Annotated in this window: 56 protein-coding genes and 1 tRNA gene (1 of these 57 only partly in view); 20 read left to right on the top strand and 37 right to left on the bottom strand. The window is 63.4% G+C overall.

What is annotated here, in order from left to right; genetic code table 11:
- Positions 1-293: 293 nt before the first annotated feature.
- The 4 genes from U5A58_RS30985 to U5A58_RS31000 all read left to right on the top strand — a co-directional run bounded on the left by U5A58_RS30985 (position 294) and on the right by U5A58_RS31000 (position 4,210).
- Complete coding sequence (locus U5A58_RS30985; protein ID WP_321914639.1) at positions 294-1,508, top strand: DUF2863 family protein; 1,215 nt, start codon at positions 294-296, stop codon at positions 1,506-1,508.
- Between the two features lie 196 nt (positions 1,509-1,704).
- On the top strand, positions 1,705-2,640 hold the full coding sequence (locus U5A58_RS30990; protein ID WP_321964285.1) for a response regulator transcription factor: 936 nt from the start codon (positions 1,705-1,707) through the stop codon (positions 2,638-2,640).
- 10 nt (positions 2,641-2,650) lie between these two features.
- On the top strand, positions 2,651-3,325 hold the full coding sequence (locus U5A58_RS30995) for an energy-coupling factor ABC transporter permease (RefSeq protein ID WP_321914640.1): 675 nt from the start codon (positions 2,651-2,653) through the stop codon (positions 3,323-3,325).
- Positions 3,326-3,532: 207 nt separating this feature from the next.
- The gene (locus U5A58_RS31000) at positions 3,533-4,210 is read left to right on the top strand and encodes a BspC domain-containing protein (RefSeq protein WP_321964286.1); all 678 of its coding nucleotides are present in this window, start codon (positions 3,533-3,535) and stop codon (positions 4,208-4,210) included.
- Between the two features lie 83 nt (positions 4,211-4,293).
- Here the strand turns inward: U5A58_RS31000 and U5A58_RS31005 are convergent, their stop codons facing one another.
- The gene (locus U5A58_RS31005; RefSeq protein ID WP_321914642.1) at positions 4,294-5,457 is read right to left on the bottom strand and encodes a M14-type cytosolic carboxypeptidase; all 1,164 of its coding nucleotides are present in this window, start codon (positions 5,455-5,457) and stop codon (positions 4,294-4,296) included.
- A 29-nt stretch (positions 5,458-5,486) separates the two neighbouring features.
- Entirely contained in the window at positions 5,487-6,281 is a 795-nt protein-coding gene (gene yaaA, locus U5A58_RS31010; protein WP_321964287.1) for a peroxide stress protein YaaA, read from the bottom strand.
- Positions 6,282-6,345: 64 nt separating this feature from the next.
- On the opposite strand from yaaA, the gene U5A58_RS31015 reads away from it, so the two are divergent.
- Positions 6,346-6,861, top strand: coding sequence for a putative toxin-antitoxin system toxin component, PIN family (locus tag U5A58_RS31015; RefSeq protein ID WP_321964288.1), 516 nt, complete (start codon positions 6,346-6,348; stop codon positions 6,859-6,861).
- Between the two features lie 103 nt (positions 6,862-6,964).
- Positions 6,965-8,155, top strand: coding sequence for a pyridoxal phosphate-dependent aminotransferase (locus U5A58_RS31020; RefSeq protein ID WP_321964289.1), 1,191 nt, complete (start codon positions 6,965-6,967; stop codon positions 8,153-8,155).
- A 93-nt stretch (positions 8,156-8,248) separates the two neighbouring features.
- On the opposite strand, the gene U5A58_RS31025 is transcribed toward U5A58_RS31020, so the two are convergent.
- Complete coding sequence (locus U5A58_RS31025) at positions 8,249-8,890, bottom strand: glutathione S-transferase (protein ID WP_321964290.1); 642 nt, start codon at positions 8,888-8,890, stop codon at positions 8,249-8,251.
- 108 nt (positions 8,891-8,998) lie between these two features.
- On the opposite strand from U5A58_RS31025, the gene U5A58_RS31030 reads away from it, so the two are divergent.
- The 5 genes from U5A58_RS31030 (at position 8,999) to U5A58_RS31050 (ending at position 14,657) form a co-directional block, all read left to right on the top strand.
- Complete coding sequence (locus U5A58_RS31030) at positions 8,999-10,561, top strand: 3-hydroxyacyl-CoA dehydrogenase (protein ID WP_321964291.1); 1,563 nt, start codon at positions 8,999-9,001, stop codon at positions 10,559-10,561.
- Entirely contained in the window at positions 10,558-11,346 is a 789-nt protein-coding gene (locus tag U5A58_RS31035; protein ID WP_321964292.1) for an oxepin-CoA hydrolase, alternative type, read from the top strand. The genes U5A58_RS31030 and U5A58_RS31035 overlap by 4 nt, the downstream gene beginning before the upstream one ends.
- A 51-nt stretch (positions 11,347-11,397) precedes the next feature.
- Entirely contained in the window at positions 11,398-12,516 is a 1,119-nt protein-coding gene (locus U5A58_RS31040; protein WP_321964293.1) for a phosphotransferase, read from the top strand.
- Positions 12,517-12,568: 52 nt separating this feature from the next.
- The gene (locus U5A58_RS31045) at positions 12,569-13,828 is read left to right on the top strand and encodes an acyl-CoA dehydrogenase family protein (RefSeq protein WP_321964294.1); all 1,260 of its coding nucleotides are present in this window, start codon (positions 12,569-12,571) and stop codon (positions 13,826-13,828) included.
- 127 nt (positions 13,829-13,955) lie between these two features.
- Entirely contained in the window at positions 13,956-14,657 is a 702-nt protein-coding gene (locus U5A58_RS31050; protein ID WP_321914651.1) for a glutathione binding-like protein, read from the top strand.
- 79 nt (positions 14,658-14,736) lie between these two features.
- On the opposite strand, the gene U5A58_RS31055 is transcribed toward U5A58_RS31050, so the two are convergent.
- The 28 genes from U5A58_RS31055 to U5A58_RS31190 form a co-directional block, all read right to left on the bottom strand.
- Positions 14,737-15,207, bottom strand: coding sequence for a MaoC family dehydratase (locus U5A58_RS31055; protein ID WP_321964295.1), 471 nt, complete (start codon positions 15,205-15,207; stop codon positions 14,737-14,739).
- Entirely contained in the window at positions 15,204-15,662 is a 459-nt protein-coding gene (locus U5A58_RS31060) for a MaoC family dehydratase (RefSeq protein WP_321964296.1), read from the bottom strand. Before U5A58_RS31060 ends, U5A58_RS31055 begins: the two co-directional genes overlap by 4 nt.
- 38 nt (positions 15,663-15,700) lie before the next feature.
- Positions 15,701-16,825: an acyl-CoA dehydrogenase gene (locus U5A58_RS31065; RefSeq protein ID WP_321964297.1), complete on the bottom strand. Its 1,125-nt coding sequence runs from the start codon at positions 16,823-16,825 to the stop codon at positions 15,701-15,703.
- An 11-nt stretch (positions 16,826-16,836) separates the two neighbouring features.
- Entirely contained in the window at positions 16,837-18,033 is a 1,197-nt protein-coding gene (locus tag U5A58_RS31070) for an acyl-CoA dehydrogenase family protein (protein ID WP_321964298.1), read from the bottom strand.
- A gap of 67 nt (positions 18,034-18,100) precedes the next feature.
- Positions 18,101-18,535, bottom strand: a complete 435-nt coding sequence (locus U5A58_RS31075) for a DUF1178 family protein (RefSeq protein WP_158757397.1) — start codon at positions 18,533-18,535, stop codon at positions 18,101-18,103.
- 211 nt (positions 18,536-18,746) lie between these two features.
- Positions 18,747-19,337 (bottom strand): NUDIX domain-containing protein, encoded by a 591-nt coding sequence (locus U5A58_RS31080; RefSeq protein ID WP_158757396.1) that lies wholly within the window; start codon positions 19,335-19,337, stop codon positions 18,747-18,749.
- Positions 19,338-19,465: 128 nt separating this feature from the next.
- The gene (locus U5A58_RS31085) at positions 19,466-19,768 is read right to left on the bottom strand and encodes a DUF2818 family protein (protein WP_321914658.1); all 303 of its coding nucleotides are present in this window, start codon (positions 19,766-19,768) and stop codon (positions 19,466-19,468) included.
- Positions 19,768-21,240, bottom strand: coding sequence for an NADH-quinone oxidoreductase subunit NuoN (gene nuoN / locus U5A58_RS31090; protein WP_158757394.1), 1,473 nt, complete (start codon positions 21,238-21,240; stop codon positions 19,768-19,770). Before nuoN ends, U5A58_RS31085 begins: the two co-directional genes overlap by 1 nt.
- 24 nt (positions 21,241-21,264) lie before the next feature.
- Positions 21,265-22,764: an NADH-quinone oxidoreductase subunit M gene (locus tag U5A58_RS31095; protein ID WP_321914659.1), complete on the bottom strand. Its 1,500-nt coding sequence runs from the start codon at positions 22,762-22,764 to the stop codon at positions 21,265-21,267.
- Between the two features lie 23 nt (positions 22,765-22,787).
- On the bottom strand, positions 22,788-24,851 hold the full coding sequence (gene nuoL, locus U5A58_RS31100; protein ID WP_321964299.1) for an NADH-quinone oxidoreductase subunit L: 2,064 nt from the start codon (positions 24,849-24,851) through the stop codon (positions 22,788-22,790).
- An 11-nt stretch (positions 24,852-24,862) separates the two neighbouring features.
- Positions 24,863-25,168, bottom strand: a complete 306-nt coding sequence (nuoK, locus tag U5A58_RS31105; RefSeq protein ID WP_006052894.1) for an NADH-quinone oxidoreductase subunit NuoK — start codon at positions 25,166-25,168, stop codon at positions 24,863-24,865.
- A 17-nt stretch (positions 25,169-25,185) separates the two neighbouring features.
- Positions 25,186-25,890, bottom strand: a complete 705-nt coding sequence (locus tag U5A58_RS31110; RefSeq protein WP_321914661.1) for an NADH-quinone oxidoreductase subunit J — start codon at positions 25,888-25,890, stop codon at positions 25,186-25,188.
- A gap of 175 nt (positions 25,891-26,065) precedes the next feature.
- Positions 26,066-26,554: an NADH-quinone oxidoreductase subunit NuoI gene (gene nuoI / locus U5A58_RS31115; protein WP_069265275.1), complete on the bottom strand. Its 489-nt coding sequence runs from the start codon at positions 26,552-26,554 to the stop codon at positions 26,066-26,068.
- A gap of 15 nt (positions 26,555-26,569) precedes the next feature.
- Positions 26,570-27,634 carry an NADH-quinone oxidoreductase subunit NuoH gene (gene nuoH, locus U5A58_RS31120; RefSeq protein WP_321914663.1) on the bottom strand — a complete coding sequence of 355 codons (1,065 nt, stop codon included), beginning with the start codon at positions 27,632-27,634 and terminating at the stop codon, positions 26,570-26,572.
- The gene (gene nuoG / locus U5A58_RS31125) at positions 27,635-29,968 is read right to left on the bottom strand and encodes an NADH-quinone oxidoreductase subunit NuoG (RefSeq protein ID WP_321964300.1); all 2,334 of its coding nucleotides are present in this window, start codon (positions 29,966-29,968) and stop codon (positions 27,635-27,637) included.
- 101 nt (positions 29,969-30,069) lie between these two features.
- On the bottom strand, positions 30,070-31,398 hold the full coding sequence (gene nuoF, locus U5A58_RS31130) for an NADH-quinone oxidoreductase subunit NuoF (RefSeq protein ID WP_321914666.1): 1,329 nt from the start codon (positions 31,396-31,398) through the stop codon (positions 30,070-30,072).
- Positions 31,395-31,880: an NADH-quinone oxidoreductase subunit NuoE gene (nuoE, locus tag U5A58_RS31135; protein WP_321914667.1), complete on the bottom strand. Its 486-nt coding sequence runs from the start codon at positions 31,878-31,880 to the stop codon at positions 31,395-31,397. Before nuoE ends, nuoF begins: the two co-directional genes overlap by 4 nt.
- A gap of 152 nt (positions 31,881-32,032) precedes the next feature.
- The gene (locus U5A58_RS31140) at positions 32,033-33,286 is read right to left on the bottom strand and encodes an NADH-quinone oxidoreductase subunit D (protein WP_133182092.1); all 1,254 of its coding nucleotides are present in this window, start codon (positions 33,284-33,286) and stop codon (positions 32,033-32,035) included.
- 9 nt (positions 33,287-33,295) lie between these two features.
- Entirely contained in the window at positions 33,296-33,901 is a 606-nt protein-coding gene (locus U5A58_RS31145; protein ID WP_321964301.1) for an NADH-quinone oxidoreductase subunit C, read from the bottom strand.
- A 22-nt stretch (positions 33,902-33,923) separates the two neighbouring features.
- Positions 33,924-34,403 carry a NuoB/complex I 20 kDa subunit family protein gene (locus tag U5A58_RS31150; protein ID WP_027819582.1) on the bottom strand — a complete coding sequence of 160 codons (480 nt, stop codon included), beginning with the start codon at positions 34,401-34,403 and terminating at the stop codon, positions 33,924-33,926.
- Positions 34,404-34,475: 72 nt separating this feature from the next.
- Positions 34,476-34,835 carry an NADH-quinone oxidoreductase subunit A gene (gene ndhC / locus U5A58_RS31155; RefSeq protein WP_321914670.1) on the bottom strand — a complete coding sequence of 120 codons (360 nt, stop codon included), beginning with the start codon at positions 34,833-34,835 and terminating at the stop codon, positions 34,476-34,478.
- Positions 34,836-34,999: 164 nt separating this feature from the next.
- Positions 35,000-35,084 (bottom strand) — tRNA-Leu (locus U5A58_RS31160).
- Between the two features lie 109 nt (positions 35,085-35,193).
- Positions 35,194-35,607 carry a preprotein translocase subunit SecG gene (gene secG / locus U5A58_RS31165; protein ID WP_201693545.1) on the bottom strand — a complete coding sequence of 138 codons (414 nt, stop codon included), beginning with the start codon at positions 35,605-35,607 and terminating at the stop codon, positions 35,194-35,196.
- Positions 35,608-35,708: 101 nt separating this feature from the next.
- Complete coding sequence (gene tpiA, locus U5A58_RS31170; RefSeq protein ID WP_321964302.1) at positions 35,709-36,491, bottom strand: triose-phosphate isomerase; 783 nt, start codon at positions 36,489-36,491, stop codon at positions 35,709-35,711.
- 153 nt (positions 36,492-36,644) lie between these two features.
- The gene (locus tag U5A58_RS31175) at positions 36,645-37,661 is read right to left on the bottom strand and encodes an NAD(P)H-quinone oxidoreductase (protein ID WP_321964303.1); all 1,017 of its coding nucleotides are present in this window, start codon (positions 37,659-37,661) and stop codon (positions 36,645-36,647) included.
- Between the two features lie 160 nt (positions 37,662-37,821).
- Positions 37,822-39,966: a polyribonucleotide nucleotidyltransferase gene (gene pnp / locus U5A58_RS31180; protein ID WP_321964304.1), complete on the bottom strand. Its 2,145-nt coding sequence runs from the start codon at positions 39,964-39,966 to the stop codon at positions 37,822-37,824.
- Between the two features lie 343 nt (positions 39,967-40,309).
- Positions 40,310-40,579 carry a 30S ribosomal protein S15 gene (rpsO, locus tag U5A58_RS31185; protein WP_042271770.1) on the bottom strand — a complete coding sequence of 90 codons (270 nt, stop codon included), beginning with the start codon at positions 40,577-40,579 and terminating at the stop codon, positions 40,310-40,312.
- A gap of 151 nt (positions 40,580-40,730) precedes the next feature.
- Positions 40,731-41,981 (bottom strand): branched-chain amino acid ABC transporter substrate-binding protein, encoded by a 1,251-nt coding sequence (locus U5A58_RS31190; RefSeq protein ID WP_321964373.1) that lies wholly within the window; start codon positions 41,979-41,981, stop codon positions 40,731-40,733.
- Positions 41,982-42,227: 246 nt separating this feature from the next.
- Here U5A58_RS31190 and U5A58_RS31195 point away from each other — a divergent pair, with 246 nt between their 5' ends.
- Positions 42,228-42,779: a hypothetical protein gene (locus tag U5A58_RS31195; protein ID WP_321964305.1), complete on the top strand. Its 552-nt coding sequence runs from the start codon at positions 42,228-42,230 to the stop codon at positions 42,777-42,779.
- Positions 42,780-42,901: 122 nt separating this feature from the next.
- Here the strand turns inward: U5A58_RS31195 and U5A58_RS31200 are convergent, their stop codons facing one another.
- From U5A58_RS31200 to U5A58_RS31225, 6 genes are all read right to left on the bottom strand, one after another.
- On the bottom strand, positions 42,902-44,455 hold the full coding sequence (locus U5A58_RS31200; protein WP_321964306.1) for a 2-isopropylmalate synthase: 1,554 nt from the start codon (positions 44,453-44,455) through the stop codon (positions 42,902-42,904).
- Positions 44,456-44,782: 327 nt separating this feature from the next.
- Positions 44,783-45,658 carry a CDP-diacylglycerol--serine O-phosphatidyltransferase gene (gene pssA / locus U5A58_RS31205; protein WP_158757380.1) on the bottom strand — a complete coding sequence of 292 codons (876 nt, stop codon included), beginning with the start codon at positions 45,656-45,658 and terminating at the stop codon, positions 44,783-44,785.
- Between the two features lie 12 nt (positions 45,659-45,670).
- Complete coding sequence (locus U5A58_RS31210) at positions 45,671-46,324, bottom strand: phosphatidylserine decarboxylase (protein ID WP_028205688.1); 654 nt, start codon at positions 46,322-46,324, stop codon at positions 45,671-45,673.
- 148 nt (positions 46,325-46,472) lie between these two features.
- Complete coding sequence (gene ilvC / locus U5A58_RS31215) at positions 46,473-47,489, bottom strand: ketol-acid reductoisomerase (RefSeq protein ID WP_028205689.1); 1,017 nt, start codon at positions 47,487-47,489, stop codon at positions 46,473-46,475.
- A 116-nt stretch (positions 47,490-47,605) separates the two neighbouring features.
- Entirely contained in the window at positions 47,606-48,097 is a 492-nt protein-coding gene (ilvN, locus tag U5A58_RS31220; protein ID WP_027795483.1) for an acetolactate synthase small subunit, read from the bottom strand.
- Positions 48,098-48,212: 115 nt separating this feature from the next.
- Positions 48,213-49,991 (bottom strand): acetolactate synthase 3 catalytic subunit, encoded by a 1,779-nt coding sequence (locus tag U5A58_RS31225; RefSeq protein ID WP_321964374.1) that lies wholly within the window; start codon positions 49,989-49,991, stop codon positions 48,213-48,215.
- A 398-nt stretch (positions 49,992-50,389) separates the two neighbouring features.
- Here U5A58_RS31225 and U5A58_RS31230 point away from each other — a divergent pair, with 398 nt between their 5' ends.
- The 8 genes from U5A58_RS31230 to U5A58_RS31265 form a co-directional block, all read left to right on the top strand.
- The gene (locus tag U5A58_RS31230) at positions 50,390-50,953 is read left to right on the top strand and encodes an RNA polymerase sigma factor (RefSeq protein WP_069265288.1); all 564 of its coding nucleotides are present in this window, start codon (positions 50,390-50,392) and stop codon (positions 50,951-50,953) included.
- Positions 50,950-51,378, top strand: a complete 429-nt coding sequence (locus U5A58_RS31235) for a DUF3619 family protein (protein ID WP_321964307.1) — start codon at positions 50,950-50,952, stop codon at positions 51,376-51,378. Before U5A58_RS31230 ends, U5A58_RS31235 begins: the two co-directional genes overlap by 4 nt.
- Before the next feature lie 26 nt (positions 51,379-51,404).
- Positions 51,405-52,232 carry a DUF3106 domain-containing protein gene (locus U5A58_RS31240; protein ID WP_321964308.1) on the top strand — a complete coding sequence of 276 codons (828 nt, stop codon included), beginning with the start codon at positions 51,405-51,407 and terminating at the stop codon, positions 52,230-52,232.
- Positions 52,233-52,346: 114 nt separating this feature from the next.
- The gene (locus U5A58_RS31245; protein WP_415774320.1) at positions 52,347-52,895 is read left to right on the top strand and encodes an RDD family protein; all 549 of its coding nucleotides are present in this window, start codon (positions 52,347-52,349) and stop codon (positions 52,893-52,895) included.
- A 143-nt stretch (positions 52,896-53,038) separates the two neighbouring features.
- Positions 53,039-53,998, top strand: a complete 960-nt coding sequence (locus tag U5A58_RS31250) for a UDP-2,3-diacylglucosamine diphosphatase (RefSeq protein WP_321914681.1) — start codon at positions 53,039-53,041, stop codon at positions 53,996-53,998.
- 67 nt (positions 53,999-54,065) lie between these two features.
- Positions 54,066-55,097 (top strand): glycosyltransferase family 1 protein, encoded by a 1,032-nt coding sequence (locus tag U5A58_RS31255; RefSeq protein ID WP_321914682.1) that lies wholly within the window; start codon positions 54,066-54,068, stop codon positions 55,095-55,097.
- Between the two features lie 116 nt (positions 55,098-55,213).
- Positions 55,214-55,915: a diacylglycerol kinase gene (locus tag U5A58_RS31260; RefSeq protein ID WP_321964309.1), complete on the top strand. Its 702-nt coding sequence runs from the start codon at positions 55,214-55,216 to the stop codon at positions 55,913-55,915.
- A gap of 195 nt (positions 55,916-56,110) precedes the next feature.
- Positions 56,111-56,289, top strand: partial view of a TetR/AcrR family transcriptional regulator gene (locus tag U5A58_RS31265; RefSeq protein ID WP_158757374.1) — the 5' end (the start) only. Its footprint extends 544 nt past the window's final position; the window shows 179 of its 723 coding nt (coding positions 1-179); it begins with the start codon at positions 56,111-56,113; its stop codon lies off the right edge, out of view.

A 56,289-nucleotide genomic window follows, 5' to 3' on the forward strand; every position in this document is an offset into this window, starting at 1 on the left:
AGGCTTCCCGTCTCCCCGCGCCTTCATCGAAAGCGCGAAAGACCGGAATTCTAGTCATGCAGATGACATCTTGCAAGCGGTTTTTTGACGGGCTAGCAAAGTCGGACTGAACACGGCTCGACGGCTCCATATAGCAGTCGCCATAGGGCCTTCGGCCGATACCTTTCGGCTGCGCCCCAACGACGATCAGACATCGCAGCCGCGCCCATCCGAGGCGCCCCTGCTGTCCAATCCAATGGCGCGCACGGAACCGACTAGAATATGGGGTTCTCTGCACCCCAACTCACAGATTTATGCGCTCGCGAATCGCCAAACGCCTTCCTCCTGACGCCGACAAGCTCGTCGGCCTCTCGCTCGCCCTGTTCGCTTCGGGCAGCCGCACCGAAGACCGCTTCTGGGAGGCCAAGCTCGACACGCTGCTAGCGAAGGTCGTGCGCAACGGCAATCAGACTACGCTCGACGCCGCGCTCGATCATCTGCAGCAGAATCACCCGGACGCCTACGGCGCGCTTGCCGATATGGCCGAGACGCACAGCGAATCGTTCGTCGTCGAACATGAGGGCGCGCAATATGAAGCGCTGCTCGTCGCCGCGCCGGTGCTGGCCTGGACGCGCTATGTCATCCCTTCGGGCCCGCTGAAGGCCGAAGGCGCAGACGCGCTGCGCACCCATCTGCAGGCCCACGTGCTCGCGAACGGCACGCGCGTGGCGATGGCACCGTATCTCTATAGCATCGACCAGTTGCCGCGCCACCATGTCGAAACCTGGCGCCTCGCACAACAGCTGACGCAGGCGGCGCTGAGCGGCGCACCGGCGAAAATCAGCTCGGGTGAGCTGCCGGAAACGTCGCCGATCCTCGCCGATCCGCGTTTCCTGCTCGCCGTTGTCGCGGCACCTGTCGGCGCCCCGCTCTTCCGCTGGCAGGAAGAGGAACACGGCTCGCGCATCGAGCGCGGCCAATGCCTGGAGCAATGGGCCACCCAGGGCGGCGCCAACCTTGCCGTCGTCATGCCGGGCTGCGAATTCGAATGCCTGCTGCCCGACGCCTACTACTCCGCCTGCCGCGATGCGGACGAGCGCGTGCGTCCGCACACGATCCGCACTGCAGTGCGCTACCTGCTCGACACGATTGGCGCGGGCGCGCAGGACTTGCGCGCCGTCGTCGCCGGCTTCGGCGAGCGCCGCATCGACGAATACCGCATCGGCTTCACGAAGCGCGGCAGCAACGACGTGCTGTATGGCGTGGTCTGGCCGCTTTATGGCCGCGAGAACGGCGACGCTGACATCGACGAAGAACCGACCGAAGAGAGTGTCAGTAGCGGTCCGCTCGAAGAGATCGTGGCGCTGCTGAAGGAATCGGGTATCACCGACATCCGCCGCCACGCCGGCCGTTTCGAGCCGGAATATTGCGATGACTGCGGCGTTCCGCTCTATGCGGATCCACTCGGCGAGATCGTCCACGCCGAGATGCCGGAAGATGCTGAGCCTGTACAGCCACACTTCCACTAAGACAATTCCAAAATTCCTACTTGGTCCCGCCTGTGTGCGGGACTTTTTTTTGCCCTATGTCTTATGCCTTTTGGACAGGCCGCCAGCGCCCAACCTTTTTGTCATCATGGTGCTGTTGGTCTGGTTCACCGCCGCTCAGAAGCGGTGCGCGTTGCACAACATTTCGAGAGACCGTCAACGAGAGGAGGGCATATCCATGCGGTTCGTTGTACTCAATCCGGACGCCGAAAGGCGTGAAGGGCTCAAGGCGCTGTTAAGACAAATCGACCGTCGCGCACGCTTCAATGACGCGCCGGACTGGCGCAGCGCTGAGCGCGCCATGCAACGCTTCACCCCCAACCTGATCGTGATCGATTGGCACGACGGCATTCGCGCCGGCGAGCTGCGCCACTTCGTCATGCGGCACCGCAGCCTGCCCGTGGCCATCCTGGTAGACAGCGCCGAGACACCTACGACCGTGCGGATGCTCATCGACGAAGGCGCCCGCGGCATCATCCGGCGCACAACGGACTCCATCCTGATCGTGAAGTTTCTGGAGCTGATCATGCTCGGCGGTGATCATCTGCCGGCCGACGTGCTCGGTCCGTGTACGCCCTGGCCCCTGCCTCCCCGGCGCAACGCCAAGGCCGCTGCACAGGCCCGCAAGGTGCGCCCGAAGGTCAACCTGTCGCCCCGGCAGGAGCAGATCCTGCGCTGCGTCCATATGGGCAATACGAACAAGATGATCGCTAGAGCGCTCGGCATCAGCGAGGGCACGGTGAAAGTCCATCTCACCAGCATCTTTCAGCAGCTCGGCGCGCCCAATCGCGCGGCGGCCGTCGCGATCTATAACGGATTGCTCGCAAACCAGCTGCAGGTGCTGCGCTCGCAGTGCGAGCGGCCGGCGAAGCCCAGGCACGGCGAACACGGCCCCGTGCCGTTGCGCGCACGCGAGGCTCTGGCGTTTCGCTATCCGTTGCTGGCAGGCGACAGTGTGGAGCCGCTGCCCATCGCCGCGGAGCCGCAGGCGCATTACGGCGACCCTGCCGCGGCGCAGCAGGAGCGCCCCATCGAGGCCCACGAGGCCGACGAGAGCGCTGACGAGGAAGCCCTGGTGCTCGCTCGCGCACACGTCTTGCCCTCCAACGAGTAATATGAAGCACATGGGGTTCCTATTTACGCCGCTTCCGCTCTGGGTTGCTATCGGTGCCTGGGTTGTCACCGTGGGGTTGCTCGCGCTCGCGTTGTGGAAGAACCCCTTCAAGCGTCTTCAGGACGCAACGCTCCAGCACGTGTGGCTCGCGATCGTCGTCGCGATCTCCGTGCTGTGGGCGAGCAATGCGTGGCTCGAAGACGGCACCGTGCTGCACCTGCTCGGCGCCACGCTCGTGGTGACGCTATTCGACTGGGGACTGGCGCTTGTCGCCATGGGCGTCGTCGTGGGGCTCGCCGCGCTCATCTTCGACGCCACCTGGGAAGGCGTCGCCCTCACCTTCCTGATATTCGGCGCGTTCCCTGTCGCGATTTCGGCGTTGTTGCAACGCGCCTGCACCGCGTGGCTGCCGCGCAACCTCTTCATGTTCATCGTCGGCCAGGGCTTCGTGTCGCCCGCCATCGCTGTTTCGGCGGCGGCTTATCTCGCGCTCGGCACCCATGTTGCGCTCAACGGTGGATCGGCGATCACCGTGCCCGCGGGTTATGCGTTCAGCGTATTTCTGCTCGCTTCGGGTGAAGCGTGGTTCACGGGCATGGCGACGGCGTTGATTGCCGTCTACCGGCCGACCTGGGTCACCACCTACGATGTGCGCCGCTATCGGTTGGGCGGCCCGCGAACCTGAGCCTCCGCTTCGGTCGAGAGCCCCGCCGCCAGCAACGTAAGACCGGGCGCGACGACAGGTCGCGATCGGCCGGCGGCGCATACGTAGCAGCACTTGCGCCGGTCTCTCCGTTCAGACAGAAGAAAATAATTGTTTCCGGATTGAACTCAACCCGGCTGTGCCGCATCTTACGGTGCCTGACGTCACACCCTCTTCTCTAGCAAGCAGATGGACTGCAATCATGCATCCCGCCGGCTGTTGTTGGTCGCCGGTCAACTGGCGGCGTGTGCCGCGAGCCTCATGCTCATCGCCGCGCCAGCCGCGCGGGCCGATCAACTCGAGCAACACAACGATCTCGTTAATCAGTTCGTCACCCGGATGCACGCGGACCCGCTGGTCGCGGATTGCGCGGCGCACGGCGATTTCGTCGCAAGCACGTCGGCGGCGCTCGATCACGTCGAGTTTCCGCCAAGTTCGTTCGACAGTGCACACGCAAGCGTGACGCCGTGGAACGACTCGTTCGACGAAGGCAAGCAGCGCGTGAAGGTCGATACGATCGTGACCGTCGACGGCATTGGCATTGCCAAGGACAGCGGCAACGCACCCTACGATCTGAAATTCCGCTGCGGCTATGTCGGGCAGCAGATGCTCGCGTTCAGCTGGAACGATCCCGTCCCGCTAGCGCACGCACGCGGCGCGCACGGCGCGGCACCGCAAAGCGGCGCACACGCAAAGGGCAAGCATTCGACCAAGAAGGCCACCGGCAAGGGTTCGAAGAAGACGGCGCCGAGCAAGTCGAGCCATAGTTCGTCGACGAGCGGCACGAAGTCCGCCAGCAAATCGACGAAATCGACAACGAAATCCTCTGCAAAGAAAACAACTTCAAAGAAGACGACGGCTCACTGACAGTCGTTGGCGTTCTCGATGCAAAAAGGGGGAAGCGGCCAGGCCGTTTCCCCCTTTTTTACGTGTGCGTGGCAATGACGCCGTTACGCAAACGTCTCCACGTGATGCAATATGGCCTGCAACATCGCAGCACCGAGCGCGGCGCTACGTTCACCGTTCCAGCCTACGCGTTCGTCGGGCAGATTGGCGTTGTCCTTGAACGGCATCTCAAGGGTGAGCGACAGGCAGCCATAGCGATGGCCGATATACTTCGACGCGAGTTTGAGCGCATCTTCGCGATAGCGGCTCGCCTCGTAGCCGTGCTGGTCCTGGAAGTCCGGGCTCGCCACCTTGAACGCCTCGATGAACGCCTTCTGCTCCGTGCGTTGCTGATCGGTAAAGCCCGGCAGCATTTCAGAGCCCGCCACGAATACATAAGGCAGCGTCTCGTCGCCGTGGATGTCGAAGAAGAGATCGACGCCGGTGGCTTCGATCGCGTCGCGCACGACCAGCACCTCGGGGCTGCGCTGCGCGTCCGGCTCCATCCACTCGCGGTTCAGGTTCGCGCCCACGGCGTTGGTGCGCAAATTGCCGTGCACGCTGCCGTCCGGATTCATGTTCGGCACGATATGGAACACGGCGCGGTCATACAGCTTGCGCGCGACCGGATCGCCTGCCCAGTCGCCCCAGCCGGCGAGCCGCTTGACGAGGCCTTCCACGAACCACTCGGCCATGCTCTCACCCGGATGCTGACGAGCGATGATCCACACGGTCTTCTTGGGCTTGCCGTCGGGCGCGGTGTCGCCCGGCATGCCGAGCGACAGCAGCGACATGGGACGGCCTTCCACGCTCTGACCCAGCTCCGTGAGCGTGGCGTGCGGCAGTTGCTGAAGCGCGCCGAGGAACTCCGAGTGGCGCTCTTCGCTATACGGCTCGAAGTACGCGTAGTAGATGCTGTCGAAGTCGGGCGTGTGGTCGATGACGAGCTGCTTGCCGTCATAGCGGGTCGGCACGCGGAACCAGTTCACGCGGTCGTAGCTCGCCGCGGCCTGGTAGTTGCGCCAGCCCTCGGGAAACGCACAGGCCGACGCATTTTCGAACGTCATCACGCAACGTTCGCCGCGCACGCCCGACACGCGGAAGTAAAACCATTGTGCGAACTCGGACTGGTTGTCCGAGCGCACGCGCAGACGGATGTCGTCGGCGCGCTCGCTCGACAGAACCTCGATCGCGCCCGCATCGAACTGGCTGGTGATGGCAATCGTCATAGTCTTTTCCTTCCGGCTTGCTTGTTCACTCACTCGGCGATGCGCCGACGAAATACATAGGTCGAATCGTTCGATGCATCCGCATCGAATGCATAGCCTTCCACGTCGAACGCCTTGAGCCCTTCGGGGTCGGCCACGCGGTTCTCGACGGCGTAACGCGCCATCAACCCGCGCGCGCGCTTCGCGTGGAAGCTGATGATCTTGTAGCGGCCACCTTTCCAGTCTTCGAATACTGGCGTGATGACGGGCGCGGCGAGCTTCTTCGGCTTCACGGCCTTGAAGTATTCGTTCGACGCGCAGTTCACGAGCACGCTCGCGCTTTTCGACGCGACTTCGCGATTGCGCTCGATCTGTGCATTGAGCGCGTGCGTGATGCGCTCGCCCCAGAACGCATAGAGATCCTTGCCGCGCGCGTTTTCGAAACGCGTGCCCATTTCGAGACGATAAGGCTGAAGCAGGTCGAGCGGACGCAGCAAGCCATAGAGTCCCGAGAGCACGCGCACATGCTGCTGCGCATAGTCGAGATCCGCGGTCGAGAGCGACTTCGCGTCGAGGCCTTCATAAACATCGCCGTTGAACGCGAGCACCGCTTGTTTCGCGTTGGTCTGGCTGAACTGCTCCGACCAGTCGGCGTAGCGCTGGAAATTCAGGCGCGCGAGCGGGTCGGAAATGCTCATGAGCGACCCGATCTGCTGCGGCGAGAGGCGCCGCAGGCCCGCGATCAACTCGGCTGCGTCGTCGACGAAATCGGGGATGGTGTGGGTTTCGATGTGCGCCGGCGTGTCATAGTCGAGCGATTTGGCCGGCGACAGAACGATTATCATAGAGGCTTGCAGGCACGATGTGCCGATGTTCAAAGGCGAAAGCCCGATTGTAGCGAATTCACGAATGACCGGCCTCACGCCCCCAACCGCAACCTCCCTCTCACCTGCCGCCGCTGCGGCGCTTCCCGTGGTTCTCGACTCCAACGTCTGGCTCGATATTCTCGTGTTCGACGACCCGCACACGCGCCCCATTCGCGTGGCGCTCGAGCGCGGCGCAATCCGGGCGCTGGTCGATGAACGCTGCCGGGCCGAACTGGCCCACGTGCTCGACTATCCGCAGTTCGCCGGCCGCGGCGTCGCGAAAGCGGACGCACTCGCCGCGCTGGCCGGGCTCGTTGCGCTGGTCGAGTTGCCGGAGCTTGCCGCCGACGCGCGGCCCCTGCCGCAATGCCGCGACCGCGACGACCAGAAATTTCTGGAACTGGCGCGTGCGAGCGGCGCGCAGTGGCTCGTCTCGAAGGACCGTGCGGTGCTCAAGCTTGCGAAGCGCGTGGCGCGCGATTTCGGCTTTCGCATCGCGACGCCCGACGCGTTCGTCGCCGAATGCGTGCAAGATGCCGCTCAAGCCACGCAGGCCTGATCTCCCGCGTTGCGGGCGCCCGCGCCCGGCCGGGCCACCGCAGCCGCGCCGATTTGCCTACAATCAACCTTTCCCGTTCCAACGTCTGACTTCCGCCCGCGACATGAACGCACCGCATCCCACGAAGAATTCGCAGGACACCCTGCTCACGCCCTCTTTTCCGTCGCGTCTGCCGAACGTCGGCACGACGATCTTCACCGTGATGAGCGCGCTCGCCGCCGAAAAGGGTGCGGTCAACCTGGGTCAGGGCTTTCCCGACTTCGATTGCGACCCACGCATCGTCGACGCCGTCGCGCAAGCCATGCGCGAAGGCCACAACCAGTACCCGCCGATGGCCGGCGTGGCCGCGCTGCGCGAGGCAATCGCGGACAAGATCGAGCACGTGTACGGCCGCCGCTACGACGCCAACAGCGAAATCACGGTGACGGCGGGCGCCACGCAAGCGCTGCTCACGGCGATTCTCGCGACCGTGCACGCGGGCGACGAAGTGATCGTGGTCGAGCCGACTTACGACAGCTATCTGCCGTCGATCGAACTGGCGGGCGGCACGCCCGTGTTCGTGACGCTCGAAGCGCCCGACTACGCGATTCCGTTCGACCGCCTCGCCGCGGCCATCACGCCGAAAACGCGCCTCATCCTCATCAACACGCCGCACAACCCCACGGGCACGGTGTGGCGCGCAGAGGACATGCAAAAGCTCGAGGAGATCGTGCGCGGCACCAACGTGCTGATCCTCTCCGACGAGGTGTACGAGCACATGGTCTATGACGGTCAGCCGCACGAGAGCGTCGCGCGCTATCCGGAACTGGCCGCGCGCAGCTTCATCGTGTCGAGCTTCGGCAAGACCTATCACGTGACGGGCTGGAAGGTGGGCTACGTGGCCGCGCCCGCGCCGCTCACGGCCGAGTTCCGCAAGGTGCACCAGTTCAACGTGTTCACCGTGAACACGCCCATGCAGTTCGGCCTCGCGCAATACCTGCGCGACCCCAAACCGTATCTGGAACTGCCCGCGTTCTATCAGAAGAAGCGCGACTTCTTCCGCGCGGGTCTTGCCAACACACGCTTCAAGCTGCTGCCGTGTGAAGGCACCTACTTTCAGTGCGTGGACTATTCGGCGATCAGCGATCTGCCCGAAGCGGAATTCTCGAAGTGGCTCACGGCGGAGATCGGCGTAGCGGCCATTCCGGTTTCGGCGTTCTATCACGAGCCGCATGAGTCAGGCGTCGTACGCTTTTGCTTCGCCAAGCAGGAAAGCACGCTTGCGACCGCGCTCGAGCGGCTCGCGCGACTCTGACGTGCTGCGCGCGCGATGATTCCGCGAACGGCAGTGCGTTCCCGATCATCGCGCGCAATAGCGTGCGCGGCGCGTTGCCACGCGCCGCAACGCTTACGAGTTCGCCTCGATATAGGCCTTGCGGTCGGCGTTGACGCGCTGCGCCGTCGGGCGTTCGCCGATCAGCTTGAGATACGACTTCCAGTCGATGCCTGCGTCGGCGAGGAAATCGCTGCCGTACACCGCCTGCGTGGCGCGCCCCACGAGCGGCAAGCTCACGAACGCAGCAGCATCGGCCACGCCGAAGCGATCGCCTGCTACGTAAGGCGTGAACTTCGCGAGCCGCTTGAAGCCCGCCACATAGCGGCGCAGCCGCTTTTCCATGGTCGCCTTGACCTCCTCGGTCGCCTTGCTGCCAAAGAACGCCTCACCGTAAAGCTCGCGCGCGTTGAGCTCGAGGTGCGTCTCGATGAAGACGATCAGTTCGCGCTCCTTCGCCGCCTGCCACGGATCCACCGCGAAGATGGGCTTTTCTGGAAAGCGCGCCGCCAGATACTCGACGATCACTTCCGATTCGCACAAAAACCCCTGCTCCGTTTCGATAAACGGCACCTTGCCGGCCGGCGACTGCGCGAGCAGCGCCTCGTCGAGCGGCAGCTTGTTCGGCACCTCCTCGAAAGCGATACCGTGTTCGAGCAGCAGGAGCTTGACCTTGTTGTAGTAATTCGAAAGCGCGAAACCGTGCAGCTTGATCATCCTCATTGCCTCCTTGAGCGGGGCAGTTCCCTTACCGAAACCGCCGAACCGTTTTCATAAAATTGTACGACCGTGCTATTCTAGGCCAATCATGGAGCCAGGCTTCCAATGACTTCACATCATTTCAACATTGAGACAATCGGCATCGTCGGCACCGGCGCGATGGGCCGTGGTATTGCCCAGATCGCCGCGCAGGCGGGCCTCGCCGTGCGCCTCTACGACACGAACCCGCAGGCGGTCACCGCCGCGCGCGATCATCTCGCCGACACCTTCGCGAAACTCGCGGCAAAAGGCAAGCTCGACGAGCACACCGCCAAGGCCGCGCTCGAACGCGTGACCGGCGCGCACACGCTCGATGAACTCGCGGCCTGCGATCTCGTGATCGAGGCGATCGTCGAGAATCTCGAAGCCAAACGTACGCTGTTTCGCGAACTCGAAACCGTGGTGAGCGAGCGCTGCCTGCTCGTTTCGAACACTTCTTCCCTCTCCATTACCGCCATCGCCGCCGCGTGCAGCGACCCGTCGCGCGTCGCGGGCTATCACTTCTTCAACCCCGTGCCGCTCATGAAGGTGGTCGAAGTGATCGATGGACTGCGCAGCGCTCCCGCCGCCGGCGACGCACTCATGGCGCTCGCGCGCCGCATGGGCCACACGCCGGTGCGCGCGAAGGATATGCCCGGCTTCATCGTCAATCACGCGGGCCGCGGCATGAACACCGAAGGCTTGCGCGTGGCGGGCGAAGGCGTGGCGAGCTTCGTCGAGATCGATCGCATCATGCGCGAGCAGGCGGGCTTCCGGCTCGGACCGTTCGAGTTGCTCGACCTCACCGCGCTCGATGTGTCGCATCCGGTGATGGAGTCGATCTATCACCAGTTCTATGAGGAGCCGCGCTTCACGCCCTCGCCCATTACGGGCGTGCGGCTCGCGGGCGGGCTGGTTGGCCGCAAGGCGGGCGAAGGCTTCTATCGCTATGTCGATGGCAAGCAGCAGGTGCCCGACGAACCCGCAGCGCCCACTGCGCTGCCCGCGCGTGTCTGGGTGAGCCGCCGCAACGCCGCTGCGCGCGACGCCGTAATCGCGCTTGCGTCGAAAGCCGGTGTGGCCATCGACGAAGGCGATACGCCCGCCGCCGACGCGCTGATCGTGGTCGCGCCGCTCGGCCTCGACGCCACGACCGCCGCGCTCGACGAGCAGCTCGACGCGCGCCGCGTGGTCGCCATCGACACGCTGTTTCCGCTCGACGCAGCAAAGCGCCGCACGCTGATGACAACGCCCGCCACCACGCGCGAAGCACGCGACGCGGGCCACGCACTCTTCGCCGCCGACGGTGTGCCCGTCACGGTGATTCGCGATTCGACGGGCTTCGTCGCGCAGCGCATCGTCGCGACGATCGTCAATATCGGCTGCGATATCGCGCAGAAGCAGATCGCAACACCGCGCGACATCGACCTCGCGGTCACGCTAGGGCTCGGTTATCCGCGCGGCCCGCTCGCGCTCGGCGACACGCTGGGCGCACGCACGATCCTCACGATCCTGCGCAACATCCACACCGTGCTCTTCGATCCGCGCTATCGCCCGTCGCCGTGGCTCGCGCGACGCGCACAGCTCGGCCTTTCGCTGACGCAAGCAGAAGCAGCAGATATCAACGCATCGAACGAGGCACCGCAATGAGCGCCGAACTCCGCAGCACCCGCCCGCAAGGCCACGAATCGACACTCGTCCTCACGCTGTCGAATCCCGGCGCACGCAACGCGCTGCATCCCGACATGTACGCTGCGGCCATTGAAGCCTTCGACGCCGCCGAGCGCGACCCGTCGCTGCGCGCGATCATCCTCACGGGCGCCGACAACTTTTTCTGCGCGGGCGGCAACCTGAACCGCCTGCTCGAAAACCGGGCGAAGGACCCTTCGGTGCAGGCCGCAAGTATCGACCTGCTCGGCGCGTGGGTCACCGCCATGCGCCAGTCGACCAAGCCGATCATCGCAGCCGTCGAAGGCGCAGCCGCCGGCGCTGGCTTTTCGCTTGCGCTCGCTGCCGACCTGCTCGTCGCCGCCGACGACGCGAAGTTCGTCATGGCCTATTCGCGCGTGGGTCTGACGCCCGACGGCGGCGGCTCGTGGTTCCTCGCGCGCTCGCTGCCGCGCTCGCTCGCGTTCGAGCTGATGGTCGAAGGCAAGCCGATCGGCGCGGCGCGCCTCGCGGAACTTGGTGTGGTGAACCGGCTCGCGAAACCGCAAACCGCGCTCGACACGGCGCTTGCCTGGGCCGACGAGCTGACGAAGATCTCGCCGAATTCGGTGGCGCGCATCAAGGGTTTGACGAACGCCGCAGACACGCAACCGCTCGAAGCGCAGCTCGCCGCGGAACGCGACAGTTTCGTCGCGTCGCTCCATCACCGCGACGGCCTCGAAGGCATTACCGCGTTCCTCGAAAAGCGCGCGCCTGTGTACAAGTAAAGAAGCTCGAGCGCGGCGCCCCACAGGAGAATCAGGAAAAGGGAGACGAACATGGCGCAAGCCACCCCGGATGGAGACACGCAAAAAACCGCGCAAACGCGCACCGACTACTCGGCGTTCGAAGGTACGCGCCCGGTTGCCGAGCGCCAGCGCTTCGACACCGAGGCGCTGAGCGCCTGGCTCACCGCTCACGTGGAAGGCTTCCAGGGCCCGCTTGCGATCGAGCAGTTCGCCGGCGGCCAGTCGAACCCGACGTTCAAGCTCGTCACGCCCGGCCGCACTTATGTGATGCGCGCCAAGCCTGGCCCCAAGTCGAAGCTGCTGCCCTCGGCGCACGCGATCGAACGCGAATACCGCGTGATGGATGCGCTCGCCGCAACCGATGTCCCGGTCGCGAAGATGCTCGCGCTGTGTGAGGACGAAGCGGTGATCGGCCGCGCGTTCTATGTGATGGAGTTCGTCGAGGGCCGCGTACTCTGGGACCAGTCGCTGCCCGGCATGACGCGCGAGGAACGCGGCGCGATCTACGACGAGATGAACCGTGTGATCGTCGCGCTCCACAACGTGAAGCCAGACGCCGTGGGCCTTGCTGACTACGGCAAGCCCGGCAATTACTTCGCACGCCAGATCGATCGCTGGAGCCGGCAGTATCAAGCGTCTGAAACGGAACGCATCGACGCCATGCATCACCTGATCGAATGGCTGCCGAAGCACATGCCGGACGATGCGGGTTCACGCGTGTCGGTCGTGCATGGCGACTATCGCCTCGACAACCTCATCTTCCACCCGAGCGAGCCGCGCGTGCTGGCCGTGCTCGACTGGGAGCTCTCCACACTCGGCGACCCGCTCGCCGACTTCTCGTATCACTGCATGGCCTGGCACGTCGATCCCGCTCAATTCCGAGGCATCGCCGGGCTCGACTGGCAGGCGCTCGGCATTCCCGACGAGGCCCAGTACGTCGCGCGCTATTGCGAGCGCACCGGCCTCGAGATTCGCGGCGACTGGAACTTCTATCTCGCCTACAACATGTTCCGGATCGCGGCGATCCTGCAGGGCATCATGAAACGCGTGGTGGACGGCACCGCCGCGAGCGCGCAGGCAATCGACGCAGGCCGCCGCGCCAAGCCCATGGCCGAACTCGCCTGGCGCTACGCGCAGAAGGTTCGCTAAAACAAGCACAACTTACTTTTCACTGTCACTGCATCGCATTGCGAGGTCACCGATGAATTTCGATTACTCCCCGAAAGTGCAGGCGCTACGCGAGAAACTGCTCGCGTTCTTCGACGAATACATTTACCCGAACGAGGCGATTTTCCACGAGGAAGTCGAGCGCAATCGCGCGAACGGCAACCCGTGGGTGCCCACGCAAATTGTCGAACAGTTGAAGGAGAAGGCGCGCGCAGCGGGACTATGGAACCTGTTCCTGCCCGCCTCCGAACGCGGCGCGGGCCTCACGAACCTCGAATACGCGCCGCTGTGCGAAATCATGGGCCGCGTGCACTGGGCGCCCGAAGTGTTCAACTGCAGCGCGCCCGACACCGGCAACATGGAGACCATCGAGCGCTATGGCAGCGAGGCGCACAAGCAGCAATGGCTCGCGCCGCTGCTGGCAGGCCAGATCCGTTCTGCGTTTCTGATGACCGAGCCCGACGTGGCCTCGTCGGATGCGACGAACATCCAGACGCGCATCGAGCGCGACGGCGACGACTATGTGATCAACGGCACGAAGTGGTGGTCGTCGGGCGCGGGCGATCCGCGCTGCGCGATCTATATCCTGATGGGCAAGACCGATCCCGACGCACCGCGCCACGCGCAGCAGTCGATGATCCTCGTACCCTCGGACACGGCTGGCATCACCGTGCGCCGCCCGCTTACGGTATTCGGCTACGACGACGCACCGCACGGCCATATGGAAATCACGCTCGAAAACGTCCGCGTGCCCGCATCGAATATCCTGCTGGGCGAAGGACGTGGTTTCGAGATCGCGCAAGGTCGCCTCGGGCCGGGCCGCATCCATCACTGCATGCGCCTCATCGGGCTGGCTGAACGTGCGCTCGAGTTCATGGCGAAGCGCGCCCTCTCGCGCGTGGCATTCGGCAAGCCGGTCGCGCAGCAGACCGTCACCCAGGAGCGCATTGCAGAAGCGCGCTGCATGATCGAGCAGGCGCGCCTGCTCACACTCAAGACGGCATACATGATGGACACCGTCGGCAACAAGGGCGCGCGCGGCGAGATCGCGATGATCAAGGTGGTCGCGCCGAACATGGCCTGCCAGGTGATCGACTGGGCGATGCAGGTGCACGGCGCGGCGGGCGTGAGCGGAGACTTCCCGCTCGCCTACTCGTACGCTTCGGCGCGCACGCTGCGCTTCGCAGACGGCCCCGACGAAGTGCACCGCAACGCCATCGCCAAGCTCGAACTCGCGCGCCATATGGACGCGGGCGCGGCATCGCGCGTGGAAATGCCGGTTACGCGCTCGTAAGCCCACAAGTGCAGCAGGGGCGCTCGGCCGCCCTCTGCGAGCGACGCCGATCTATGCTAATTTGCGCCAGATCCGGCGTCGCGACAGTCTCTCGCGGCGCCTTCCTTCCTGGTGCCAAGGAGCCACGATGATCGACGTCTACAGCTGGGCCACACCGAATGGTCACAAAGTCCATATCATGCTCGAGGAAACCGGCCTCGAATACCGGGTGCATCCGGTCGATATCGGTGCGGGCGACCAGTTCAAGGCCGAATTCCTCGCCATCAGCCCGAACAACAAGATTCCCGCCATTACCGACTCCGAAGGCCCGCGCCGTGCCGACGGCCAGCCGTTTTCGCTGTTCGAGTCAGGCGCGATCCTGATTTATCTCGCAGCGAAAACGGGGCGCTTCATGCCCGAAGACCTCGCCGCGCGCTACGACGTGCTGCAATGGGTAATGTTCCAGATGGGCGGCCTCGGCCCCATGCTTGGCCAGGCGCACCACTTCCGCATCTACGCGCCCGAGAAGATCGACTATGCGGTCAATCGCTACACGAACGAAGCCAAGCGCCTCTACAACGTGATGGAAACGCAGCTGGAAAAGACCGAATATCTGGCCGGCGACGAGTACACCATCGCGGATATCGCTGCTTTCCCGTGGACGCGCTCCTGGCAAAACCAGGGCATCGATCTCGATTCGCTGCCCAATGTGAAGCGCTGGCACGAAGCGATCGCCGCGCGGCCTGCGGTCAAGCGCGGCGTCGAAGTGCTTGCGAATGCGCGCAAGCCGCTCATGGACGAAAAAGCGAAGGAAATGCTCTTCGGCGCAACGCAATACGCCAAGCACTGATTACGCTGAAACCCGGCAAAACGAAAGGGGCGCCCGCTTTGCAGCGGAGCGCCCCTTTTTTGTTGCGCACGCAACAGCTTCAGAAGTAATGCCGCGTGATGAACTCCGCCACGCATGCGGGGCGTTCGCTCTCTTCGCGCTCGATGCTCACATCCCACACGACCTGCACGCCGCCGCGTTCCACGTCGCTCACTTCCTTCACCGCGATACGCGCACGCACTTTCGCACCCACAGGCACCGGCTGCGTGAAGCGCACGCGGTTGAGCCCGTAGTTCACGCCCATGCGCTGGCGCATGTGCAGCGTTCCTCCGAGCAGCACAGGAATCAGCGAAAGCGTGAGAAAGCCGTGCGCGATCGGGCCGCCGAACGGCGACTCGCGGCGCGCCCGTTCGGCGTCGATGTGGATCCACTGGTGGTCGCCTGTGGCGTCGGCGAAGCCGTGCACGTCCGCCTCACTCACTTCGCGCCAGCCGCTCACGAGCGGCCCCGCACCGATCAGCGCGCGCAATGCCGCCGCGTCGGCAATCTGCGTGATGTCTCCTTCACTCACGATGCACTCCCCGGATGGCGAAGGCCGAAGAGCGCCTTCGAACGCACGACCACGATCAGTTCGCCGTGCTGGTTATGGCCTTCCCACTGCGTTTCGACGATGCCGCGATCGGGCTTGCTCGCCGAAACGCGCTTGCTCAATATCGTGTTCGTCATCGTGAGCGTGTCGCCGACGCGCGTGGGCTTGAGCCAGCGAATCTCGTCGACGCCGGGCGAGCCCATTGAGGTCGAGTCCTTCAGGAAGTTGCGCACGAGCATGCCCATCATGACCGAGCAGGTATGCCAACCGCTCGCGACGAGGCCGCCGAACATCGACGCTTCGCCATCGGCCTCGCTCATGTGGAATGGCTGCGGATCGAACTGCTCCGCGAAATGCACCACCTCGTCGCGGCCAAACGTGTGCGAACCGACCGCATAGCGTTTGCCCACTTCGAGATCTTCGAAACTCAAACCCATCCATTTTCTCCGCTGATGTTGCTCGCTGCCGCCGCGCGTTATGCTGCCTGCGCGAAACCGGGCAGCGAGGCGAAGCGTTCAAGATGATGATCGACATCACCGAGCGTAGTTTCGATAATCGCGAGACGCTTGAACAAATGCGCAGCCGCCACTTCGTTGGTGACGCCCATGCCGCCGTGCAGTTGCACGGCCTGCTGGCCGATGAAACGCGCCGCCTGGCCAACGCGCACCTTCGCCGCCGAAATCGCGCGGCGCCGCTCGTCGGCGGATTCGCTACTGTAACGCGCGGCAGCGAGATAAGTCAGCGAGCGGGCCTGTTCCGCGTGGATCAGCATCTCGGCCATGCGGTGCTGCAGCGCCTGGAAGCGCGCGATCGGCACGCCGAACTGCTGGCGCGTTTTCGTGTACTCGACCGTAGCGTGGTTGAGCGCGTCCATGGCGCCCACGGCTTCCGCGCACAGCAGGAACGTGGCGTAGTCGGCAATCTTTTCCCACGTCGCCGCGCCCGTGCTTGCGTCGCCAAGACGACGCGCAGGCGCTTCCTTGAAGGTCAACGTTGCCGCGTGCTGGCCGTCGATCGTGCGGTAGTCGCTCACCTCGACGCCCTGCGCATCGCGCGCGATAACGAAGAGCGCCACCTCGCCCGCGAACCGTGCCGGCACGATCCAGTAGTCGGCCTGGGCACCGTGCTGCACGACCGATTTCGTGCCGGTGAGCGCGAAGCCGTCGCCGGTCTCCTTCGCCTGCGTTTCCAGCGAAAACAGGTCATAGCGCGACTGCGGCTCATGGAAGGCGGCGGCAAGCTTGATCTCGCCCGAGGCAACGCGTTCGAGCAGCGCCGCATTTTCGGCGTCGGCCACACCCGCGAGCTTGAGCGCCTCGACGCCTACCGCGGTTGCCCAGTACGGCTCAATCACGAGCGCGCGTCCCAGTTCCTGCATGACGACGAGCATATCGAACGGCGCGCCGTCGAAGCCGCCCTGCTCCGCCGGCACCGGCAGCGCGGTCAGGCCAAGTTCGACGAACGCGTTCCAGTGCGCGTCCGACACGCCCGCAGGCGTCTTCACGATCGCCTGGCGCGCTTCGAAGCCATAGTTCTTGTCGAGATAGCGACGCAGCGCGTCGGCGAGTTGCTGCTGCTCTTCGGTGAAATTGAAGTTCATTGCGCCGCTCCTCAAATACCCAGAATCATCTGCGAGATGATGTTCTTCTGAATTTCGTTCGATCCGCCGTAGATCGACGTCTTGCGATAGTTGAAGTAGTACGCCGCGAGCGGCGCCGCGTCGTCGTCGCCGCCTGCCGCGTGTTCGTGCTCGCCCTCCAGGAAGGCCGGATCGAACGCCGCAGCGAGTGGGCCTATCGCATCGACCATCAGCTCGGTCAGCGCCTGCTGGATCTCCGTGCCCTTGATCTTGAGCATCGACGCTTCGGGACCGGGGCCGCGCCCGTTGGAGGCGCTCGCGATCACGCGCTCGGCGGTCACTTCGAGCGCCATCAGCTCGATCTCGACGGCGGCCACGCGCGCCGCGAACACGGGATCTTCCAGCAGCGGCTTGCCGTGTTTCTTCTGCTTGAGCGCGACGCCCTTGAGGAATGCCAGTTCGCGGTTCGACGCGCCCACACGCGCGATGCCCGTGCGCTCATGACCAAGCAGATACTTCGCGTAAGTCCAGCCGCGGTTCTCCTCGCCGACGAGATTCTCGACGGGCACCTTCACGTCTTCGAAAAATACTTCGTTGACCTCATGGTCTTCATCGAGCGTGATAATTGGACGCACGGTAATGCCGGGCGTTTTCATGTCGATGAGGAGGAACGAAATGCCTTCCTGCTTCTTAGCCGCGGGATCGGTGCGCACGAGGCAGAACATCATGTCGGCGTGCTGGCCGAGCGTGGTCCAGGTCTTCTGGCCGTTCACAACGTAGTGATCGCCTTCGCGAACAGCACGTGTGCGCAGCGAAGCAAGATCGGAACCCGAGCCCGGCTCGGAGTAGCCCTGGCACCACCAGTCGTCACCGGAAAGGATGCGCGGAAGATAGCGGCGCTTTTGGGCCTCGTTGCCGTACTTCATGAGCACGGGCGCGACCATCGAAACGCCGAAAGGCAGCACCGGCGGCGCGCCGATGCGACCACACTCGGCGTCCCAGATGTGGCGTTGCGCTTCGGTCCAGCCGGGGCCGCCAAATTCTGTTGGCCACGCAGGCGCGGACCAGCCCTTCTTCCCTAGCAGCTTGTGCCAGCTGGCAATGTCGTCGCGCGAGAGGCGCTTGTGGTTGAGAACCTTGTCGCGCATCGCTTGAGGCAGGTTGGCCTCGAGCCAGGCGCGGATTTCGGCGCGGAATGCGTCGTCGGCGGGGGTGTAGTCCAGATCCATGCGCTATGTCTCCTGGCCGCGGCCGGTGCGAAGCTTTCCTCGCGCCGCGGCGAAGACCCGCATGACGTTATTGCAGCGGACCCTTCAACGCGGCCGGAACCGGCAGCGGCATCACATCGATGCCTTCTTCGACGAGAGCTTGCGCATCTTCCGCGGAAGCGACTCCACGGATGTTGCGCGACGGCGCTTCGTTATAGTGAATGCGCCGCGCCTCCTCGGCGAAACGGTCGCCTACGTTCTCCGTCTTATCGAGGACCTCGCGGATTACACGCATCGCATGCGCTTGCCATTGCGCCGCCTGCTCGTGCGACGACGCTTTCGGCGTTTCGCTCGCACCGGACAGGTTCAACCGGGGCGCGGACGGCAAGCGGGTCACGTGGGTGGCGCCGCACATCGGACATTCGACCAGCTTGCGGGACAGTTGCGACTCGAAGTCGTCAACCGAAGCGAACCAGCCTTCAAACCGATGTCCGTCTGGACACTGTAAATCGAGGACCTTCATGGGAATCGAGGCTTGCGATGAGTTTAGCGCAAATCGTAAATTTGTGAACGACCGTTCGAAAAAATTCCTGCGGCCGGGCACCGGGATTTTCCCGGGGGTTCGATTGTAGCGCTGCTCGGGCGAGCGCGCTGAAGGTGCTTGGTGCGCGCAGAAGCGACAACGGCGGCCACGAGGCCGCCGTTGATCGAGTGTTCGACGCAGCGGCTAGCTGTCAGCCCTGCTCCGCCTTCGCGAGCGGCCACGCGCCCGACAGCGCCTTTTCGAGCCAGAACGTGCCGATGATCGTCTTCACGTCGGTGATCTTGCCCGTGCGCACCCATTCGAGCAGTTCGGGGACCGTCGCCGTGAAGGTTTCGAGAAACTCGCCGTCGTCGAGTTGCGCCGCGCCTGCGGTCAGCCCGCGCGCGAGATAGATGTCGATGAATTCGGTCGAGTACGAAATCACCGGATGGATCTGTGCAAGATAAACGTACTCGCGTGCCGTATAGCCCGTCTCTTCCTTGAGTTCGCGGATCGCGCAGGCGAGCGCGCCTTCCTGCGGATCGAGCTTGCCGGCCGGGAATTCCGTCATCACGCGCGAGAGCGGGTAGCGGTACTGGCGCTCCATCAGCACGCGGCCGTCGTCGAAGAGCGGGATCACCATCACCGCGCCGGGATGCTGAACGTACTCGCGCGTAGCGTGCTTGCCGTCCGGCAACGCGACCGTGTCGCGCTTCAGGGTAAGAAAATTGCCCGCGTAGAGCGTCGTGCTTTCCACGCACGTCTCGGCGAGCGCCGGGTCGTGTTGATGATGTTCAGCCATAGTCAGCCTCGTGGGTGCTCAGAAAAATCGGGAAGCCGCGGGCGCGCCGCAAGAAGTGAAGTCGGACAGACTGCCGGCCGGACTTCCGGGACGCACGGCGCGTGCCGGCCACGGGCCGGCCACGCGCATCACGCCGGGCGGCGTTTGATGAGATATTGCCAGGTGAAGCCGGGAAACGCGAACACGACAAAAAGACTGAAGGTGATCGCGTAGAACTGCCAGCCCTGGTCAAAACGGTTGCCGGCGCGCGCCTCCAGCAGGAAGCCGAACGCACCGACCACAAAATACAGCACGATCATTTCAGCAATGCGAATCCACGCACTCTTCTTCGGTGCGCGAAGCGGCACGACGCCGAACAATCGCTGGTTGAGGAACGGCAGGTTGGCGCCCGCGAGCGCCAACAGCACGATGAACCAACCCGCTGCCGACATTAGAGCGGCAGCGTATGCGTGACGGCTTGCAGGCAGACCGACATCAGCGGGCCCGGGATGATGCCCAGCACGAGCACCGCCACGCCGTTGAGCGTGAGCAGCGCGCGGTTGCATGCGTGACTTTCGATCGGTGCTTCGTCCTGCGGTGCGTCGAAGTACATGAGCTTGACGATACGCAGGTAATAGAACGCGCCGAACAGCGACGTGATCACGGCGAGCACGGCAAGCCACGTGAGGCCGGCGTTCATGGTTGCTTCGAGCACGGCGAGCTTCGCGTAGAAGCCGACCGTCGGCGGAATACCGGCGAGCGAGAACATCATGAGCATCATGACGAACGCGAACACCGGGTTGCGCTGGTTCAAGCCCTTGAAGTCGTCGATTGTTTCCGCTTCGAAATCGCGACGGGACAGCAGCATGACCACGCCAAACGCGCCGAGCGTCGTGATGAGGTAGACGATGCTGTAGAACATGGCCGAGCTGTATGCGCTGGCCGCGCCCGTCGCCTTGTTGTCGACGATACCGGCGAGCAGGCCGAGCAGCACGAAGCCCATGTTCGAAATGGCCGAGTACGCGAGCATACGCTTGACGTTGCGCTGCACGATACCCGTGATGTTGCCCACGATCATCGAAAGCGCGGCGAGGATGATCAGCATCTCTTGCCAGTCCACTGCCAGCGGCAGCAGGCCCATCACGAGGAAGCGCACGGCCCACGCGAATGCCGCGACCTTCGGGCCGCCGCCGGTGAGCAGCGTCATGGCCGTAGGCGCGCCTTGATAGACGTCGGGCACCCACATATGGAACGGCACCGCACCCATCTTGAACGCGACGCCGGCGACGATGAACACCACGCCGAACAGCAGGACGATATCGTTGATATGGCCCGACGCCACGGCCTTGAACACTTCGTTCAGTTCGAGCGAGCCGGTCGCGCCGTACAGCATCGAGATGCCGTAGAGCAGGAAGCCTGAAGCGAGCGCACCCAGCACGTAATACTTCATCGCGGCTTCGTTCGACTGCGTCGCGTCACGACGCAGTGCAATCACTGCGTAGAGCGAGAGCGACATCAGCTCGAGGCCGAGGTACAGCGTGAGGAAGTTGTTGCCCGAGATCATTGTGATCTGGCCGAGCAGCGAGAACATGCCAAGCAGGAAGAACTCGCCCCTGAACATGTCGCGGTCTTCGAGGTACTTGCGCGAGTACACGATCGACACGGCGTAGCCGAGCGTGACCACCGACTTCATCGCGCTTGCGAACGGATCGATCACGTACATGCGCGTGAAGTAGTAGTACACGTGCGGATCGAACGCGTTCACCGCAAACCAGATACCGGCTATGACCGTAGTCAGCAGCGCGATGAAATAGGTTGTGCGACGGCCCGAAGGGCCGGTGAACGTGTCGTTGAGCCACGCGACGACGAGGCCGGTCATCACCAGCGCGTCGGGTAGCAGAGCGTTCAAAGGGGCGTTTGGCATGATCTTTTGTTCCTCCGCTCGGTATTACTGTGACAGCGGCAGTTTCGACACTGCGACGTGGGAGAGGAGGTTTTCCACGGAAACGTGCATCACATCGGTAAAGGGCTTCGGGTAGATGCCCATGAAAAGCGTAAACAGCGCGAGCACCGCAAGCATGAAGTATTCGCGACTGTTGATGTCCTTCAGCTCGCGAACATGGTCGTTCGCGACGGCGCCGAAGTACACCCGCTTGTACATCCACAACGTATAGGCCGCGCCCAGGATCAGCGTGAACGCCGCCCCGAAAGCGATCCAGAAGTTGTACTTCACGGCCGCCAGAATCACCATGAATTCGCCGACGAATCCAGAGGTGCCCGGCAGACCGCAATTGGCCATGGCGAACAGCATGACCAGCGCCGCGAACTTCGGCATGGTGTTGACCACACCGCCGTAGTCCGCGATATCGCGTGTGTGCATACGGTCATACAGCACACCGATGCACAGGAACATGGCGCCCGAGACGAAGCCGTGCGAGATCATCTGGATGATCCCGCCTTCCATCGCGAGCTGGCTCGACGGGCCGAACATAAAGAAGCCGAGCGTGACGAAGCCCATGTGGGCGATCGACGAATACGCGACCAGCTTTTTCATGTCCGACTGCACCATCGCCACGAGGCCGATGTAGATCACAGCGATCAAGGACAGCGTGATGATGACCGGCGCCAGGTAGTGACTCGCGTCCGGCGTGACCGGCAGCGAGAAACGCAGGAAACCGTACGCGCCGAGCTTGAGCATGATCGCGGCCAGCACGACCGAGCCGCCCGTGGGCGCTTCGACGTGCGCGTCCGGCAACCACGTGTGGACCGGCCACATCGGCACCTTGACGGCGAACGCGAAGAAGAACGCGACGAACAGCAAAATTTGCGGCGTCATGGCGATCTTCGCGGCCTGCCACGAGGCGAGGTCGAAGGTCCCGGTAATGCGGTACAGGTACAGCAACGCGACCAGCATGAGCAGCGAGCCGGCCAGCGTATAGAGAAAGAACTTGAACGCTGCGTACACACGATTCGGTCCGCCCCACACGCCGATGATGATGTACATCGGAATGAGCGTGGCTTCAAAGAACACGTAGAACAGCAGACCGTCGGCGGCGCAGAAAACGCCGATCATGATGCCCGACAGGATGAGGAACGACGCGTAATACTGAGCGACGTTCTTCGTGATGACCTGCCAACCCGCGATCACGACGATCACGGTGATGAGTGCCGTGAGCACGACGAACCACATCGCAATGCCGTCGACGCCCAGGTGATACGCAATATTGAACCGCTCGATCCAGACCGTCTTCTCCTCGAACTGCAGCGAAGCCGTAGTCGTATCGAAGCCCGTAACGAGCGGGATGGTGACGAGGAAACTAAGCACCGAACCGATGAGTGCGAGCCAGCGGTCCGCACTCGGGTTCCGACGGGAACCCACTACAAGAACGATGATGCCGAATACGATCGGCATCCAGATCGCAATACTGAGAATCGGAGTTGCGTGCATGCGTTTCCTCGCCTTATTTTGCCTTATTTGCCGCCGAGCGTTACAAACAGGGTAAGGAGGCCAAGCATGCCAATGATCATGGCAAATGCGTAGTGGTAGATATAGCCGGATTGCAGGAAACGAATGACAGTTGCAAACCAGCCGATAAACTTGGCGCTCCCGTTTACGACGCCGTCGATCACGACGACATCGCCCTCCTTCCACAGACCGCGACCGATAGCGACTGCTCCGCGAGCGAAGACGATTTCGTTGATCTTGTCGAGGTAATACGCGTTTGCCAGCAGCTTGTAGACCGGCGCGAACGTGCGCGACACGACGGTCGGCAGATCCGGGCGCTTCATGTAGAAGAACCACGCCACCACCACACCCGCGAGTGCGAGCCACACCGGCAGGCCCGAGAACGCATGCGCGCCCATCGCGGCCCAGCCCTGGAATTCCTTGCCCATTTCCGCGAGCGCTTCGTGGTTCTCGCCAACGAAGATGACGTTCTGGAACGCTACGCCATGCGAGAAGAAGTCACCGAAGAGCAGCGGCTGGATCGCGAACGCACCGGCGATCACCGAGGGGATCGCGAGCAGAACGAGCGGCACCCAGATGACCCACGGCGACTCGTGCGGCACGTGCACGTGGTGCTCGTCGTGACCGTGGCCGTGATCGCCGTGACCGCTATGGGCAGCATTCGCCGCTTCGATCGCCATCGGCGATTCCGGATGCTTCGGACCGCGGAAGCGCTCTTCACCGTGGAACACGAGGAAGTACATACGGAACGAGTACAGCGCCGTGACGAATACGCTTGCCACCACTGCGAAGTACGCGAAGCCCGAACCCGGCAGGTGCGAGAGCTTCACGGCGTCGATGATCGAATCCTTCGAGTAGAAGCCCGAGAAGAACGGCGTGCCGATCAGCGCGAGCGAACCGACGAGCGACGTGATCCACGTGATGGGCATGTACTTGCGCAGGCCGCCCATGTTGCGCATATCCTGGTCGTGGTGCATGCCGATGATGACCGAGCCCGCGCCGAGGAACAGCAACGCCTTGAAGAACGCGTGCGTCATCAGGTGGAAGATCGCGACCGGATAAGCCGACACGCCGAGTGCGACCGTCATGTAGCCGAGCTGCGACAGCGTCGAGTACGCGACCACGCGCTTGATGTCGTTTTGCACGACACCAAGGAAACCCATGAAGAGCGCGGTGATGGCACCGATCACGACGATGAACGAGAGTGCCGTTTCCGAAAGTTCGAACAGCGGCGACATGCGCGCGACCATGAAGATACCGGCCGTCACCATGGTTGCCGCGTGAATCAGCGCGGAAATCGGCGTCGGGCCTTCCATCGAGTCCGGGAGCCAGACGTGCAGCGGGAACTGCGCCGACTTACCCATCGCGCCGATGAACAGGCAGATACACGCAACGGTGAGCAGGTTCCACGAGGTGCCCGGGAACGTCAGTGCGGAGAGCTCATGACCCCGCGCGAAGATGTCGTTGTAGTTCAGCGAGCCGCCGTACGCGAGCAGCAGGCCGATGCCGAGCAGGAAGCCGAAGTCGCCCACGCGGTTCACGAGGAACGCCTTCATGTTCGCGTAGATGGCGCTTTCACGCTTGAAGTAGAAGCCGATCAGCAGGTACGAGACGAGACCCACCGCTTCCCAGCCGAAGAACAGCTGCAGGAAGTTGTTGCTCATCACGAGCATCAGCATCGAGAACGTGAAGAGCGCGATGTACGAGAAGAAGCGCTGGTAGCCCTCTTCTTCCGCCATGTAGCCGATCGTGTAGATGTGGACCATCAGCGACACGAAGGTCACGACGACCATCATGAGCGCCGTCAACGAGTCGATGAGGAAGCCGACTTCGAACTTCAGGCCGCCTACCGACATCCATTCGTAGACCGTTGCGTTGAAGCTCGCACCGCCCATCACGTCGAACAACGTGATGCACGACAGCACGAACGCAATCGCGACGCCAAGAATGGTCACCGTATGCGCGCCCGCGCGCCCGACCGTCTTGCCGAACAAACCGGCAATGAGAGAACCGGCGAGTGGCGCCAGCGGGATCGCCAGCAATAAGGTTTCGTTGAGTGTTGTTGCCATAGCAGCCTGCCTTAGCCTTTGAGCTGATCGAGGTCCTCGACGTTGATCGTGTCGAGGCTGCGGAACAGAGTCACAAGAATAGCCAGACCAATCGCGGCTTCCGCTGCCGCAACAGTTAGCACGAAGAACACGAAAATCTGTCCGTGAACGTCACCGAGGTAATGCGAGAACGCGACGAAGTTCGTGTTCACCGCCAACAGCATCAGCTCAATCGCCATCAGGATGATGATGACGTTGCGCCGATTGAGAAAAATGCCAACGATCGAGATCGCAAAAAGGATCGCGCCGAGGACGAGGTAATGGGCCAGTGTCAGCATGGTTCGCTCCTTCGCGCTTAGCTCTTCGTTGCCGGTGCGGCCGCGGGTGCGGCGCTCGCGCCTGCCGCGGGCGCAGCCCCGGCTTCGGCTTGCGCCGGTTCCGCCGGCTCCGGCACTTCGACGACCGGCTGCATCTTCACGAGGCGCACGCGGTCCTGGCGACGCACGCTGACCTGCTTCGACACGTCCTGGCGCTTCGAGTCTTTCGGCTCGCGCACGGTCAGCGCGATGGCCGCGACGATCGCCACCAGCAGCACGAGGCCGGCGACTTCGAAGGCGAAGATGTAGTCGGTGTAGATGATCTTGCCGATCAGGTGCGCGTTCGAGATCGCGGCGGCGGCAGCCGGCGTGGTGTCAGGCACCGGCGTGCTCGTCGCGCCGTAGCCGTGCCACAGGATCAGCGCGGTTTCGATCACGATGATCGCGCCCACGATGGTCGCCACCGGGATGAAGCGCTTGAAGTCGCGGCTCAGCACGTCGATGTTGATGTCCAGCATCATCACCACGAACAGGAACAGCACCATCACCGCGCCCACATAGACGAGCACCAGCAGGATCGCGAGGAATTCAGCCTCGAGCAGCATCCAGATCGCGGCCGCGTTGAAGAACGCGAGCACGAGGAAGAGCGCAGACGCGACAGGATTGCGCGAAGTGATCACCTTCAGCCCTGACAGCGTGAGCAGCAGCGCGAAGATGTAGAACAGGACGGTCGTGAATTCCATGATTACTGGTTCATCGTTGAGGCCTTCGTGAAGCGGATTGCGCGGCGCAAACTGGCGGCCAGACCAGGGAGCGTCGCGCCGCGGCGGTCAGGCTGCGGTAAAGCGCGGGCGTTCAGCACACGCGTTCCCCACAGCCGGCCCGGACCGCGGGCCGATGCAGCGTCAAACTGAAAGATCAACGGTACGGTGCATCCGCTGCCTTGTTCGCCGCGATCTGGGCTTCATAGCGATCGCCAACGGCCAGCAGCATATCCTTCGTGAAATACAGATCGCCGCGCTTCTCGCCGTGATACTCGAGAATGTGCGTTTCGACGATCGAGTCGACCGGGCAGCTCTCTTCGCAGAATCCGCAGAAGATGCACTTGGTCAGGTCGATGTCGTAACGCGTCGTGCGGCGCGTGTTGTCCTCGCGCACTTCCGATTCGATCGTGATCGCGAGCGCGGGGCACACGGCCTCGCACAGCTTGCACGCGATGCAGCGCTCTTCGCCATTTTCATAGCGGCGCAGCGCATGCAGACCGCGAAAACGCGGGGAAATGGGCGTCTTTTCTTCCGGAAACTGCACCGTGAACTTGCGCTTGAACGTGTAACGACCCGTCAGCGCGAGGCCCTTGAGCAGCTCGGTCAGGAAAAACGTCTTAAAGAAGTTTTGGATAGCGTTCATGGTTGTGTTCGCCCCTTATTTCCAGATGCTCAACGGCGACATGTACCAGAAGCCGACCACGATCAGCCACACGATGCACACCGGAATGAACACCTTCCAGCCGAGACGCATGATCTGGTCATAGCGATAGCGCGGGAACGTCGCGCGGGCCCAGATGAAAACCGACAGCAGGCAGAAGACCTTCAGCACCAGCCAGAACACGCCCGGGATGAAGTCGAGGAACGCGAACGGGGCGCTCCAGCCGCCAAGGAACAGCACCGAGGCGAGCGCCGAGATCACGATCATGTTGATGTACTCGGCGAGGAAGAACAGCGCGAACGCCATACCCGAGTAGTCGATCATGTGACCCGCGACGATTTCCGACTCCCCTTCCACCACGTCGAACGGGTGGCGGTTCGTTTCGGCAAGGCCCGAGATGAAGTAGACGACGAACATCGGCAAGAGCGGCAGCCAGTTCCACGAGAGGAACGTGATGCCCCAGCTCGCGAACATGCCGCGCATCTGGCCTTCGACGATCACCGAAAGATTCAGGCTACCCGACACCATCAGCACGACAACGAGCGCGAAGCCCATCGAAATTTCGTACGACACCATCTGCGCCGCAGCGCGCATGGCGCCGAGGAACGCGTACTTCGAGTTCGAGGCCCAGCCCGCGAGAATCACGCCGTAGACGCCGATCGACGAGATCGCCATCGCGTACAGCAGGCCCGCGTTGATGTCGCCGAGCACCGCGCCCGCCTGGAACGGAATCACCGCCCAGACCGCGAAGGCCGGCACCACCACCATGATCGGCGCGACCATGTAGATCCAGCGGCTTGCCTGCGCGGGCTGAATCACTTCCTTCAGGAGCAGCTTCAGCACGTCGGCGATCGGCTGCAGTAGACCTGCCGGGCCCACGCGGTTCGGACCGAGACGCACGTGCATCCAGCCGATCAGCTTGCGCTCCCAGAGGATCAGGTACGCGACGCACAGCAGGATCACCACCGCGACGACGAGAATGCGCACCAGCGCCCACACGGTGGGCCAGGCCACGCCGAGCAGCTGGCTGCCGCCTGCATTGATCGTATCGAACAAGCTCATTTACGCCTTCTCCACCAGCAGTTCACCGAACAGGCTGCCGAGTTGCGCACCGGCAGGCGTCGCCGCCGACACGCGCACCACCGTCGGCGCAAGATTCGCATCGCGCGTTGCGGGCGCCGTCACCGACAGATCGCCCTGGCGCACGCGCACGGCGTCGCCTTCCTTCAGGCCGAGCTGGTCGAAGTATGCCGCCGGCAGGCCGATCGCGTTCGCCACGCGGGCAGCCGTGGTGAGCTGCAGCGCTTCGCCGCGGCGCACGATGGGATCGGCGTGGTAAATCGGCACGTCGGCGATGCGCTCGAAGCGGCCTTCCGCAGCTTTCGCGAGGCTGCCGCGCGCAACCGTGGCGCTGGCCTTGTTCGACAGACGGCCTTCGAAGCTGCCGTCGCCGATTGCCTTGCGGCGCACTTCTTCAGCCGTGTCGTACTCGAAGCCCTTCGCGCCCAGCAGCGTGCCGAGCACGCGCAGGACCTTCCACGCCGGACGCGTGTCGCCGAGCGGACGCACGACGCCGTTGAACGTCTGAGCCGTACCTTCGGCGTTGATGAACGTACCTGAGGTTTCCGTGTACGGCGCGATCGGCAGCAGCACGTCCGCGTAGTCGAGGCCCGTCTTGTACGGCGAGAACACGGCGACCATTTCGGCCTGCGCAAGCGCGGCGCGCGCGGCTGCCGGGTTTGCCGTATCGAATTCCGGCTCGACGTTGAAGAGCAGATAGCCCTTGCGCGGCTGCTCGAACGCTTCGCGTGCGTTCAGGCCGTCGCGGCCCGGCAGTGCGCCGGCAATGTGCGCGCCAACCGTGTTGGCCGCTTCCGTGAGGAAGCCAAGCGTCGCGCCCGTCGTTTCGGCGATGAACTGCGCGGCGGCATGCAGGCGCGAAAACTCCGGATGCTGAACCGCAGCATTGCCGAGCAGGACGTAGCGGCGTTCGCCGCTCGCGAGCGAGGCGGCGACTTGCTTAGCGGCTTCAGTGGCCTGTGCGCCTGCGAAGCCTTCCGGCAACGCCACGCCCTTCGCTTGCGCAACAGCCGCTGCGATTGCAGCCAGTTCGTCGAGCCATGCCGACGGCGCGGCGACGATGCGCTGCGCGTTCGGGATCAACGAGCCGTCAGCCGTGGCTTGCAGGAAGCTGACCTGCGCACCGCCCTTCGCGGCCTGGCGCAGACGCGCGGCGAACAGCGCGTGATCGCGGCGCAGGAACGAGCCGATCACGAACGCCGAGTCGGCGTACGAGAGTTCGGCGATCTTCGTGCCGAGCCACGGCGCGCCTTCCAGCGGCGCCGAGAAGTCGCTCTGGCGCAGACGGAAGTCGACGTTCGGCGTGCCGATCGCGTCTGCGAACTGCTTCGCGAGATACAGTTCTTCGAGCGTGCTGTGCGGGCTCGCGAGCAGCGCGAGCTGATTCTCGCCATGCTCGTCGCAAATGCCCTTGATGCCCTTGACGACGTATTCCAGTGCGGTCTGCCAGTCGGTCTCGATCCACTCGCCGCCCTGCTTGATCATCGGGCGCGTGAGACGGTCTTCGCTGTTCAGACCTTCATACGAGAAGCGGTCCTTGTCCGAGATCCAGCATTCGTTGATGGCTTCGTTCTCGAACGGCAGCACCCGCATCACGCGGTTGTTCTTCACCTGCACGACGAGGTTCGCACCCGTCGCGTCATGCGGGCTCACCGACTTGCGACGCGACAGTTCCCACGTACGCGCCGAGAAGCGGAACGGCTTGCTCGTGAGCGCGCCGACCGGGCACAGATCGATCATGTTGCCCGAGAGTTCCGAGTCGACCGTCTTGCCGACGAACGAGGTGATTTCCGAGTGCTCGCCGCGGCCGAGCATGCCGAGTTCCATCACGCCGGCGATTTCGTCGCCGAAGCGCACGCAGCGCGTGCAGTGAATGCAGCGCGACATCTCTTCCATCGAGATGAGCGGACCGACGTTCTTGTGGAACACCACGCGCTTTTCTTCGCTGTAGCGCGAGGCGGACTTGCCGTAACCGACGGCCAGATCCTGAAGCTGACATTCGCCGCCCTGATCGCAGATCGGGCAGTCGAGCGGGTGGTTGATCAGCAGGAATTCCATCACGGCTTGCTGACCCTGCACGGCCTTGTCCGACATGGTGCGCACGACCATGCCTTGCGACACCGGCGTCGCGCACGCGGGCACGGCCTTCGGCATCTTCTCGACATCGACGAGACACATCCGGCAGTTGGCCGCGATGGACAGCTTCTTGTGATAGCAGAAGTGCGGGATGTACGTGTCCACGCGCTGAGCAGCCTGGATCACCATGCTGCCCTCGGGCACCTGCACCTTCTTGCCGTCTATTTCAAGTTCAACCATGATGGTTAATCGTCCCTAACCTGTTACCGCTCAATTTCACAGCGGTCTACCCCGTTGCGTCGTGCTACGCGGTTCGAACACAACAAACTGTCCTTCGCCCCTTAGGCGGCCACTGTTTCCGAGGCCGCGTGCGAGCCGGCATGACCGCCGACGAGACAACGCTTGTTGTGCACGTGATATTCGAATTCATCCCAGTAGTGCTTGAGCATGCCGCGCACCGGCATGGCCGCCGCGTCGCCGAGCGCGCAGATCGTACGGCCCATGATGTTGCCCGCCACCGAGTTCAGCAGGTCCAGGTCTTCCTGGCGGCCCTCGCCGTGCTCGATACGGTTCACCACGCGATACAGCCAGCCCGTGCCTTCGCGGCACGGCGTGCACTGGCCGCACGACTCTTCGTAATAGAAGTACGAGAGACGCAGCAGCGAGCGCACCATGCAGCGCGTTTCGTCCATGACGATGACCGCGCCCGAGCCGAGCATCGAGCCCTGCTTGGCGATGGCGTCATAGTCCATGTCCGTCTGCATCATCAGGTCGCCCGGAATGACCGGCGCCGACGAGCCGCCCGGAATCACGGCCTTCAGCTTCTTGCCGCCGCGCACACCGCCGGCAAGCTCCATGAGCGTTGCGAACGGGGTGCCGAGCGGGATCTCGTAGTTGCCCGGACGCTCCACGTCGCCCGAGATCGAGAAGATCTTCGTGCCGCCGTTGTTCGGCTTGCCGAGTTCCATGTACGTCTGCGGACCCACGGTCAGCAGGAACGGCACCGCGGCGAAGGTCTCGGTGTTGTTGATCGTCGTGGGCTTGCCGTACACGCCGAAGCTCGCCGGGAACGGCGGCTTGAAGCGCGGCTGGCCCTTCTTGCCTTCGAGCGACTCGAGCAGCGCGGTTTCCTCGCCGCAGATGTACGCGCCATAGCCATGGTGAGCGTGCAGCTGGAACGAGAAGTCCGTGCCGAGAATGTTGTCGCCGAGATAGCCCGCCTGGCGCGCTTCTTCCAGCGCAGCCTCGAAGCGGCGATACACCTCGAAAATCTCGCCGTGGATGTAGTTGTAGCCCACGGTGATGCCCATCGCGTACGCGCCGATGGCCATGCCTTCGATCACGCTATGCGGATTCCAGCGCAGGATGTCGCGGTCCTTGAACGTGCCCGGCTCGCCCTCGTCCGAATTGCAGACGAGATACTTCTGCCCCGGGAACTGGCGCGGCATGAAGCTCCACTTCAGGCCGGTCGGGAAGCCCGCGCCGCCGCGGCCGCGCAGACCGCTCGCCTTCACGTCGGCGATCACCTGCTCGGGCGGAATCTTTTCTTCGAGAATACGGCGCAGCTGCTTGTAGCCGCCGCGCGCGACGTAGTCTTCGAGATGCCAGTTCTCGCCGTTGAGGCCCGCGAGAATCAGCGGTTTGATGTGACGGTCGTGCAACGAAGTCATTTCGAAAGCTCCTCGAGCAGCTGGTCGATCTTCGCGCGGCTCATGAAGCTGCACATGCGGTGATTGTTCACGAGCATCACCGGTGCATCGCCGCAGGCGCCCATGCACTCACCTTCTTTCAAGGTGAACTTGCCGTCGGGCGTGGTTTCGCCGAAGTCGATACCGAGCTTCTGCTTCAGGTATTCGGCGGCGCTTTCCGAGCCGCCTTCCGGGCCGAGCTGGCACGGCAGATTCGTACAGAGCGTGATCTTGTGCTTGCCGACCGGCCTCGTCTCGAACATCGTGTAGAACGTGGCAACTTCCTGGACCGCGACAGGCGGCATGCCGATGTACTCGGCCACGAACTGCATGATTTCGGGGGACAGCCAGCCATGCTCTTCTTGAGCCACGGCCAAAGCCGCCATCACGGCGGACTGTCGCTGATCGGCGGGGTACTTCGTCAACGCGCGATCGATTTCTTTCAGGCCTTCAGCTGAGATCATTTTCAGACACGACTCTTTCAATTCCTACCGTTTCAATTCCCGCCACACAAACACCCGCCGCGCGTTAGCCAACCTGCTCGCTGCGACGGACGTGGCGTTCCCGGTATTTCGCAGTACGCCCTTCTTCACCGGGCGCACTGGCAGTTTGCTGCTTAGCGATCAATCTCACCGAACACGATGTCCTGCGTGCCGATGATCGTGACCGCGTCGGCGATCATGTGGCCGCGCGCCATTTCATCGAGCGCGGACAGGTGGGCATAACCCGGCGCACGGATCTTCAGACGATAAGGCTTGTTCGCGCCATCCGACACCAGGTAGATGCCGAATTCACCCTTCGGATGTTCGACGGCAGCGTACGCCTCGCCTTCGGGCACGTGGAAGCCTTCCGTGAAGAGCTTGAAGTGGTGAATCAGCTCTTCCATGTTCGACTTCATGTTCACGCGCGAGGGCGGCGCAACCTTGTGATTGTCGATCATCACGGGGCCGGGATTCTTGCGCAGCCACTCAATGCACTGTTTCGCAATGCGTGTGGACTGACGCATTTCTTCGACGCGCACGAGATAGCGGTCGTAGCAGTCGCCGTTCACGCCCACCGGAATGTCGAAGTCCATCTGGTCGTAGACTTCATACGGTTGCTTCTTGCGCAGATCCCACTCGATGCCCGAACCGCGCAGCATCGCGCCCGTGAGACCCAGCTGCATGGCGCGCTCGGGGCTCACCACGCCAATGCCGACCAGACGCTGCTTCCAGATACGGTTGTCGGTGAGGAGCGTTTCGTACTCGTCGACGCAACCCGGGAAGCGCGTGAAGAAGTCGTCGATGAAGTCCAGCACGGAGCCCTGGCGCGCCTCGTTCATGCGGGCGAGCGCCTTCTCGTTGTGGATCTTCGACGCCTTGTATTGCGGCATCGCGTCCGGCAGATCGCGATACACGCCGCCCGGACGATAGTAAGCCGCGTGCATGCGCGCGCCCGAGACCGCCTCGTAGACGTCCATCAGGTCTTCGCGCTCGCGGAACGCGTAGAGGAACACCGCCATCGCGCCGACGTCGAGTGCATGCGAACCGATCCACATGAGGTGATTCAGCACGCGCGTGACTTCGTCGAACAGCACGCGGATGTACTTCGCGCGGATCGGCACTTCAATGCCGAGCAGCTTTTCGATGGCAAGCACATAGCCGTGCTCGTTGACCATCATCGACACGTAGTCGAGACGGTCCATGTACGGCACCGACTGGATGAACGTCTTGCTTTCGGCGAGCTTTTCCGTCGCGCGATGCAGCAGACCGATGTGCGGATCGGCGCGCTGGATCACTTCGCCGTCGAGCTCGAGCACGAGGCGCAGCACACCGTGCGCTGCCGGGTGCTGCGGGCCGAAGTTGAGCGTGTAGTTCTTGATCTCTGACATGCGACCCTCTTAGTGTTTCTTCAGACCGCCGTAGCGATCTTCGCGGATCACACGCGGCGTGATCTCGCGCGGCTCGATCGTGACGGGCTGGTAGACCACGCGCTTCTGCTCCGGGTCGTAACGCATTTCGACATAGCCCGAAACCGGGAAGTCCTTGCGGAACGGGTGGCCGATGAAACCGTAGTCGGTCAGGATGCGGCGCAGGTCGGGGTGGCCTTCGAAGACGATGCCGAACAGGTCGAACGCCTCGCGCTCGTACCAGTTGGCCGAATTCCAGATCTCGACGAGCGAGGGCACGATAGGCACTTCGTCGTCCGGCGCGAACACGCGCAGACGCACGCGCCAGTTGTTCGCGAGCGAGAGCAGATGCGACACCGCGGCAAAGCGCGGGCCTTCCCATGCGCCGTCACCGAAGGTCTGATAGTCGACGCCGCACAGGTCGATCAATTGCTCGAAGCGCAGCGAGGGATTGTCGCGCAGCTCCTTGGCCACCGCGAGGGAATCGCCCGCCTTGACGACCAGCGTCAGTTCGCCGAGCGCCTCGGTGAGGCTGACGATGCGCGCGCCAAGGGCCGCTTCGAGGTTCGCTTTCAGGGTCTCGAGTTTGCTTGCCATATTGTGGGGAGGCACGCGGCCTTTATTGACGGGCGATGGTGCTGGTGCGGCGAATCTTCGCCTGCAACTGGATCACCCCGTAGACCAGGGCTTCCGCTGTCGGCGGGCATCCCGGCACATAGACGTCGACCGGCACGATGCGATCACAGCCGCGCACGACCGAATACGAATAGTGGTAGTAGCCGCCGCCGTTGGCGCACGACCCCATCGAAATGACCCAGCGCGGCTCGGCCATCTGGTCGTAGACCTTGCGCAGCGCGGGCGCCATCTTGTTGCACAGCGTGCCGGCGACGATCATGACGTCCGACTGACGCGGGCTCGGACGGAACACCACGCCGAAACGGTCAAGGTCATAACGGGCCGCGCCCGCGTGCATCATCTCAACCGCGCAACACGCCAGACCGAACGTCATCGGCCACAGCGAGCCGGTGCGCGTCCAGTTGATCAGCTTGTCAGCCGTGGTGGTGACAAACCCTTCCTTCAAGACCCCTTCGATACTCATGTGCTTTCCACTCCAGACGGACAGCCCACAGTTTCCCCGCAGTGCCGCCCATACAATCCGGCGATTAACCCATTATTCCCAGTCGAGACCGCCCTTCTTCCAGATGTAGGCAAAGCCCAGCAGGAATTCGAGCAGAAACAGCATCATCGACAGAAAGCCCGGCCAGCCGATATCGCGCAGGGCCACACCCCACGGAAACAGAAACGCGGTTTCGAGGTCGAAGATGATGAAAAGAATGGCGACCAGGTAGTAGCGTACGTCGAACTTCATTCGGGCGTCTTCGAAGGCTTCGAAGCCGCACTCGTACGGCGAATTTTTTTCGCTGTCTGGCCGGTTGGGACCGAGGACCTTGCCGATCGTCACTAGCGCTACGCCCAGACCAAGACCTACGAGGAGGAACAGAAGGACGGGGAAATAGGCAGCGAGGTTCAAGGCTATCCTCTATATCGGTTGGTTCTGAGGTTCCGCTGGAACTTGCATCGCTCCGCGGGAATCACTTCACGTACTTCGCGCTGCGAACAGAAAACGAACACGACGTAAGAAGCAAAAATGCCAGCCGAAGCTGAAGCAAGCGGCTGGCATTTTTTAGATAACATTGGTGCCGACGGCGAGACTCGAACTCGCACAGCTTTCGCCACTACCCCCTCAAGATAGCGTGTCTACCAATTTCACCACGTCGGCACTGCATGCAATCCGGGACAACAATTATTGCAACCCGCGAATCGCTTCAAGACTTAGATTCTAACTTGTTTCCGTTCGTTGTTCAACGCACAAAACAAGTTTTTCAAATTTATTTCGGAACGTCGTTACCCGGTTGCGAGGCTGCAGCAGCCGGCGAAGCCGCCGCCGCGGCGGTTGCGCCAGGAGCCGATGCAACCGGCGCCGAAGCTGCCGGCGCCGAGGCCGAATTCACCTGCGCCGGGGCTGGAACCGAAGCGCCAAGCACGCCCGCCGAAGGCTTCGCATGATACGACCCCAGGTAAGTTAACGCAAGGGTCGATACGAAAAACACCGTTGCGAGAACTGCAGTTGTACGCGAAAGGAAGTTCGCGGAACCGCTCGCGCCGAACAGGCTGCCCGACGCGCCGCTGCCAAAAGCGGCGCCCATGTCCGCGCCTTTGCCGTGCTGCAGCAAGACGAGGCCGATCACCCCGAGCGCCGACAGAAGCTGGACGACGATAATCAACGTTTTCAAATACAGCATCACACTCACCTGAGTCCTGGTTGAACGCCCGCCCCTCCCGGAGCAAACGCATTAGCAGCCCGCACGACGCGTTTTATTTCGAATGCTTCGTGCGCAAGCCTTTAGCTCGCGACGCTGGCGCCCGCCGTAGCGGCCGCGCAGATCGCAAGGAAATCACCCGCTTTGAGCGACGCACCGCCGATCAGGCCACCGTCGATGTCGGCCTGACGGAAGAGCTCCGCCGCATTTTCCGGCTTCACGCTGCCGCCGTAGAGCAGCTGCACGTCCGCCACTTGCGCGCCCTTGGCGGCGAGGCGCGCGCGCAGGAACGCATGCACCTGCTGGGCCTGCTCCGAGCTTGCGCTCTTGCCCGTGCCGATCGCCCAGACCGGCTCGTAAGCGACGACGATACGCGCCGCTTCTTCAACCGACAGCACGGCCAGCACTGCATCGATCTGCGCGCCGACCACTCGCTCGGTTGCACCCGATTCGCGTTGTTCGAGCGTCTCGCCCACGCAGACGATAGGCGTGAGACCCGACGCCAACGCGCGCTGCGTCTTCACGGCGACGAGTTCGGAGCTTTCGCCGTGATAAGCGCGACGTTCCGAGTGACCAACGATCGCAAAAGCCGATTCGAAGTCGGCGATCATGCCTGCCGCGACCTCGCCCGTATAGGCACCCTGCTCGTGCGCCGAAACGTCCTGCGCACCCCACTGAACCCGGCTGCCGCCGAGCAGCGCCTGCGCCTGCGCGAGATACGGAAACGGCACACACACACCGACATGCACGTCCGGGGCCAGCGCCTGCGCACCGCGCGCAACGCCTTCCAGCAGTGCCGCATTGGCCGCGAGGCGGCCATGCATCTTCCAGTTACCGACTACGAGCTTCGATCGTTGTTTCGTCATTGTTCCGGTTGCTGTTAAAAGCGGACGCAAAACACATAATTTTACTGCGTGAAATCCAGGCGGGTCAAACCGCCCTGCCTGCGAGACACAAAAAATACGCGAAAAAAATCCCGAAAAATCAAGCGCGAGCGATTCGCCCGCGCCGATATGCCGTCAGGCCGCGCTGCTCCAGTCGAGCATGATCTTGCCGATATGCTCGCTGCTTTCCATCAACGCATGGGCTTCGGCGGCCTGCGCGGCCGGAAATACGCGGAACACGACGGGTTTGATACGACCCTCTTCGATGAGGGGCCAGACCTTCGCCTTGAGTTCCTGAGCAATCTGCGCCTTGAATTCCACCGAGCGTGCGCGCAGCGTCGAACCGGTCACCGTGAGCCGGCGGCGCAGGATCTCGCCCATGTTGAGTTCTGCCTTGGAGCCGCCGAGCGTCGCGATCAGCACGATGCGGCCACCGGTCGCGAGCGCGGAAAGCTCGCGCGCCACATAGCCGCCGGCGACCATGTCGAGAATCACATCCACGCCGCGGTCGTTCGTGAGCGCCTTCACGACCTCGACGAAATCGCTGGTGCGGTAGTTGATGGCGCGGTCGGCGCCAAGCGCCTCACAGGCGCGACACTTGTCGTCGGAACCTGCGGTGGCGAACACGCGAAAGCCAAGGGCATGCGCGATCTGGATCGCCGTCACGCCGATGCCGCTCGAGCCGCCCTGCACGAGCAGCGTCTCGTTTTCGCCGCCCTCGCCCTGGCCGAGGTAGGCGCGCTGGAATACGTTGCTCCAGACCGTGAAGAAGGTTTCGGGCAGCGAGGCCGCCTCGACATCCGTGAGCCCCTTCGGCACCGGCAGGCACTGCCCGAGCGGCGCAACCGCGTATTCGGCGTAACCGCCACCCGCGATCAGCGCGCACACCCGGTCGCCAATCTTCAACCCGAACGGATTGTTCTTCTCATCGATCGAGCCGCCAACGATCTCGCCCGCGACCTCGAGCCCCGGCAGGTCGGAAATGCCCGGCGGAGGCGCATACGAGCCCTTGCGCTGGAACACGTCCGGACGATTGACGCCCGAGGCGCTCACCTTGATCAGCACTTCGCCGGCCTTCGGCTCAGGGGTTGGCCGTTCGGCCAGCTTGAGCACGTCCGGCGCACCGAATTCCGTAATCTCGACAGCCTTCATCTCGCGTCTCCTCAGCGCCTCGCGCCCCAATCTGGGCGCCTCCATCTGAATGGCAGTACGCACGCGGCACGATTAACGCGTGCGCACTGCCATTCACCCTCATTGTCATGAAAAACGGCCGGCGCGTTTTGCACGCTGCCGGCCGTTGGAGCTTACTGCCTTACTGCTGCGGCTCGCCCTGCGGTGCGCCATTCGCCTGCTCGTTGAGCAGCGCCTTGGCGGACAGGCGCACGCGGCCCTTCTCGTCCGTCTGGATGACCTTGACCTTCACGACCTGGCCTTCCTTCAGATAGTCGTTGATGTCCTTGATACGCTCGTTGGCGATCTCGGAGATGTGCAGCAGACCATCCTTGCCCGGCAGCAGGTTCACGATCGCGCCGAAGTCCAGCAGCTTGAGGACTGCGCCTTCGTACACCTGGCCCACTTCGATTTCGGCCGTGATGTTCTCGATGCGCTTCTTCGCTTCGGCCATGCCTTCGCTCGACGTCGAAGCGATGGTCACGACGCCGTCGTCCGAAATGTCGATGGTCGTGCCGGTTTCTTCCGTCAGCGCACGGATCACCGAACCGCCCTTGCCGATCACGTCGCGGATCTTTTCCGGGTTGATCTTGATGGTGATCATGCGCGGAGCGTACGCCGACAGCTCCGTGTTCACGCCCGACACCGCCGAGGTCATCTTGCCGAGGATGTGCATACGGCCTTCCTTCGCTTGCGCGAGAGCGACCTGCATGATTTCCTTCGTGATGCCCTGGATCTTGATGTCCATCTGCAGCGCGGTCACGCCAGCTTCCGTACCCGCCACCTTGAAGTCCATGTCGCCGAGGTGATCTTCGTCGCCGAGGATGTCGGTCAGCACGGCGAACTTGTTGCCTTCGAGGATCAGGCCCATCGCGATACCCGCGACGTGTGCCTTCATCGGCACGCCGGCGTCCATCAGCGCGAGGCAGCCGCCGCACACCGAAGCCATCGACGACGAACCGTTCGACTCGGTGATTTCCGAGACCACGCGGATCGAGTAGCCGAACTCTTCGGCGCTCGGCAGGCACGCGACGAGCGCGCGCTTTGCCAGACGGCCGTGGCCGATTTCACGGCGCTTGGGCGAACCCACGCGGCCCGTTTCGCCGGTCGCGAACGGAGGCATGTTGTAGTGGAGCATGAAGCGGTCGCGGTACTCGCCTTCGAGCGCGTCGATGATCTGCTCGTCGCCCTTCGTGCCGAGCGTCGCCACGACCAGCGCCTGCGTTTCGCCACGCGTGAACAGCGCCGAACCGTGGGTACGCGGCAGGACGCCCGTGCGGATCTCGATCGGACGCACGGTGCGCGTGTCGCGGCCGTCGATACGCGGCTCGCCGTTCAGGATCTGCGAACGGACGATCTTCGCTTCGAGGTCGAACACGATGTTGCCGACCGTGGCCTTGTCGGCCGCGGTCGTGCCGGCCGCAGCCGCTTCTTCTTCGAGCTTGGCCGACGTGGCTGCGTAGACTTCCTTCAGCTTGGTCGAACGCTGTTGCTTGTCGCGCAGCTGGTAAGCGGCGAGCAGGTTGTCGTTGGCGATCGCCGTGACGCGCGCGATGAGCGCTTCGTCCTTCGGCGCCGGCGTCCAGTCCCACTCGGGCTTGCCGCCGTCACGCACCAGTTCGTGGATCGCGTCGATGGCGGTTTGCATTTGCTCGTGGCCGAACACGACCGCGCCGAGCATCACGTCTTCCGGCAGCTGGTCGGCTTCCGATTCCACCATCAGCACGGCACGCTCGGTACCGGCCACGACGAGGTCGAGGCGCGAGTCCTTGATCTGCGCGCGCGTCGGGTTCAGCACGTACTCGTTGTTGATGTAGGCCACGCGTGCGGCGCCCACCGGGCCGTTGAACGGCAGACCCGAAATGGCCAGCGCAGCCGACGCGCCGATCAGCGCGGGGATGTCAGCCGGGATTTCCGGGTTGATCGACAGGACGTGGATCACGACCTGGACTTCGTTGTAATAGCCTTCCGGGAAGAGCGGGCGCAGCGGGCGGTCGATCAGGCGCGAGATCAGCGTTTCGCCTTCCGACGGACGGCCTTCGCGGCGGAAGAAGCCACCCGGGATCTTGCCGGCCGAATAGGTCTTCTCGATGTAGTCGACGGTGAGCGGGAAGAAGTCCTGACCCGGCTTGGCGGTCTTCGCGCCGACAACGGTCGCGAGCACGACGGTGTCTTCGACGTCGACGATGACAGCACCGCTGGCCTGACGGGCGATTTCACCCGTTTCGAGGCGCACATTGTGCTGGCCCCATTTGAATTCCTTCACGACTTTATTGAACATGGTCATGGTCACTCACTCCTTACTCATTTGTTATGCGCCGCCCGCACACACGGACGACGCGGCAAGACAGGCTCCGGCACCGCGCAGGAAGAGGAGTGTTATGCCATTCCAGCGAAGCGCGAGGTTGCGGCGCATCGCCGCTCACGATCTGCTGGAATGACACAAAGCTCTGCCCCGTGGCCCGGCCCTGCTGCTTGTACTGCTGGTGCTACGTGGTGTTGCCTGATGTTTTCGAACCGGCGTTTATCGCATCAAGACGACTTGAAAAGCAGCATGAAGCGCACCGTTCAAAAACAAAATGCCTGCATCAGCGGAACTGACACAGGCATCTTTGCGGAAGACCTTCCGATTACTTACGCAGACCCAGCTTTTCGATGAGCGCGCGGTAACGGTCGGCGTCCTTGCCCTTCAGGTAGTCGAGCAGCTTACGGCGGCGGCTCACCATGCGCAGCAGACCACGGCGGCTGTGGTGATCCTTCGCGTGCGACTTGAAGTGCGAGGTCAGTTCGTTGATACGCGACGTCAGGAGTGCAACCTGAACTTCGGGCGAACCCGTGTCGTTGGTGCCGCGCGCGAATTGCGCGACGACGTCGGACTTCTTGATATCTGCTACGGACATTTTGCTTTTCCTTTAAAACAAACGAGCGGTCACGGAAGAAAGGCCGTGCCGTGGCTTGGTTCTCACTACGATTGCTTGCCGCAGGTTCGCAGCAAGGGGCGTATTGTAGCACAGCCCCGATTTGCCGCGAAACCGCTTGTAAGGCGTGCCGTCAAGGCCGCTTCATCTGGCAGACCGTGGCGGGCACAGTGCGCTCCGCGGGCAGCGCCAGCACCGTGCGAAAGCCGTAGCCTGCGCCTTCGTTGTCAAAACGCACGCCGGGCGTGCCCTGCTTGTCCATTTCCATGACATAAAGGGGCTGGATCGTCTGGTGATCGTCGGCGCGCATCCACATGGGGTGAAAGCCGGCCTCCTCGCCTTTGAAGCGCATGCCTTCCAGCGCTTTCGCGACCGCCTCAGGGTCGGCCGTGCCGGCCTTCGTCATGGCCTGCGCAAGCATCTCCACCATCATCGACATGCGCAGCACCGGGTAGTCGTCCCTGGCCGCCGGGTAGCGCGCGCGGAACGCCTTGTACCACGCGTCGGAGGCCGCGCCGCCCACGTTCGGATGCCAGTCGGCCACTGCGATCACGCGCTTCACGCCCGCATCGCCCAGTGCCGCCGGCGCGCCGAGGCTGTTGCCGTAGAACGTGTAGAACTTCGCGTCGAGCCCTTGCTCGCGCGCGGCCTTCACGAGCAGCGTGAGGTCGTTGCCCCAGTTTCCGGTGATGACAGCATCGGCGCCCGCGGCGCGAATCTTCGCGATGTACGGCGCGAAGTCCTTCACGCGGCCGATGGGATGAAACTCGTCGCCGACGATGGCGATGTCCGGGCGGTCCTTCGCGAGCGTGGCGCGAGCAAGCGTGCTCACGTCGTGGCCGAAGCTGTAGTCCTGGTTGAGCAGATACACCTTCTTCACCGACTTGTCCGCGGTGATGACGTCTGCCAGCGCGTCCATGCGCATGCCCGCGTGCGCGTCGAAGCGGAAATGCCAGAAGCTGCAATTCGCGTTCGTGAGCGCGGGATCGTCGGCGGAATAGTTCAGGAAGATTTGACGGTTCTGCGGATCGCGCTCGTTTTGGCGATCGATCGCCGTCACGAGCGCCGCCGCCACCGCCGAGCTGTTGCCCTGCATGACAAAGCCGATGTGGCGGTCCTGCGCCATGCGCAGTTGCACGAGCGCCGCCTCGGGGCTGCCCTTGCTGTCGAGCGTGACCAGTTCGAGCGGATGCCGCCCGTCACGCAGCAAGACGCCGCCACTCGCGTTGACGCGCTCCACGCCGAAGCGCAGGTTGCGCTCCACGGCCGCGCCCGCATCCGCGAACGGGCCCGACATACCTTCGATGAGCGCGAGCTGGATTGGCTTGCCGGTCGGCGTCTCGTCCGCCTGTGCGCCGGTTGCGCTCGCGAGGCCTGCCGCCATCGCCGCCAAGGCGAACATGGCTGCTGCCGTACGCGCCATGCGTGCCGTGATGCGCTTTTCTCTCATTTTTTGATGCCAGCCCGATTGTCATTCGAAGCGCGGATCATAGGCTGCGAGGCGGTGCGACGGCAAGGCCGCGATCCACCGCCTGCCCGGACAGGCCCGGCCCGCGAGCGCGTCGCGCCGTGTCAAAATAACGGTTCCACATACACCGCGGTCATTAGAACCTTGCCATCGGGGGACATCATGTTCACGCGCCTATCCACCTCGCTCGCCACGCCCGTGCGCCTCGCCTCGCGCCGCATGCGTCTCGCCCTCCTCGCGGGCGTGGGCGCACTTGCGCTCGCCGGCTGCGCGCAGCCGTGGCAGCAATTCCATGCGGGCGACGACGCACAATCCGTAATCGCCCGCTTCGGCCCGCCGGCTGAAACCTACGACCTGCCCGACGGCGGCAAGCGCCTCATGTGGCCGACCCAGCCGATGGGCGAAACCACCACGGCCGCCGACATCGACGCCAGCGGCCGCGTCGTGAACGTGCGCCAGGTGCTGCAGCCTAACGAGTTCTACCGCGCGGAAATCGGCAAATGGACGCGCTCCGATGTGCTGGTGAACTTCGGCCGTCCGGTCGAGACCTCCTACTTCCCGTTGATGAAGAAGGAAGCGTGGACCTACCGCTACCTCGAAGACAACGTCTGGTACATGCTCTATAGCTTCTACTTCGACGACCAGGGCATTCTGAGGCTCACGCAGAAGACGCCCGATCCGCTGCACGACCCGGATCGACGCAGCATGTTCTGAACGCGCTGGTCCCGCCGCAGCAAAACAAAACCCCCGCGCTCTTGCGAGCCCGGGGGTTTTTCATTGCCTCGTTGGCGTAACGACGTAAAGACGTAAAGCGAGGCTAATTGCCCCGCCCGCGCTTACACCGCTTCCGAGCGCTGCGGATTGACCTTGTCGCCCGAGTAAAGCTTGTTGAGCGCCGAGATATACGCCTTCGCCGAAGCAGCAACGATATCCGGATCGGTGCCCACGCCGTTGACGATGCGGCCGGCCTTCGAGAGGCGCACCGTCACTTCGCCCTGCGCCTGGGTGCCCGTCGTGATCGCGTTCACCGAGTACAGCAGAAGCTCCGAGCCGCTGCCCACTTCGGTTTCGATGGCGTTGAGCGTGGCGTCCACCGGGCCGTTACCCGCGGCTTCGCCGGTCACTTCCTTGCCGTCGGCCGAGAACACCACGCGTGCGTGCGGACGCTCACCCGTTTCCGAGTGCTGCGCGAGCGAGATGAACTTGAAGTGCTCCTGATCCTGCGCCTGCGCCGACTCTTCCGTGACGATCGCGATGATGTCTTCGTCGAAGATTTCGGCCTTGCGGTCGGCCAGTTCCTTGAAGCGCGCGAACGCGTTGTTCAACTCGGCTTCGCTGTCGAGCGCGATGCCCAGTTCCTGCAAACGCTGCTTGAACGCGTTGCGGCCCGAGAGCTTGCCGAGCACGATCTTGTTCGCGCTCCAGCCCACGTCTTCGGCGCGCATGATTTCGTAGGTGTCGCGCGCCTTGAGCACGCCGTCCTGGTGAATGCCCGAGGCGTGCGCAAACGCGTTTGCGCCGACCACGGCCTTGTTCGGCTGCACGACGAAACCGGTGATTTGCGAAACAAGCTTCGAAGCCGGCACGATCTGCGTGGTGTCGATGCCGAGATCGAGGCCGAAGTAGTCCTTGCGGGTCTTCACGGCCATCACGATTTCTTCGAGCGACGTGTTGCCCGCGCGCTCGCCGAGACCGTTGATCGTGCACTCCACCTGGCGCGCGCCGCCGATCTGCACGCCGGCCAGCGAGTTCGCCACGGCCATGCCGAGGTCGTTGTGGCAGTGCACCGAGAACACCGCCTTGTCCGAGTTCGGAATGCGCTCGCGCAGCGTCTTCACGAGGTTGCCGTACAGCTCGGGAATGCCGTAGCCGACCGTATCGGCAATGTTGATCGTCGTCGCGCCTTCGTTGATCACGGCTTCGAGCACGCGGCACAGGAAATCCATGTCCGAGCGGCTGCCGTCTTCGGGCGAGAACTCCACGTCGTTCGTGAACTTGCGTGCGAAGCGCACCGCCAGCTTCGCCTGCTCGAGCACCTGCTCGGGCGACATGCGCAGCTTCTTCTCCATGTGCAGCGCCGAGGTGGCGATGAACGTGTGGATGCGGAAGTGGTCGGCGGGCTTGAGCGCGTCGGCGGCGCGCTGGATGTCCTTGTCGTTCGCGCGGGCGAGCGAGCAGATCGTGCTGTCCTTGATCATGCCAGCGATCGTGTGGATCGCGTCAAAGTCGCCGTTCGAGCTGGCCGCGAAGCCGGCTTCGATGATGTCGACCTTCATGCGCTCGAGCTGCTTCGCGATGCGGATTTTCTCTTCCTTCGTCATCGACGCACCGGGCGACTGCTCGCCGTCACGCAACGTCGTATCGAAGATGATGAGCTTGTCTGCTGCCATTTCGGGTCTCCAGGGGGACTTGTTCAGTGTCTAAAACGGATTTTGGGTGTTCGCGCCACCGATGGCGACGCTGACAATGAACGAGGCTTACGGAGGGCGAGCGAGATCAGCGCGGCAGGCGCGCTAGCGCTAGCGTGCTTAGTCGCGCGCCGGCTTGAAGAGAAAAGAGGGGGAACTGGATGGTGTCCATGCCGCCGACTATAGCCGGAATCCGCCGATAGCGCAATTGGAGAGGGCCGCTATAGGCAGACCAGCGCGGGCGAGTGCAAAAAGAAAAAGGGCCGCGCTCGCGCGCAGCCCTCTTTATGGCATTCCCGCCCCCGCGCCCTACCGCTCGCGCGGTGACGAACGCGCCGGATTCGAGCGTCCGCGCACGGCCTGCCAGGCCCAGAACACATAGCCCGAGAGGCCGTAGAGCACGAAGAGGCCGAACAGCATCAATGGCGGATCGGACGACACCAGCACGAATGCCACCACCACGAGCAGCGTGGCCGCAAACGGCACGCGATGGCGCACATCCAGCGCCTTGCCGCTGTAGAACGGCGCGTTCGACACCATCGTCACACCCGCGTAGATCGTCAGCACGAAGGCCACCCAGGGCAGCCACGAAAGCTTCACGGGCACGCGGTTGTCAGTGGCGAGCCACACGAAGCCAGCGATCAGCGCCGCCGCCGCCGGGCTCGGCATGCCCTGGAAGAAGCGCTTGTCCACCACGCCGATATTCGTGTTGAAGCGCGCAAGGCGCAGCGCCGCCCCCGAACAGTAGATGAAAGCCGCGAGCCAGCCCCAGCGCCCGAGATCCTTGAGCACCCACTCGTACATCACGAGCGCCGGCGCGACGCCGAACGACACCATGTCCGAGAGGCTGTCGAACTGCTCGCCGAACGCGCTCTGCGAGTGCGTCATGCGCGCGACGCGCCCGTCCATGCCGTCGAGCACCATTGCCACGAAAATGGCGATGGCCGCCACCTCGAAGCGCACGTTCATGGCCTGCACGACCGCGAAAAAGCCGCAGAAGAGCGCCGCCGTGGTGAACGCGTTGGGCAGCAGGTAGATGCCGCGCTTCTTCAGGAACTCCTGGCGCGCCGCGCGCCGGTTCGCGGCGACGCCCATGGGCTCCTGCACGGCCTTGTTGCGCCGGAACGGCCGCGGCAGCGGCGCGCCGGCGGGGTTACGGGGTCGACGCTGTTTGAATCCGGCCATCGCAGCCCTCCTTTATGCCGATTGGGTCGGCAGTTCGGCGAGGATCGTCGACGAGGCGGACACCTTCTCGCCGATCGACACACGCGGGCGGCTGCCCACGGGCAGGTAGACGTCGACGCGCGAGCCGAAGCGGATGAAGCCATAACGCTGGCCGCGCGAAAGCGGCTCGCCGGCGCGCACGTAGCAGAGAATGCGGCGCGCGATGAGGCCCGCGATCTGCACCGAGGTGACGGTCGTGCCGTCAGCCATCGTCAGGACCACGGCGTTGCGCTCGTTCTCGGTCGAAGCCTTGTCGATGGCGGCGTTCAGGTACGCGCCCGGGAAGTACTCGACCTTGGCGACGGCGCCATCTACGGGCGAACGCTGCGAGTGCACATTGAAGACGTTCATGAACACGCTGATCTTGAGCGCTTCACGGTTTGCATACGGGTCGTGCGCGGTTTCCACGGCTACGATGCGGCCGTCGGCCGGGCACAGCACGGCATTGGCCTGGCTCGGGATCGGGCGCGGCGGATCGCGGAAGAACTGAACGACGAAGATCAGGATCAGCCAGAAAGGCCATGCGAGTCCGAAGCCTGCGACCGCATGGATCAAGAGCGCCACGACGGCCGCAATGGCGATGAACGGCCAGCCTTCGCGCGCGATGATCGGATGGGGGTAATTCATGGTGGCTTCGCTGTTATTTTAAAAACCGTAGGATAGCAAAAGCCGCCCAGGGTTCATCCCACCTGGGCGGCTTTTTCGGGTCCGATTCGGATCAATCTGTTCTGCGACGGTACAAAACCGCACGCGCAATCAGATTCGAACCGTCAGATTAGTTCTTCGACTGGTCGACGAGCTTGTTCGCGGCGATCCACGGCATCATCGCGCGCAGCTTCGCACCGACCACTTCGATCTGGTGCTCGGCGCCAAGACGGCGACGCGATTGCAGCGTCGGTGCGCCGGCCTTGTTTTCGAGGATGAAGCTCTTTGCGTATTCGCCGGTCTGGATGTCCTTCAGGACTTCCTTCATGACCTTCTTCGTCTCGGCCGTGATGACGCGCGGGCCCGTCACGTACTCGCCGTACTCGGCGTTGTTCGAGATCGAGTAGTTCATGTTGGCGATGCCGCCTTCATAGATCAGGTCGACGATCAGCTTCAGTTCGTGCAGGCACTCGAAGTACGCCATTTCCGGCGCGTAGCCGGCTTCCACCAGCGTTTCGAAGCCAGCCTTGATCAGGTCGACCGTACCGCCGCACAGCACGGCTTGTTCGCCGAACAGGTCGGTTTCGGTTTCTTCGCGGAAGTTCGTTTCGATGATGCCGGCACGGCCGCCGCCGTTCGCCGCTGCGTACGACAGCGCGATGTCACGTGCTGCGCCCGACTTGTCCTGGTGGACAGCGATCAGGTGGGGCACGCCGCCGCCTTGCGAGTACGTGCCGCGAACGGTGTGGCCCGGCGCCTTCGGGGCGATCATGATGACGTCGAGGTCGGCGCGCGGGATCACCTGGCCGTAGTGCACGTTGAAGCCGTGCGCGAATGCGAGCGCTGCGCCGTTCTTGATGTTCGCGTGGACTTCCTTCGCGTAGACATCGGCGATCTGCTCGTCGGGCAGGAGCATCATGACGACGTCGGCGTTCTTCACCGCTTCGGCCACTTCCTTGACCTGCAGGCCGGCATTCTCAGCCTTGCTCCACGATGCGCCGTTCTTGCGCAGACCGACCGTGACGTTCACGCCGCTGTCCTTCAGGTTCAGCGCGTGTGCGTGGCCTTGCGAGCCGTAACCGATGATCGTGACCTGCTTGCCCTTGATGAGGGAGAGATCGGCGTCCTTGTCGTAGAAAACTTTCATGTTGGTTCCTTGGCGAGAGTCTGGTGAATTTCGGTACTGCTGTTAGCTTTTGCTGCACCGGATGCGATTGAAAACGCATCCGGTCAAGTTCCGGTGCAAGATCGACTGTGGTCGGGTCACACCTTCAGAATGCGCTCTCCGCGCCCAATGCCCGAGCCGCCCGTTCGAACGGTTTCGAGAATCGCGGTCGCATCGATCGCTTCGATGAACGCGTCGAGCTTGTCGCTCGCGCCCGTCAGTTCGATCGTGTAGGTCTTTTCGGTGACGTCGATGATACGGCCGCGGAAAATGTCCGCCATCCGCTTCATCTCCTCACGTTCCTTGCCGACCGCCCTTACCTTGATCAGCATCAGCTCGCGCTCGATGTGGGCGCCCTCGGTAAGGTCGACCACTTTCACCACCTCGATCAGGCGGTTCAGATGCTTCGTGATCTGTTCGATCACGTCGTCCGAGCCAATGGAAACGATGGTCATGCGCGACAGCGAACGGTCTTCGGTCGGCGCCACCGTCAAGGTTTCAATGTTGTAGCCGCGTGCGGAGAAGAGGCCGACCACGCGCGAGAGCGCGCCCGGCTCGTTTTCCAGCAGAACGGAAATAATGTGTCTCATGATGTGATCCGCGATTTATCCAGTTTGACGAGGCTGCCGCCCTTCCCCGCGAACCCGCGCGCCCGTTGTGTGGACGCGTGCCGCGCGAGGTTGGGACGGCGCCGTGCAAATACCGTTACAGGTCTTCCGAGCCGAGCAGCATCTCAGTGATGCCCTTGCCGGCCTGAACCATCGGCCAGACATTTTCGGAAGGGTCGGTCTGGAAATCGAGGAACACCGTGCGGTCCTTCAAACGCAGCGCTTCCTTGAGCGCCGGCTCGACGTCCGCGGTCTTTTCGATCCGCATGCCGACGTGGCCATACGCTTCGGCGAGCTTCACGAAGTCAGGCAGCGCATCCATATACGAATGCGAATAGCGCTTGCTGTATTCGATCTGCTGCCACTGGCGGACCATGCCGAGGTAGCGGTTGTTCAGCGAAATGATCTTCACGGGCGTGTCGTACTGCTTGCAGGTCGACAGTTCCTGAATGCACATCTGGATCGAGCCTTCGCCCGTGATGCACAGCACGTCGTCGTCCGGGTGCGCCATCTTCACGCCCATCGCCGCCGGCAGGCCGAAGCCCATCGTGCCGAGACCACCGGAGTTGATCCAGCGGCGCGGCTGGTTGAAGCGATAGAACTGCGCGGCCCACATCTGGTGCTGGCCCACGTCCGAGCACACAAACGCGTTGCCGCCCGTGAGTTCCCACGCCTTTTCGACCACGTACTGCGGCTTGATGATCTCCGAGCCGCGGTCGAACTTCAGGCAGTTCTTTTCACGCCAGCCTTCAATGTCCTTCCACCAGTCGGCTAGCGCGGCCGTATCCGGACCGTGTTCGGCGTGCTGAAGCTGCTCGATGAGCTCCTTGAGCACTTCCTTGACGTCGCCGACGATGGGGATATCGACCTTCACGCGCTTCGAGATCGACGACGGGTCGATGTCGATGTGAATGATCTTGCGCGGACGCGAGGCGAAGTGCGCCGGGTCGCCGATCACACGGTCGTCGAAGCGCGCACCGATCGCGATCAGCACGTCGCAGTGCTGCATCGCCATGTTCGCTTCGTAGGTACCATGCATGCCGAGCATGCCGAGGAACTTGCGGTCGCTTGCGCGGTAGCCGCCCAGACCCATCAGCGTGTTCGTGACTGGGTAGCCGAGCAGATCGGCGAACTGGTTCAGTTCGCGCGACGCATCCGCGAGGATGATGCCGCCGCCGGTGTAGATATACGGACGCTTGGCCGAGAGGAGCAGCGAAACCGCCTTGCGGATCTGCCCCGAGTGGCCCTTGGTGACCGGGTTGTAGGAACGCAGCGTGACGTTCTTCACCGGTTCATACGCGCACGGCGTCTTCGACACGTCCTTCGGAATGTCGATCAGCACGGGGCCGGGACGGCCGGTGCGCGCAATGTAGAAAGCTTTCTTGACGGTAGCGGCGAGGTCGCGCACGTCCTTCACGAGGAAGTTGTGCTTCACGCAGGGACGCGTGATGCCGACCGTGTCGCACTCCTGGAAGGCGTCTTGACCAATCGCGGCGGTAGGCACCTGGCCGCTGATGATCACCATCGGGATCGAGTCCATATAGGCCGTCGCGATGCCCGTCACCGCATTGGTGACGCCAGGTCCCGAGGTCACGAGACACACGCCGACGTTGCCGGTCGAACGCGCATAGGCGTCGGCCGCGTGCACAGCTGCCTGTTCGTGGCGCACGAGAACGTGCTGGATCTTGTCCTGCTTGTACAGCTCGTCGTAGATGTAGAGTACCGAGCCGCCGGGGTAGCCCCAGATGAATTCGACCTGCTCGTCGGCGAGCGCCTTCATCAGCACGGTTCCGCCGATGGATTGGGTGTTGCCTTGAGGGTCAGATTCTTGCGAAGGGGGGACCGACGTGGAGAATTCCGCGCTGGGCATATTCATCATTCACCTTTCGAATTTTCGGCAAAAAATTGATCGGGTGCTCTCTGCCGGGCTTGTGGCTCGGGTTCAAGCGGCGCGTCCAGTTGACAGATGAGCTTCTTGGGCCACATCCGAATTGAGACAAGTCACTTATGTTGCGAACCGTCGAAGATAGCGGCTCGATGCCTTTCGGTCAAGCAAATATTGAGAACGCGGGCACGAACGTTGCGACAGCGCGCACGCCTCGCGGCGCCGGCCAGGGGCCGACAGGGGCACCACGAAGGCATGCACCTCTATGATGCGAAGCATTCTCACAGCCTTCCTGCTACCCTGCCGGCGCGAAAATTTGCTAGGATCCGCGAGTTTTACGACTTTTTTCGAACGATTACGCGTACGCTGGCGGCGGCGCCCTGCAACGGATGGCATCAGACAAGGAACTCGCCGACTTTCTGGCGGGCGTCGAAAGACGCGCGTTCAAGCAGACGGTCTACGCCGTAAGGGACGACGACGCCTCGCTCGACATCGTGCAGGACGCGATGATCAAGCTCGCGGAAAAATACGGAGACCGCCCGGCCGCAGAACTCCCCCTGCTCTTTCAGCGTATTTTGCAAAATACGATGCACGACTATTTTCGTCGGCAGAAAGTACGCAATACTTGGGTGAGTCTGTTTTCGTCGCTCGGCAACGCCGATGACGAGGAGTTCGACCCCCTCGAGACCTTCGAGGCCGAGCAGGGCACGGCTGGCGCCGAAAGCAGCGAGCAGCAGATCGAGCGCGCTCAGGTGCTCCAGATGATCGACGACGAGATCCAGAAATTACCGGCACGTCAACGGGAGGCGTTTCTGATGCGTTACTGGGAGGATATGGATGTCGCCGAGACTGCCGCCGCAATGGGCTGCTCCGAAGGCAGCGTGAAAACGCACTGCTCCCGGGCCACCCACACGCTGGCGCAAGCGCTCAAGGCCAAAGGAATCACGCTATGAGCTCCGCCCTCGAAAATAAAGAACTAGAGTTCGTGCGGGAGATGCGTCGTGCGCTCGACGAGAGTGCCGCCAACCTGCCCGCTGCAACCACCGCCCGGCTCGCCGCCGCGCGCAAGACTGCACTCGCCCACAAAAAGGCGGAGGTCGTGCTCGTGCGCGCACCGTCGCTCGCCGCAGCCGGCGTCGGCAGCCTGTCCGGCGCGCCTGCGCACCTGCCCGCGCGCCGCCGTTCTGCGTTCGCGCGCTTCGCGCTCGCCTGGCCGCTCGCGGCGCTCGTGGCGGGCCTCTTTGCCATTGCGTACTTCGAAGATCAGCAACGCACCGCTGAACTCGCCGATATCGACGCGGCCATGCTGAGCGACGACCTGCCGCTCACGGCCTACCTCGATCACGGGTTCAACGCGTATCTGACGCGCGCGCACTAAGGAAAACTGAGCAGGAGACCGACGGGGTGAGTTACAAGCGCGGCCTGGCCGTTGTCATTGGATCTGTGGTCGCGGCAGTCGTGTCGTATGTGGCGACCTACCCGCGCTTTCACCCCGAGCCGACTGGCGAAATCACCGCTGGCGCGGCCGCGCAAGTGAAAGCGCCCTCGGCCGACAATCCGATTGCGACCGCGTTCGCGCCGTCGCCTGGCGGCCAGTCCGACCCGCTCGCGTGGGCGCGCCTCAGCGAAGCGCAGCACGTCGCTCTCGCGCCGTTCGCCGTCGAATGGGACCGCTTCAGCGACGAGCGAAAACGCAAATGGCTGAAGATCGCCTCGCGTTACCCGAAGATGTCGCCCGAAACACAGAAACGCCTGCATGAACGCATGGCGGAATGGGTCGGCATGACGCCGGAGCAACGGCGCGTCGCGCGCGAAAACTACCAGGTGTCCAAGGAATTGCCGGCGCAGGCGCGCCAGCGCGCCTGGAAGGCTTACCAGCAGCTCCCCGAAGAGCAGAAAGAACGCCTTGCCGCGAGCGAGCACAAGCGCCGGCCCACCGTCGTGAGCGCCCCGCCGAGCGGCAACAAGAGCGAGATTCGCGATATCCAGCGCCTCGTCAACGAGCGCGATCATGGCGGTTTGCCGCATGCGCCCGGCGTCACCGGGGCATCGGGCACAGCTGGCGCGAGCAGCACGGGTTCGGGTCTCGCGCCCACGGCGCCTGGCACGCCGAGCGAGCCGCCGGCAGCTTCGTCGTTTGCGTCGGGCATTCCCGCTGCCGGCAGCTTCGTGCCGGCCACGCCGATTCCTGTCTCACCCGCCGAAGCACCCGCGGCGTTCAAGGGCTCCTGAAGCCTCCACCGGCGCTCGCACCCCCTCGTTAACCCCGCCGCAGCGTTCCGACCATTTCGCCGCGCGCGTTTTCGAGGTTATGCTCGGGCGTCCCGTCCCCGAACCGACGCCATCGTGTCCGAAAGCGCCCAAGCCGCCGCCCTGCCGTCCGCCGTCGTCTTCCCCGTTGAACTCGCGCCTGTTTCGATTCGCCGCCGCCTCGCCGCGTTCGTCTACGAGAGCGTGCTGCTTTTCGGTGTCGTCTTTGCCGCCGGACTCGCGTTCAGCCTCGTCATGCAGCAACGCAACGGCTACACGCATCACAACGCGATGGCGGCCTGGATCATCTTCGTGGCCGGCGTGTACTTCGTCGGCTTCTGGCACAAAGGCGGGCAAACACTGCCGATGAAGACCTGGCGCCTGCGTGTGATCGGCCCGGACGGCCAGCCGCCCACGCTCGCGCGAGCAGCGCTGCGCTACCTCGCCGCGTGGCTGTGGTTCCTGCCGCCGCTCGTGCTGCATCCGCTGCTCAGTCTTTCCGTTCCGCACACGCTCGCCCTCGAAGCCGTCTGGTTCGCGATCTGGGCCGCCAGCGCCCGCTTCTCCCACGACCGGCAGTTCCTTCACGACCGCATTGCGGGCACGCGCATTGTCGCAATTGCGCGACAGCGCACGTCGGCGTAGCAGCCACATCGCATTCTCCCTCGCGCCGGAAAAGCGTGGGCATGGCACCACCTGGGACTGCGTAACGAGACCTTCTCGTGACTGTCATGTTGCCGTCACGGCGGCATGGCGCAATGCGCGTATTCCAACCTGCCGCGCGCGCCATGGCCCAAAAGACGTCAGCGACCACCCTGTTCCGGCAGACCACCGGACGAGGCACCGATTCCGCCACGTTCCACCCGTCCCCCGGCGGAGCCACCTTTCCCGCCCCGCCCCTGCCGCCCGCTTCGTTCGACGACGCCTCAAGCAGCGGCTCCCACGACGACGATCACCCCGACCCCACGCGCTACCGCACGATCTGGCTGTCCGATATCCATCTCGGCACAGGCGGCTGCCAGGCCTCGTATCTGCTCGACTTTCTGCGCCACAACGAGTCGGAGTATCTGTACCTCGTGGGCGACATCATCGACGGATGGCAGTTGAAGAAGGGCTGGTACTGGCCGCAGGCGCACAACGACGTCGTGCAAAAGGTGCTGCGCAAGGCGCGCAAGGGCACCCAGGTCATCTACATTCCGGGCAACCACGACGAGAGCGCGCGCCAGTTCTGCAATCTCGCGTTCGGTGACATCCACGTGCGCGAGGAAGCCTTTCACACGACGCTTGCCGGCAAACGCTTGTGGGTCGTGCACGGCGACCTGTTCGACGGTGTGATTCAGCACGCCAAGTGGCTCGCCTATCTCGGCGACTCGGCCTATACGCTGATCCTCCTGCTCAACCGCTGGTTCAACCGCGTGCGCGCGAAGCTCGGCTTCCAGTACTGGTCGCTCTCGCAGTACCTCAAGCATCAGGTGAAGAACGCGGTGAACTTCATCTCCTCGTTCGAGCGCGTGATGACCGACGAGGCGCGCCGCCGCGGCTGCGACGGCGTGGTTTGCGGCCACATCCACAAGGCCGAGATCCGCGACATCGACGGCATTCTGTACTGCAACGACGGCGACTGGGTGGAAAGCCTTTCCGCGCTCGTCGAGACGTTCGAGGGCGAGTTGCGCATCGTCTACTGGACCGTGAAGCGCGCACCGGAAGCGCAGGTCTCGACGCGCAAGGCGCGCGTGAGCGCCGTTTGAGAAACGACTACCGCTACGCAACTGCAGCCATAACCGCACTACGTAACGACGAGAGGGCCGACGACCAATGAAAGTAATGATCGTGACCGATGCATGGGAGCCGCAGGTAAATGGCGTGGTTCGAACGCTGAAAAACACGACGCGCGAACTCATCGCGCTCGGACATCAGGTCGAACTGCTCACGCCGCTGGAGTTCCGCACGATACCGTGCCCCACGTACCCGGAAATCAAGCTCTCGCTGTTTCCGAAGCGACATCTGCGGGACCGCATTCGCGCATTCGGCCCCGATGCCATCCACATCGCGACCGAAGGTCCCCTCGGACTCGCCGCGCGCCGCTACGCGATCGATCACGACCTGCCGTTCACGACCGCTTATCACACGCGCTTTCCCGAGTACGTGCAGGCGCGCTTCGGCGTACCGCTGTCCTTGACGTACCGATTCCTGCGCTGGTTCCACAAGCCTTCGCTCGCAGTCATGGCGCCCACGCCCGTCGTGAAGACCGACCTCGAGAAGTTCGGCTTCACGAACGTCGTGCTGTGGACGCGCGGCGTGGACCTCGACATCTTCCGGCCCATGGAGTCGAAGGTGCTCAACACGGCGCGCCCCATCTTCCTCTATGTGGGCCGCGTAGCCGTGGAAAAGAACGTCGAGGCGTTTCTCAAGCTCGATCTGCCAGGCTCGAAATGGGTGTGTGGCGAAGGTCCGGCGCTCGCCGAGCTGAAGTCGCGCTATCCCCAGGCGAATTACCTGGGTGTCCTGAGCCAGCCCGAGCTCGCGAAGGTCTACGCAGCCGCCGACGTCTTCGTGTTCCCGAGCCGCACTGACACTTTCGGCCTCGTGCTGCTCGAAGCGCTCGCATGCGGCACGCCGGTGGCAGCCTACCCGGTGACGGGCCCGATCGACGTGCTCGGCACGGGCGGCGCGGGCTCGATGAACGACGACCTGCGCGAAGCGTGTCTCGAAGCGTTGAAGATCGATCGCGCCGAGGCGCGCGCCTGGGCCGAGCGCTTCTCGTGGCGTGCGGCTTCGGAGCAATTCGCGGCGCATCTCAAGCCGCGCTCGCGCGCGACGATGGAGCCTTCCAGCGCTGCCGCCTGAGCACGAGGCCGGCCATGGTCCGCGCATCGATTGTCCGCGAGCGCGCCGGGGAGACGGACGACCCCGGCGCAACCGCCTCTCACGCGTGCGATACTGGGGTACTACCTGGCACCACCATGACGCCCCGTCCTCCGTCACCGCCGCATAGCGCCCAAGGCGCACACAATCCCAATCCGCCAGCCCGCCAAAGTGCGGGCGGCTCGACGCGTGCCGCGCGTACCGCCGAAGCGCTCGATCCGCGCGCGCCGGCTTCTGCCGCTAATTCAGCTGCCGCACCCGGCGTCGAGCCGCAAACCGCATCGGTAAGCGAGCACGCCGCTCCTGTCGCGCCACGCGCAGCCCCACCGGAGCCGCCCGAGCCGCCGCACCTGCACGAACCGCTCGGCCCCGACGATCCGCTCGCTCCGTTGCCCTTCAACCCGTACAAGGGCAACCGTGGCATTACCCGAGCATGGAAAGCGCTCAAGTACTCGATCAAGGGCTTTCGCGCCGCCATCCGCGAGGAGAGTGCGTTTCGCCAGGAGCTCACGCTCGCGGCCATCCTCGTGCCCATCGGCGTGTTCATTCCGGTCGAGCCGGTCGAGCGCGTACTGCTGCTCGGCTCGGTGATCCTCGTGCTGATCGTCGAGCTGCTCAATTCGAGCATCGAAAACGCCGTCGACCGCATCGGCCTCGAGCGCAACGAGCTTTCGGGCCGCGCCAAGGACCTGGGCAGCGCGGCCGTCACGCTCGCCTTGCTGCTCTGCGTGCTGACCTGGGGGCTGATCCTCGTACCCCGCTTCGGGCCGCTGCTGCTGCACGGAATCGGCGTACTCTAGCGCCCAAACACCCCCGGATAGCGGGGCCCCGCCTCCGCCCCACGCGCTTGACGGGCGCAAGCTGTCGGTGCGCGCGGGCCGTCGGTTTATAATCGAACGACAGTCTTATAACGACCAACCGCGTCCGGGCCGCGCGCACCGCAACATAGAAGCGGGCGCCTCGCGCCCGGCACAGCATTTTCAGGGCCGGACGACATGGATGCCAAACCTCCCCGCCGTACACGTGAACGGATTCTCGAGTTGTCGTTGAAACTGTTCAATGAAATCGGCGAGCCGAACGTCACCACGACGACCATCGCCGAGGAAATGGAGATCAGTCCAGGCAACCTGTACTACCACTTCCGCAACAAAGACGACATCATCAACAGCATCTT

This window comes from Paraburkholderia sp. J7 (assembly GCF_905220155.1).
Taxonomy (GTDB): Bacteria; Pseudomonadota; Gammaproteobacteria; order Burkholderiales; family Burkholderiaceae; genus Paraburkholderia.

Excerpts from the sequence above, each read along its gene's own strand:
- U5A58_RS31200 (WP_321964306.1), bottom strand. The coding sequence starts at position 44,455 with ATGGCAGCAGACAAGCTCATCATCTTCGATACGACGTTGCGTGACGGC.
- U5A58_RS31020 (WP_321964289.1), top strand. The coding sequence starts at position 6,965 with ATGAACGCACCGCATCCCACGAAGAATTCGCAGGACACCCTGCTCACG.
- U5A58_RS31110 (WP_321914661.1), bottom strand. The coding sequence starts at position 25,890 with ATGGAATTCACGACCGTCCTGTTCTACATCTTCGCGCTGCTGCTCACG.
- ilvC (WP_028205689.1), bottom strand. The coding sequence starts at position 47,489 with ATGAAAGTTTTCTACGACAAGGACGCCGATCTCTCCCTCATCAAGGGC.
- U5A58_RS31075 (WP_158757397.1), bottom strand. The coding sequence starts at position 18,535 with ATGAAGGTCCTCGATTTACAGTGTCCAGACGGACATCGGTTTGAAGGC.
- U5A58_RS31255 (WP_321914682.1), top strand. The coding sequence starts at position 54,066 with ATGAAAGTAATGATCGTGACCGATGCATGGGAGCCGCAGGTAAATGGC.
- U5A58_RS31190 (WP_321964373.1), bottom strand. The coding sequence starts at position 41,981 with ATGGCGGCAGGCCTCGCGAGCGCAACCGGCGCACAGGCGGACGAGACG.
- U5A58_RS31080 (WP_158757396.1), bottom strand. The coding sequence starts at position 19,337 with ATGGCTGAACATCATCAACACGACCCGGCGCTCGCCGAGACGTGCGTG.
- U5A58_RS30985 (WP_321914639.1), top strand. The coding sequence starts at position 294 with ATGCGCTCGCGAATCGCCAAACGCCTTCCTCCTGACGCCGACAAGCTC.
- U5A58_RS31045 (WP_321964294.1), top strand. The coding sequence starts at position 12,569 with ATGAATTTCGATTACTCCCCGAAAGTGCAGGCGCTACGCGAGAAACTG.
- U5A58_RS31040 (WP_321964293.1), top strand. The coding sequence starts at position 11,398 with ATGGCGCAAGCCACCCCGGATGGAGACACGCAAAAAACCGCGCAAACG.
- U5A58_RS31250 (WP_321914681.1), top strand. The coding sequence starts at position 53,039 with ATGGCCCAAAAGACGTCAGCGACCACCCTGTTCCGGCAGACCACCGGA.
- U5A58_RS31050 (WP_321914651.1), top strand. The coding sequence starts at position 13,956 with ATGATCGACGTCTACAGCTGGGCCACACCGAATGGTCACAAAGTCCAT.
- U5A58_RS31005 (WP_321914642.1), bottom strand. The coding sequence starts at position 5,457 with ATGACGATTGCCATCACCAGCCAGTTCGATGCGGGCGCGATCGAGGTT.
- nuoG (WP_321964300.1), bottom strand. The coding sequence starts at position 29,968 with ATGGTTGAACTTGAAATAGACGGCAAGAAGGTGCAGGTGCCCGAGGGC.
- nuoH (WP_321914663.1), bottom strand. The coding sequence starts at position 27,634 with ATGAGCTTGTTCGATACGATCAATGCAGGCGGCAGCCAGCTGCTCGGC.
- tpiA (WP_321964302.1), bottom strand. The coding sequence starts at position 36,491 with ATGACGAAACAACGATCGAAGCTCGTAGTCGGTAACTGGAAGATGCAT.
- U5A58_RS31070 (WP_321964298.1), bottom strand. The coding sequence starts at position 18,033 with ATGGATCTGGACTACACCCCCGCCGACGACGCATTCCGCGCCGAAATC.
- U5A58_RS31225 (WP_321964374.1), bottom strand. The coding sequence starts at position 49,991 with ATGAATATGCCCAGCGCGGAATTCTCCACGTCGGTCCCCCCTTCGCAA.
- U5A58_RS31140 (WP_133182092.1), bottom strand. The coding sequence starts at position 33,286 with ATGTCAGAGATCAAGAACTACACGCTCAACTTCGGCCCGCAGCACCCG.
- U5A58_RS31030 (WP_321964291.1), top strand. The coding sequence starts at position 8,999 with ATGACTTCACATCATTTCAACATTGAGACAATCGGCATCGTCGGCACC.
- U5A58_RS31025 (WP_321964290.1), bottom strand. The coding sequence starts at position 8,890 with ATGATCAAGCTGCACGGTTTCGCGCTTTCGAATTACTACAACAAGGTC.
- nuoK (WP_006052894.1), bottom strand. The coding sequence starts at position 25,168 with ATGCTGACACTGGCCCATTACCTCGTCCTCGGCGCGATCCTTTTTGCG.
- U5A58_RS31260 (WP_321964309.1), top strand. The coding sequence starts at position 55,214 with ATGACGCCCCGTCCTCCGTCACCGCCGCATAGCGCCCAAGGCGCACAC.
- yaaA (WP_321964287.1), bottom strand. The coding sequence starts at position 6,281 with ATGATAATCGTTCTGTCGCCGGCCAAATCGCTCGACTATGACACGCCG.
- nuoI (WP_069265275.1), bottom strand. The coding sequence starts at position 26,554 with ATGAACGCTATCCAAAACTTCTTTAAGACGTTTTTCCTGACCGAGCTG.
- nuoE (WP_321914667.1), bottom strand. The coding sequence starts at position 31,880 with ATGATCTCAGCTGAAGGCCTGAAAGAAATCGATCGCGCGTTGACGAAG.
- U5A58_RS31230 (WP_069265288.1), top strand. The coding sequence starts at position 50,390 with ATGGCATCAGACAAGGAACTCGCCGACTTTCTGGCGGGCGTCGAAAGA.
- nuoL (WP_321964299.1), bottom strand. The coding sequence starts at position 24,851 with ATGGCAACAACACTCAACGAAACCTTATTGCTGGCGATCCCGCTGGCG.
- U5A58_RS31015 (WP_321964288.1), top strand. The coding sequence starts at position 6,346 with ATGACCGGCCTCACGCCCCCAACCGCAACCTCCCTCTCACCTGCCGCC.
- U5A58_RS31085 (WP_321914658.1), bottom strand. The coding sequence starts at position 19,768 with ATGTCGGCAGCGGGTTGGTTCATCGTGCTGTTGGCGCTCGCGGGCGCC.
- U5A58_RS31060 (WP_321964296.1), bottom strand. The coding sequence starts at position 15,662 with ATGGGTTTGAGTTTCGAAGATCTCGAAGTGGGCAAACGCTATGCGGTC.
- pnp (WP_321964304.1), bottom strand. The coding sequence starts at position 39,966 with ATGACCATGTTCAATAAAGTCGTGAAGGAATTCAAATGGGGCCAGCAC.
- U5A58_RS31210 (WP_028205688.1), bottom strand. The coding sequence starts at position 46,324 with ATGAATTACCCCCATCCGATCATCGCGCGCGAAGGCTGGCCGTTCATC.
- U5A58_RS31150 (WP_027819582.1), bottom strand. The coding sequence starts at position 34,403 with ATGAGTATCGAAGGGGTCTTGAAGGAAGGGTTTGTCACCACCACGGCT.
- U5A58_RS31035 (WP_321964292.1), top strand. The coding sequence starts at position 10,558 with ATGAGCGCCGAACTCCGCAGCACCCGCCCGCAAGGCCACGAATCGACA.
- U5A58_RS30990 (WP_321964285.1), top strand. The coding sequence starts at position 1,705 with ATGCGGTTCGTTGTACTCAATCCGGACGCCGAAAGGCGTGAAGGGCTC.
- pssA (WP_158757380.1), bottom strand. The coding sequence starts at position 45,658 with ATGGCCGGATTCAAACAGCGTCGACCCCGTAACCCCGCCGGCGCGCCG.
- nuoF (WP_321914666.1), bottom strand. The coding sequence starts at position 31,398 with ATGACTTCGTTGCACGACCGTCACATCAAACCGCTGATTCTCGCGGGC.
- nuoN (WP_158757394.1), bottom strand. The coding sequence starts at position 21,240 with ATGCCAAACGCCCCTTTGAACGCTCTGCTACCCGACGCGCTGGTGATG.
- U5A58_RS31000 (WP_321964286.1), top strand. The coding sequence starts at position 3,533 with ATGGACTGCAATCATGCATCCCGCCGGCTGTTGTTGGTCGCCGGTCAA.
- U5A58_RS31145 (WP_321964301.1), bottom strand. The coding sequence starts at position 33,901 with ATGGCAAGCAAACTCGAGACCCTGAAAGCGAACCTCGAAGCGGCCCTT.
- rpsO (WP_042271770.1), bottom strand. The coding sequence starts at position 40,579 with ATGTCCGTAGCAGATATCAAGAAGTCCGACGTCGTCGCGCAATTCGCG.
- ilvN (WP_027795483.1), bottom strand. The coding sequence starts at position 48,097 with ATGAGACACATTATTTCCGTTCTGCTGGAAAACGAGCCGGGCGCGCTC.
- U5A58_RS31235 (WP_321964307.1), top strand. The coding sequence starts at position 50,950 with ATGAGCTCCGCCCTCGAAAATAAAGAACTAGAGTTCGTGCGGGAGATG.
- U5A58_RS31175 (WP_321964303.1), bottom strand. The coding sequence starts at position 37,661 with ATGAAGGCTGTCGAGATTACGGAATTCGGTGCGCCGGACGTGCTCAAG.
- secG (WP_201693545.1), bottom strand. The coding sequence starts at position 35,607 with ATGCTGTATTTGAAAACGTTGATTATCGTCGTCCAGCTTCTGTCGGCG.
- U5A58_RS31065 (WP_321964297.1), bottom strand. The coding sequence starts at position 16,825 with ATGAACTTCAATTTCACCGAAGAGCAGCAGCAACTCGCCGACGCGCTG.
- U5A58_RS30995 (WP_321914640.1), top strand. The coding sequence starts at position 2,651 with ATGGGGTTCCTATTTACGCCGCTTCCGCTCTGGGTTGCTATCGGTGCC.
- U5A58_RS31095 (WP_321914659.1), bottom strand. The coding sequence starts at position 22,764 with ATGCACGCAACTCCGATTCTCAGTATTGCGATCTGGATGCCGATCGTA.
- U5A58_RS31195 (WP_321964305.1), top strand. The coding sequence starts at position 42,228 with ATGTTCACGCGCCTATCCACCTCGCTCGCCACGCCCGTGCGCCTCGCC.